We start from the raw sequence: 55,353 nt of genomic DNA on the forward strand, positions 1-55,353 counted from the left end.
CGGACACATTCCGAACCCGGAAGCTAAGACTCGCAGCGCCGATGGTACTGCAGGGGCGACCCTGTGGGAGAGTAGGACACCGCCGGACATTCATTCGAAGAGAGCCGCCCAAGGTTGGGCGGCTCTCTTTGGTTAAGCGGGGCCTAGGGTGGACGGATGGGGAACCGCCTCGCCGATGCGCTGAGTCCATATCTGCGCGCGCACGCGGGCAACCCCGTCGACTGGTTCCCATGGGGCGAGGAGGCGTTCGCCGTCGCGCGGGAACGTGACGTGCCCGTGCTCGTGTCCATCGGCTACGCGACGTGCCACTGGTGCCACGTCATGGCGCGCGAGAGCTTCAGCGATCCGGCGATCGCACGGATCCTGAACGACAGGTTCGTCGCGATCAAGGTGGACCGCGAAGAGCATCCCGACGTCGACGCGAGCTATCTCGCCGCGGCATCCGCCTTCACGCGCGAACTCGGCTGGCCGCTGACCGTGTTCGCCACTCCCGGGGGACGCACCTTCTACGCGGGGACGTACTTTCCCCCGCAGCCGGTCAGGGGCATGCCGGCGTTCGTCGAAGTGCTCGCCGCGGTCGACGAAGCATGGCGCGAACGGCGGAACGATCTCGACGAGACCGCGAGCGCCGTCGCCGGCGCACTGGACGCGGCATCCGCCACCGACACCGCCGGGCCGCTGCCCGACCGCGCCCGGCTCGCCACTGTCGTCGCCGCTCTCGCGGCCGACGAGGATCGCGTGCACGGCGGATTCGGGCGCGCCCCGAAGTTCCCGGTCGCACCGGTGCTCGGATTCCTCGCTGCATCCGGAGATCCGGGACGAGAGCTCGCCATGCGCGCGCTCCGACTCATGAGCGCCTCCCCGCTTCGCGACCCGGTCGAGGGCGGATTCTTCCGCTATGCGACCCGCGCCGACTGGAGCGATCCGCACTACGAGCGCATGCTCACCGACAACGCGCTCCTCCTCGGCGTCGCGGCCGAGCTCGCCCGCACCGGCGAACCGCCCGGGTTCCTGGCGCCGATCGCCGACGGCGTGATCGACTTCCTCATCGGGCGGATGCAGCTCGAGCGGGGCGGGTTCGCGAGCGCGCAGGACTCCGAGAGCGTCATCGCCGGTGAGCGGAGCGAGGGCGGGTACTACCGCCTCGACGCCGCCGGCCGCGCCGCGCTCGAGCCGCCCGCCCTGGACGAGAAGGTGCTCACGGGGTGGAACGGACTCGCGATCGGGGCCCTCGCCCGCGCGGGGTTCGTGCTCGGCGATCCGGTCGCGGTCGAAGCGGCCCGGCGAGCCGCCGACTTCCTGCTCGCCGTTCACCGCCTCGACGATGGCACACTCGTGCGCGCGTCGCTGGACGGCGAGGTGTCGAGCGCGGCGGCGACGCTCGAGGACTCGGGCATGCTGGCCGTCGGGTTGCTCGAACTGGCCGCGGCGAGCGGCGAGGTGTCGTACGCGGTCGCCGCGCGGTCGCTCATCGACGCGGCGTCGACGGCGGCCGCAGGTGATGCCGTCGTGCCGTTCGCGGCTCCGGCGGGCGCCGACCCGGTGCTGGCGGCGCGAGGCCTGGCGATGCGCCCCGACCCCGCGGAGGGCGCGACCCAGTCGGGAATGACGGCCTGCGCGGATGCCTCGTGGCGCCTCTTCGCGCTCGGCGCGGGGGCTCGGTACCGAGCGCTCGCCGAGCGCACGATGGAGTCCGTCGCGGGCATCGCCACCCTGCGCCCACTCGCCTTCGGCGGGGCGCTCGAGCTCATGGCGCGGCTCGACGCGCCGCTCGTTCAGCTCGTCACCGTGCTGCCCGATGGGCGCGAGGCCGACCCGGCGCACGACGACCTGCTCGCCGCGACGCGTCGGCATGCGGCATCCGTGGCGACCATCGTGACCGAGCGGCAGGCCCGCGACTTCGCGGCGGCGGGATTCGAGCTCTTCGAGGCCCGCGTCGCACAGTCGGACACCCCGACGGCATACCGGTGCCGATCCTTCGTGTGCGCGCTGCCTGTGCACGGCGCCCGCGAGCTCGAGGGGCTCGCCGAGGGGACGTGACACCGCCGGGTCGTCGCCGCGGGGACGGGGCGACCGCCGTGCCGTTCCGTACGATGGTCGCATGACCGATCGCGGGCGCAACTGGAAGACCGTCGTCGGCGCCCTCCTACTCGATGCGGTGCTCGTGGTCGCCTTCGCGGTCATCGGGCGCCGCAGTCACGCCGAGGGGCTCGACCCGGCCGGCGTGCTGGGAACGGCGTGGCCGTTCCTCGCCGGCCTCGGCGTCGGCTGGCTCGCGACGCGGGCCTGGCGGCATCCGCTCGCCGTGTGGCCGACCGGCGTGGTGATGTGGGCGAGCAGCGTGGTCGTGGGCATGCTGCTGCGCCTCGTGAGCGGGCAGGGCACCGCCGTGGCCTTCGTCATCGTCGCGGCAGTGACGCTCGCGATCCTCCTCATCGGGTGGCGCGGCGTCGCGTGGCTCATCATGCGGCGGAGCCGCGCGCGCGTCGAGGCGCGCGCCCCATGAACCCCGTCGAGTGGCTCTTCGATGCCGAGCTCGTGATCGGCGACCAGGTGATCCTCTGGCGCGAGATCGTCGGCAACGCCTTCGGCCTCGCGAGCGCGGTCGGCGGCATGCGCCGGAAGGTGTGGGCGTGGCCCGTCGGCATCGTGGGCAACGCGCTGCTGTTCACCGTGTTCCTCGGCGCGGTGTTCGGCACCCCGAACCCGGTCAACCTGCTCGGTCAGGCGGGCCGGCAGCTCATGTTCATCGCCGTCTCGATCTACGGCTGGGTGCGATGGTCGCAGCACCGGCACGTGAGCGAGACGGCCGTCGAGCCGCGGTGGGCGAGCGCCAGGGCGCGGATCCTCCTCGGCGTCGCCCTCGTCGGCGGCACCCTCGTGCTCACGCCGGTCTTCCGCTCGCTCGGCTCGTTCGAGCCGGTCTGGGCCGATGCGTGGATCTTCATGGGATCCCTGCTCGCGACGTGGGGCATGGCGAAGGGGTGGACCGAGTTCTGGCTCATCTGGGTCGCCGTCGACATCGTCGGCGTGCCGTTGCTCATCAGCGCGGGCTACTACGCGTCCGCGATGCTGTACGTCTTCTACGGGGCGTTCACGATCTTCGGGTTCATCACCTGGGTGCGCGTGCAGCGCCTCACCAGGGAGACGGAACCCGGTCGAGCACCGACCACACCGCGACACTGAGGTCGGGATGGTCGAGTGCGATCTCGCGCAACAGGTCGTACTCGAAGCGGGCGGCGTCGCCGTCGCGCGCCGTCGGATGATAGGCCCGCGCGCGAGCCGGGCTCCAGCGATCGGAGTGCAGACGTTCTTCACGCAGTGTGGCGACGACCTGCTCGTCGACCGAGGGCAGGTCGGGCAGGAACACCCATGGATCTTCGCCGAGACGGCAGCGCAACTCGATGAGCGCGGCGAGCTCGTCGCGTGCGTCTTGTCGCAGGCGCTCGAGCGCGGTTGCGTCAGTCAACTGCGACCTCCCCTCGCTTTCCTCGATCGTAGCCAACGCTACGCGCACCCTGCGACGCAAGGCTCGCATGCCGACATGTCGCCCGGATGACGGCGGGGTGACGTTCGTGTGCCGAGCCCTGAGTCGTGCAGTTGAATGGTGCGGTGAGCACCGAACCCGCACGATCGCCCGCCGGCCCCCGAGCCTCCGAACTGCTCGGGCTGCTCCGGGCCGATCTCGAGGCGGCCGGGTTCACGGTCGACGCGCTCGAGGCGCTCTGGGGGGCGGATGCCGCGTCCGCGCTGCATCGCGGCGAACGCGTGCCGGCGCGCCGCGTGCTCGACGCCCGCCGACGCGGGCACGTGGCATCCGCAGGTCTCGCGACGCTCGCGGAGCTCTTCGTGCTCGGCCTGCCCGTGCCCCGCGAGGAGGCCGCGCACGCGCTTCGGCGGCTGGGCGTCGACGGTGCAGCCGAGCTCGGGCTCCTGGGGCCCGCCGCCGCGGGCGAGCGCGCCGCCGCGGCATCCGTGCGCGCCCTGCTCGACCTGCGCCCGTACGGCTTCGCCGACGCGCGAGGCGAGGGTCATTGGTGGATCGTCTCCGATCTCGGCGAGCTCGCACTGGGTCATGCGCTCGGCGAGCAGCACGTGCTCGGGGTCGGCGGTGCGTCGATGACGCTGTCGGGGCTCATGCTGCCGACGCCGGCGGCGCGCGTGCTCGACCTCGGCACGGGTTGCGGCATCCAGGCGATGCACGCGTCGCGGTTCGCCCGAGAGGTGGTCGCAACCGACATCTCGGAGCGGGCGCTCGCGATCGCCCGGCTGAACGTCGGGCTCAACGACATCGAGGGCGTCGAGTTCCGCCTCGGGAGCCTCTTCGAGCCGGTCGCGGGCGAGCGCTTCGACCGCATCGTGTCGAATCCGCCGTTCGTGATCACCCCGCGCGCGTCGGATGTGCCCGAGTACGAGTACCGTGACGGCGGCCTCGTCGGCGACGCGGTCGTCGAGGCGGTGATGCGCGGCGCAGCGGCGCACCTCGAACCCGGCGGCGTCGCCCAGCTGCTCGGCAACTGGGAATACCGCGAGGGCGGCGACGGGCTCGACCGCGTGCGCGCGTGGGCCGGGCCGCTCGAGCACTGGATCATCGAGCGCGAGGTGCAGCGCGTCACCGAGTACGCCGAGACGTGGATCCGCGACGGCGGCACCCGCTCGGGCACCGCCGAGTTCGACCGTCTCTACGACGCATGGCTCGACGACTTCGAGCGTCGCGGTGTGCGCGAGATCGGGTTCGGCTACGTGCTGTTGCGCCGGACCGCGTCGGAGCTCGCGGCGGTTGCGCCGCGCCTCGCGCGCGTCGAGCGGCTGCACGGCCCGCTCGGCACCGACGCCGACGGACTCGGCGACCATCTGGCGGCGTGCCTCGCCGCGCACGACCGGCAGGCCGGATGGAGCGACGCCGAACTCGCGGCGGCACGACTCGCGGTCGCCGGCGACGTGACCGAGGAGCGGCACTACTGGCCCGGCGCCGAGCATCCCACCGAGATGCTGCTGCGCCAAGGCGGTGGATTCGGACGGGCGATCCGCCTCGACACTGGGCTCGCGGCGCTCGTCGGCGCCTGCGACGGCGAGCTCTTGATCGGCGCCATCGTCGCCGCGCTCGCTGAGCTCCTGGACGTCGACGAGGTCGCGCTCACAGCCGACCTCCTGCCCGCCGTGCGCACCCTCATCGACGACGGGATGCTGCGCCCCGTCGGGTGAACGGCGGCACGAGGCACCCGGAGCGCCACGACCCGGACTCGGCGGCCACCGAGGCGGCCGGGGTAGTCTCGTGGTCGCACATCGAAAGCGAGCCCATGCCCGACAGTCCGCTCTCCGACTCTCCGTACGAGGTGCTCGGCGTTTCCTCCGACGCGGACGCCGCAGCGCTGCGACTCGCGTACCGCCGAGCCCTCCGCACCGCCCACCCCGACACCGGCGGCGACCCCGCGCGCTTCCATGCGGTCCAGCGCGCGTGGCTGCTCGTCGGCACGCCCGAGGCGCGGGCGGCGTTCGACCGCGGCATCCGTGGCAGCGTGCCGGCCCCGACCCGAGAGGCGTGGGCCCCCGCCGCGCCACGGCCGCGCCGCGACTCGCGTCCGCTCGCCCGCTCGTACGGGCACCCGGGCGGGCTCTCCCGTGAGCGGTACCTCGACCGCATCCGCGAGTGGGCCGGTCGCGGCGTCACCTTGGCCGACCCGTACGACCCGGCGCTCGTGCGCCGCGCGCCGCGCGACATCCGCCACATCCTCGCCGACGCGCTCGCCGAGGAGGCGACCGCTCGCGCACTCGCCACCCTCGGCATCGCCTATACCGTGTGGCACGACCTGGCGACGGATGCCGCAGGCCCCGGCCTGCCGCCGAAGCTCGACCACCTCGTGCTCGGGCCGACGGGCCTGTTCGCGATCCAGTCGGAGGACTGGGGCGGCCCCGTGGCGTTGAAGCGCGGCGAGCTCGTGGGGGAGGCGCTCGGCGGCGAACGCCCGTTCCGCGCGCTCGCGGCCCGCGCGAAGGCCATCGGGCGGGCGGCCCGTGTGAAGCCGACCGCACTGGTGATCGTGGTGCCCGACGAGTACGCGGCGGAGCCGCTCGAGGTCGGGGGCAGCATCCGCGGCGCCGTGGTCGCCCTCGTGCGCAGCTCCCGGCTCGCCAGCGCGGTGCGCGAGGGGCTGCCCGGCTCGGCCCACCTCGGCGGCACCGAGGTGATGGAGGTGAGGTCGCGCCTGCAGGCGGTCGTGCGGTTCGCGTAGCCCGGCATCCGGGTGTTGGATGGGAGGATGCCTGCCCTCGACCGTGACGCCTACGTCGCCGACTTCGCCGACTTCATCCGCGCCTCGCCCTCCTCGTACCACGCGGCCGCCGCGGTCGCGGCGCGACTCGAGGAGGCCGGATTCGAGCGCCTCGACGAGCGCGACGAGTGGCCGACCGGTGCGGGCCGGCGCGTCGTCGTGCGGGACGGGGCGGTCATCGCCTGGGTGCAGCCCGATTCCGCGACGGCGGCCACCCCGTTCCGCATCCTCGGTGCGCACACCGACTCGCCGTCCTTCAAGCTGAAGCCCGGGCGGTCGACGAGCGCCGAGGGGCTGTTGCAGGCCGGAGTGGAGGTGTACGGCGGCCCGCTCCTGAACTCGTGGCTCGATCGCGAACTCGAGCTCGCCGGGCGCGTCGTGACCCGAGACGGCATCGAGCACCTCGTGCGCACAGGACCGATGCTCCGGATCCCGCAGCTCGCGATCCACCTCGACCGTGACGTGACCAAGAGCCTCACCCTCGACAAGCAGCGGCACCTGCAGCCCATCTGGGGCACGGCGGCGGATGCCCCGGCCGCCGACCTGCTCGCGCGTGTCGCCGAACTCGCGGGCCTCGCCGACCCCGCGGAGATCGACGGACACGACCTGCTGCTCGCCGACACCCAGCCGCCGGCGCGGTTCGGCGAGCGCGACGCGTTCTTCGCCGCGGGCCGCATGGACAACCTCACGTCGGTGTACGCGGGACTCGTCGCACTGCTCGCCGCACCCGACGACGCGCCGCACGTGAGCGCGCTCGCGGCCTTCGACCACGAGGAGATCGGCTCGGGGTCGCGCTCGGGAGCGAGCGGCCCGTTCCTCGAGGACGTCCTCGCGAGGGTCTCCGCCGGGCTCGACGCCGACGCCACCGCTCGTCGCCGCGCCGTCGCGGACTCCTGGCTGGTGTCGTCCGACACCGGTCACGCCGCGCACCCGAACTACCCCGAGCGCCACGACCCCGCGAACCGGCCGGTGCTCGGCGGCGGCCCGCTCCTGAAGCTGAACGCGAACCAGCGCTACGCGAGCGACGCGGTGGGGTCGGCACTGTGGGCGCGCAGCTGCGGGCAGGCAGGCGTCGCCGTGCAGCCGTTCGTGTCGAACAACGCCGTCCCGTGCGGAACGACCATCGGCCCGCTCTCGGCGACGCGCCTCGGCATCCGCACGGTCGACGTCGGCACGCCGCTGCTCTCGATGCACTCGGCGCGCGAGCTCGCCCATGTCGACGACCTCGTCGCGCTCGCCTCGGCGGTCACGGCGTTCTTCGCCCCGGAGTGACGTCTGGCCGGATGTCGCGGCACGACGGCGGGAAATCCCGGGCGCCCGCGATCGCAGCGGTGCGAGGGTGATGGCATGAACGAGACACCGACGCCTGCGGCATCCGCCCTCTTCGAGCACGTCGCAGCGCCGGCGGAGGCCGCCGCGCACTTCCGCGGTCGTCTCGCCGTCGAGTCTGACGTGTCGGATGTCGCCGCCGCCCTCGCCGGCCCCGAGCCCGGCTTCGTGCTCGTCGACACGCGCAGCGACGCGGCGTGGGCGCAGGGGCGCGTGCCGGGAGCGATCCACCTGCCCGGGCGGCGCATCGCGGCTGAGGCCGCGGAGCGGATCCCGGCGGGCACGCCGGTCGTCGTGTACTGCTGGGGTCCCGGATGCAACGGCGCCACGCGCGCGGCCCTCGAGTTCGCGCTCCTCGGCCACCCCGTGAAGGAGATGCTCGGCGGATTCGAGTACTGGGTACGCGAGGGCTTCGTCTACGAGACGGCCGAGGGGCTCGCGCAGTCGCCGGCCGACGCGCTCACGAACGTCGCGCCGGCCGGCCTCGCCGGCGGGCCGGTCGTGGACCCGGGCATCGCCTGCGCCTGCTGAAATCGGCTCCGGGGCCGGGCGGGCGGCTCGGGCGGCGCCGCGGCCCGGGTGCCGGTGCCGCTCAGCACTCGATGACGTTGACCGCGAGGCCGCCCTCGCTCGTCTCCTTGTACTTCGTCATCATGTCGATGCCGGTCTGGCGCATCGTCTCGATCACGGTGTCGAGCGAGACGAGGTGCGTGCCGTCGCCGTGCAGGGCGAGCCGTGCGGCCGAGACCGCGGTCGACGACGCGATCGCGTTGCGCTCGATGCACGGCACCTGCACGAGCCCGGCGACCGGGTCGCAGGTGAGGCCGAGATGGTGCTCCATCGCGATCTCGGCGGCGTTCTCGATCTGGCGCGGCGTGCCGCCGATCACCGCGCAGAGCGCTCCGGCGGCCATCGCGCACGCCGACCCGACCTCGGCCTGGCACCCGCCCTCGGCACCAGAGATCGACGCGTTCTTCTTCACGAGGCTCGCGATCGCCGCGGCGGTGAGCAGGTAACTGCGGATGCCCGCGGCATCCGCCCCCGGAACGAACCGCAGGTAGTAGTGGCCCACCGCCGGGATGATGCCCGCGGCTCCGTTGGTCGGCGCCGTGACGACGCGACCGCCCGAGGCGTTCTCCTCGTTGACGGCCAGCGCGAACGCGTGCAACCACTCGGTGGAGGTGTCGCGGCCGGACGCCCCCGTGTGCGCCGCCTCGTCGCGGTCGTGCTCCTCGAGGCGGCGGCGCACCTCGGGCGCGCGGCGCCTCACGCCGAGCCCGCCCGGGAGCGTTCCCTCGGTCGCGAGACCGTGCGCGACGCACTCCGCCATCGCCGCCCAGATGGCGTCGAGTCCGGCGTCGATGCCCGCCTCGCCGTGCACCGCGACCTCGTTCTGGCGCGAGACGTCGCAGAGCGAGACGCCGTGCTCGTCGCAGAGCGCGAGCAGTTCGTCGGCGGTGTCGTAGGGGAGCGGATGCCGCAGCGCCTCGGCCTCCTGCGGCGCGTCGCCGTCGCGGCGGACGAACCCGCCGCCCACGGAGTAGTAGGTCTCCTCGGCGATGGGAAGCGCGTCGCCCTCGCCCCATGCCTGGAGGGTGAGCGCGTTCGGGTGGCCGGGAAGCCGCGTGCGCGGCTCGAGGCTGAGGTCGGCCTGCGTCATCGTGATCGGATGCCGGCCGGCGACCCTCACCTCGTCGCCCTCGGCGCCGAGCCGGGTCCACGCCCCGCGCACCGCATCGGGGTCGCAGTCGTCGGGCTTCAGGCCGGCGAGCCCCGCGATGACCGCGTCGGGCGTGCCGTGCCCGAGCCCGGTCGCGCCGAGCGACCCGTACAGCGAGCACGTGATGCGGGTGACGCGTTCGAGCACGCCGTCGTCAACGAGTCGCTCCGCGAACGCACGAGCCGCCCGCATCGGGCCGACGGTGTGCGAACTCGACGGGCCGATCCCGATCGAGAAGAGATCGAGGGCTGAGACGAACGCTGTCACACCCCAAGGCTACGCGTCGGCTCGCGCACGCATCCGGCGTCACGTCGCAGGATCGTGCGCCGGACCGGGCTGAGACGCCCGGAAGCTCAGCGCACCGTCTTGCGCGCCGTGATCTGGCCCGTGTCGAAGCCGAGCAGGTGCAGTCCGCCGTGGAACCGGGCGTGTTCGACCTTGATGCACCGGTCCATGACGACGGTGAGGCCCTGCTCCTCGCCGTAGTACGCGGCATCCTGGTTCCAGATGCCGAGCTGCACCCAGATCGTGGTCGCGCCGGATGCGACGACCTCGTCGACGACCTGCGGGATGTCGCTCCCCTTGCGGAACACCACGACGATGTCTGGCACCTCGGGCAGGTCGGTGAGGCTCGCGTACGCGGGCTCGCCGAGGATCTCGGACGCGTTCGGGTTCACGAAGTAGAGGCGGTAGTCGCTCGACTGCTGCAGGTAGGTGCCCACGAAGTAGCTCGAGCGCGCCGTGTTCGGCGAGGCGCCGACGATCGCGACCGACTTCGCGGCGTTCAGGATGCGCAGGCGCTGCTTCGCATCGGGGCCCGTCCACGTGCGCTGCGACTTCAGCAGCTTCGCGAGCGGCGAGCTCGCCGGCAGCTCGCACGAGAGGCCGTTGACGAGGCGCACGGTCTCGAGGTCGACGGATGCCGCGGCATCCGTCGTGGCCGCGACATCCGTCGCGGCATCCGCCGTGGCATCCGTCACCGTGCTCATCGTGCTCCTCCAGTCGCGGCCGTCAAGGCCTGGTCGAGATCGTCGATGATGTCTTCAACGTCTTCGATGCCCACGCTGATCCGCACGACCCCCGGCAGCACGCCCGCGTCGACGAGCTGCTGCTCGGTGAGCTGCGCGTGCGTGGTCGACGCCGGGTGGATGATCAGGGTCTTCGCGTCGCCGATGTTGGCGAGGTGCGACGCGAGGTTCACGTTCTCGATGAGCGCCTGGCCGACCGCACGGCCGCCCTTCACCTCGAAGCTGAACACCGAGCCGGGCCCCTTCGGCAGGTACTTCAGGGCGCGGTCGTGATGCGGGTGGTTCGGCAGCCCGGCCCACCACACGTGCTCGACGCGGGGATCGGCCTCGAGCCACTCGGCGACCGCACGCGCGTTGTCGACGTGCGCCTGGATACGGTACGGCAGTGTCTCGACGCCCTGCGCGAGGAGGAACGCGGAGTGCGGCGCGAGCGCGGGGCCGATGTCGCGCAGCTGCTCGGCGCGCAGGCGCGTGAGGAACGCGTACTCGCCGAAGTTGCCCGACCACTGCAGGCCCCCGTAGCTCGGCACGGGCTGCCCGAAGAGCGGGAACGTGTCGGTGTGCCAGTCGAAGCGGCCCGACTCGACGACCACGCCGCCGAGGGTCGTGCCGTGTCCGCCCAGGAACTTCGTCGCCGAGTGCGTCACGATGTCGGCGCCCCACTCGATCGGGCGGTTGAGATAGGGCGTCGGGATCGTCGAGTCGACGATGAAGGGGATGCCGTGGGCGCGCGCGACGTCCGCGAGCCCCTCGAGGTCGGCGATCTCGCCCGAGGGGTTCGCGATCGTCTCCACGAAGACCGCCTTCGTCTTGTCGGTGATGGCGGCGGCGTAGTCGGCGGGGTCGGCCGAGCGCACGAACGTGGTCTCGATGCCGAAGCGGCGGAGCGTGACATCCAGCTGGGTGATCGAACCGCCGTAGAGGTTCGCCGACGCGACGATGTGGTCGCCCGATCCGGCGAGGCTCGCGAAGGTGATGTACTGGGCGCTCAGCCCGCTCGCCGTGGCGACCGCACCGAGTCCGCCCTCGAGGCTCGCGACGCGCTCCTCGAAGCTCGCGACCGTGGGGTTCGCCAGGCGCGAGTAGATGTTGCCGTACTTCTGCAGGGCGAATCGGGCCGCGGCATCCGCCGTGTCGTCGAAGACGAACGCGGTCGACTGGTAGATCGGGAGCGCACGGGCGCCCGTCACCGGGTCGGGGATGTTGCCCGCGTGGATGGCGCGGGTCTTGAAGCCGAATTCGCGGTCTGCCATGGGGATCACGCTATCGAGCGCCGAGCGGATGTCGCACCGCGGGCGTAACCCGAGGCAATCAGTCGCCGAGCACGTCGTCGGTCGTCGCGACCCGCGCGAAGCCGCCGCCGGCGAGGTTCACGGCGGTCGCCCGCGCGAGCTCCGCGGCGGTGAGGCGCAGGCCGCCCGGGCCCTCGAGGTCGAACGTGTGCGTCGCGTCGAGCGACACAGTGACGTCGTAGCCGAGGTTGCCACCCATGCGCGCCGTGGTCTCGACGCACATGTTCGTCTGGATGCCGCAGATCACGAGCTGACGGATGCCGCGGGCCGCGAGCCACGCGTGCAGGTCGGGCTCCCCGTAGAACGCCGAGTTCACCTGCTTGGTCACGAACAGGTCGTGCGGGGCATCCGCCGCCACGTCTTTCAGGGCGTTTCCCGGCGCGTCGGGTGCGAGCGACGACCCGGGGGAGCGGGAGTCGTGGCGCACGAGCACGATCGGCCGCGAGGCATCCGACCATGCGGTGATCAGGCGCCCGATGTTCGCCTCGGCGTCGGGGTTGTCGCGCTCACCCCATGCCGGGTCGTCGAAGCCCTGCTGCACGTCGATCACGATGAGGGCGGCGGTGTCGTCGAAGTCCATGTCCTCATGATGACTCGCCGTTCGGGCGGGCCCGGTCGCTTCAGCTGCCATTCCCCGGCGATCGCCTGCCACGCGGATGCCGCGACGGCGCGCCGGTACGGTGGGCGGATGATCCTCGAACACGCGATCCTCCCTGTCATGCCCGGCCTCGAGGCCGACTTCGAAGCCGCGTTCGCGGAGGCGAAGGCCATCATCGCCGGCATGCCCGGGTTCATCGACCTGCGGCTGTCGCGGTCGGTCGAGACTCCGAACGAGTATCTGCTGCTCGTGCACTGGGAGAGCGTCGAGGCGCACGCGGTCGGCTTCCGGGGCTCGCCCGAGTACGACCGCTGGCGCGCGCTGCTGCATGGCTTCTACCAGCCGTTCCCCGTCGTCGAGCACTTCGCCGAGGTGCACCGAGCCTGACCATGGCCTCGCGGCATCCGTGGGCCGTGGTGATCAACGTGTAAAGAATGCTTGACACATGGTCAAAGGTGTTTTACCTTGGGAATGTCAGGTTTTCTTTACACGGGAGTGGGCGCCGGCATGTCGTATGAAGAGAAGGGCACCTGGGTCTACCTCGTCGTCGCGGTCACCGGGTCCGCCGTGTACCTGTCCCTCGTCCTGCCCCAGTTGCTCGGCGGTGTGCCGGTCGACGAGATCGACTACGTGCCGGCGATGCTCTGGATCATCGGCGCGGCGATCGTCGCATCCATCGTGCTGCGCATCCTCGTCGAGATCGTGGTCCCCAGCGGGAACACCCGCGGCGACGTGCGCGACCGGGAGATCGACCGGCTCGGTGAGCGCGTCGGCGGCGCATTCGTCGTGATCGGCGCGCTCGTCGCGCTCGTGCTCGCGCTGTTCGAGGGCGGCTACTTCTGGATCGCCAACGTGATCTACCTCTGCTTCGTGCTCTCGGCGATACTGTCGAGCGTCACGAAGCTCATCGCCTACCGGCGTGGGGTTCCGTCGTGGTGAAACCGACCCGCGTCACGAACGACATCCGCTCGCTGCGCTTCCGCAACGGCGAGATGACCCAGGCCGACCTCGCCGAACGCATCGGCGTGACCCGTCAGACCGTCATCGCCATCGAGCAGGGGCGCTACTCGCCCTCGCTCGAGATGGCCTTCCAGATCGCGCGGATCTTCGGGGTCCCGCTCGACGACGTCTTCCAGTACCCCGACGCGCCGCCGGTCGAGGAGGGAGCAGCATCATGAGAGTCGCAGCCTACGAGCGGTACGGACCGCCTGAGGTGGTCGCCGTCTCCGAGCGGCCTGAGCCGGTGCCCGGCGAGGGACAGGTGCGCGTCCGCGTGCACGCCGCGGTGGTCGGCTCGTCCGACAGCGCCGCGCGATCGGGCACGCCCTGGTTCGCCCGCCTCGCCTTCGGGCTCCGAGCGCCGAAGCGCCACGTGCTCGGCTCCGAGTTCGCGGGTGTGGTCGACGCGGTCGGCCCGGGCGTCACCCGGTTCGCGGTGGGCGACCGGGCGTTCGGTGCCACGGGCATCGACCTCGGCGCCCACGCCGAGCACGTCCTCGTCGCCGAGTCGGGTGCCGTCGTGCGGCTTCCCGACGAGGTGGGAATGGCGGATGCCGCGGCGATCTGCGACGGCGCCCTTACCGCGTTGCCCTTCCTGCGCGACGCCGGGCACGTCCGACCGGGCGACCGGGTGCTCGTGAACGGCGCCTCCGGAAGCGTCGGCGCCGCCGCCGTGCAGCTTGCGAAGCACCTCGGAGCGGAGGTCACCGCGGTCTGCGGTCCCACGCACGTCGAGCTGATCGGGCGGCTCGGCGCCGACCGCGTGATCGACTACACGCGCGAGGACTTCACGCAGGCGCGCGGCGAGTACGACGTGATCTTCGACGCCGTCGGAAAGAGCACGTTCCGCCGATGCCGGCGTGCGCTCCTGGCCGGCGGCTCATTCCTCACGACGGTGCCCTCGTGGGCGATCATGTTCCAGCAGCTCACCTCGAAGCTCGGCAGCCGCCGCGCCGTCATCATGTTCACGGGCCTCCGGAAGGACGCCGAGAAGCTGCCCGACCTCGAGGAGCTCGGCACGCTCGCCGCCGCCGGTGGCCTCCGTCCGCCGATCGAGCGGGTGCTGCCGCTCGAGCAGATCGCGGCGGGCCATCGGATCGTCGACTGCGGGCACAAGGGCGGCAGCGTCGTCGTGACGATGGCGCCGGCCGAGCATCGTGCCGGGCCGTCGAGGCCCGCGGCATCCGGTCGCATGACGGAGCCGGCGTCGTGAGGGCGATCGTGGCGCACCGCTACGGCGGTCCCGAGGTGCTCTCGGTCGCCGAGGTCGGCGCGCCCGTGCCCGGTGACGACGAGGTGCTCGTCCGCGTGCGCGCCGTCGGCGTGAGCGCCGGCGACGCCCTGGTGATGCGCGGAGAGCCGCGGGCCGTGCGCCTCGCGTTCGGGCTGCGACATCCGAAGCAGCCGATCCTCGGTCGGGATGTCGCGGGCGAGGTCGAGGCCGTCGGTGCGGCCGTGACGCGGTTCCGCGTCGGCGATGCCGTCTACGCCGAGTCCGACCAAGGCGGTTATGCCGAGCTCGTCGCGGTGCAGGAGCGGTTCGTGGCGCTGCGGCCGGCCACCGTCGACGTGATCCACGCCGCGGCAGTCCCCGTGTCGGGCACCACCGCGCTGCAGGGGCTGAGGCTCGCCGGAGTGGTGCCGGGGCAGCACGTGCTCGTGAACGGCGCGTCGGGCGGCGTGGGCGGGTTCGCCGTGCAGCTCGCCAAGGCGATGGGCGCCGAGGTGACCGGCGTCTGCCGCGCCGCGAAGGCCGACCACGTGCGCGCGATCGGCGCCGACCAGGTCATCGACTACACGACCGAGGATTTCACGGCCGGCGGGCCCCGCTACGACGTGATCTTCGACCTGGTCGCCGATCACCCGCTCGATCGCGTCCGCCGCGCACTCGCTCCGCGAGGCACGCTCGTGCTCTCGTCGGGGAAGGGCGGCAAGGTCTTCGGGCCGATCGGCCGCATCGTCCGGGCTTCCGTTGCGTCGCCGTTCGTGTCGCAGCACCTCAGGTCGCTCGCCGCCAGGCGGAACGGCGACGATCTCGCCGAGCTCACCCGCCGCATCGAGGCGGGCGAGGTCGCACCGGTCGTCGACGAGGTGTTCCCGTTCGAGCGTGCCGCCGACGCCGTCGCGCGTCTCGAGTCGGGCGCGGTGCGCGGCAAGGTCGTCATCCTGGTGGGCTGAGTCGACCCAGCACTCATCCGAGCAGCACGGCGCCGTACGCGAGCGCCGCGACGAGCACCCATGACGTGAGGCCGACGACGAGCGCACGCCAGCCCGTGGTCGCGAGCTCCGCGAACCGGATCGACGCGCCGAGCGCGAACAGCGCCGTCGCGAGGAGCGCCGTCTGCACGACGTCGGCCCCGGTCAGCAGCCACTCGGGCAGCGGCACGAAGGTGTTCAGGAGCATCGCGGCCACGAACCCTGCGATGAACAGCGGCACGATCGCCGGCGGCGGCCCCGACGGCGGGGTCGCGCGCCGGCGCTCGACCGCGGCCGTGATCGCGACCATCGGCGCGAGCATGAGCACGCGGGTGAGCTTCACCACGACCGCGACCGCGAGCGCCGCCGACCCTGCGAGCTGGGCGGTGGCAACGACCTGGCCGACGTCGTGCACCCCGGCTCCGACCCAGTGCCCGAATCCAGTGGCCCCGAGGCCGAGCGGATGCCACAGCGCGGGCAGCACCGCGATCGCGAGCGTGCCGCACAGGGTGACGAGCGCGATCGGCACCGCCTGCTCCTCCTCCTCCGCGCGCACCGTCGACGCCATCGCCCCGATCGCGGATGCGCCGCAGATCGCGAACCCGCTCGCGACGAGCACCGGCTGGTGCCCGGGAAGGCCGAGGGCGCGGCCGAGCCCGATCGTGCCCGCGAACGTCAGCACCACGACCGCGACGGTGGTCGCGATCGAGATCCAGCCGAGCCCGGCGATGTCGACGAGGCTGAGCTTCAGGCCGAGGAGCACGATGCCGAGACGCAGGAGGCTCCGCGCCGAGAACCGCAGCCCCGGCGCGAGCGAGCCGGTGAGCGCGGGCCGCAGCGCCGGCACCTGCCCCACGACGATGCCGAGCGCGACCGCCGCGGTGAGGATCGGCACGGCCGGAACCGCGAGGTGCACGAGCCACGAGACGAGGGCCGCGGATGCCGCGACGACGAGTCCCGGCATCCGTTCACGCATCGTTCAACGCTAGCCGACGGCGCGCGTGCCTCCGGTGATGTGGCGATCGACGAAATCGAGCACCGCCTCGCCGGCGGGATCGATGAGATGGCCGCCCGGGACACGGGCGAACTCGGCCGACGGGATCAGCTCGGCGAGTCGCGCAGTGCCGCGGCGGAGCGGCTCGGGCGAGTCGGTCGCGGCGACGATGAGGGTGGGCGTGGCGAGTGCTGCGAGCTCCGCTGCGTCGAATGTCCGCGGCCGGGCACTGAGGTCCATGCCGGCACCGTGCAGCTCCGCGCGCGTGCCGTCGTTCGTTCCGGCGAACATCTCCCGCAGCGCCGCCGGCAACGCGTTCCAGGTCGCATCGCCGAGCGCATCGCGGATGACCGTCTCGGCGACGATGGACGGGTCGCGTGCTTCCGCGTCGAGCACGCGGTGGCGCAGGGCGTCGGCCCAGGCTCGGTCCGCGTCGTCGAGCGTGAACACGGCGGGTTCGAGCAGCACGAGGGCGCGCACGGCGCGCGGTTCACGGATGGCGAGCTCGAGCGCGATGAGGCCCCCGGTGCTGCGCCCGATCACGATCGCCGGGACGGCGTCGAGCGCATCGAGCAGGGCGAGGGCATCGTCGACGTGGTCGCGGAGGTCGACGGGCACGGCCGCCGGTTCGGTCGGGCTCCGGAGGAATCCGCGCCGGTCGTAGGTGATGCAGCGGCCGTGGCGGGCGAGTTCTGCCGCCGCGGGCTCCCACATGACGGCGGAACTGGGCGTGCCGTGGAGTCCGAGGATGGGAACGCCCTCGCCCCCGACCTCGACGTGCAGTTCGGCCGCGTTCACGGTGATGCGAGGCACGATGTCAGGCTACCCCGCGGTCGCTCAGGTGACCCAGCTCGGCGCCCAGAAATGCAGCTGCCGGAACTCGGGCGTGACCGGGATCCCCGTCCAGATCGGGTAGTAGAACACCGACACGAGCACCACGAAGCCCAGGAAGACCGCGACGGTCGCGATCCCGCGCTGGCGTCGCCACCTCACGTCGTCGCGACGCCCGAGGATGAGCGCGATCACGGCCGCCAGGGCGAGCATCGTGTAGGGCTGGAACGCGATCGAATAGAACTGGAAGATGGTGCGGTCGAGGTACATGAGCCACGGCAGGTAACCGGCCGCCAGGCCGAGCAGGATCGCGCCGGCCTGCCACTCCCGGTACCGCGCGAGCCGGTAGACGAGATAGACGGATGCCGCGGCCGCCGCCCACCAGATGAGCGGGTTGCCGATGCCGATGATCGATTCCCAGCACGTGTCGGCGCCGCATCCGCCCGATCCGTCTTCGACGGCGCGGAAGTAGATGTTCGTCGGCTTGAACATGATCAGCCAGGTCAGGGGGTTCGCCTGCGAGGGGTGCTCGCCGTGCACGCCGATGTGGTACGTGTACGCGGACTGGTGGTAGTGCCACAGGCTCTGCAGCGAGTGCGGCACCCATGCGAGCCACCCGCTCGCCTGGTTCGCGGCCTCGTCGGCCCAGTGCCGGTAGTACCCGCCGTCGGAGACGAGCCAGCCCGTCCACGAGGCCAGGTACACGGCCGCGGCCACCGGGACGAGGAGGAGGAAGGTCACGGGGCCCTGCTTCAGCACCGAACCGGTGAGCCAGAACGGTACGCCGGCCCGCCGACGCGCGAGGGCGTCGACCACGACGAGGTAGAGACCGAATGCCGCGAGGAACCATGCGCCCGACCACTTCACCGCGCAGGCGGCCCCGAGCGCGGCGCCCGCGGCGACGACCCACGGCCGTGTCCAGATCGCCGGCCCGTAGTGCGGATCCCGCCCGCCGGCCCGGGCCTCGTCGAGCCGCTCCTCGAGCACGCGCTTCGCGTGCGATCGGTCGAGCAGCATGAACCAGAACCCGAGCAGGGCGAAGAACATGACCCAGTTGTCGAGCAGCGCCACGCGCGACATCACGATCGCGTTGCCGTCGACGGCGAGGAGCAGTGCCGCGATGACCGCGACGATCGTCGAGGGCCAGAGCCGGCGTGCCACGAGGGCGAGGAGGAACACCGCGAGCGTGCCGGCGAGTGCCGTCGACGCGCGCCACCAGAATGCGTCGCCAGCGCCGAAGGCGGCCATGCCGAGCGCGATCATCCACTTGCCGAGCGGCGGATGCACCACGTAGGCGGGATCGTCGAGGAAGATGCCCGTGTCACCGCGCGCGAAGTCCTCATCCGCACCCTCGGGCCAGGCCGATTCGTAGCCGTTCTGGAGGAGTGTCCAGGCGTCCTTCACGTAGTACGTCTCGTCGAAGACGATCGTGTCGGGCTGCCCGAGATTCCAGAACCGCAGTACCCCGGCGAGGAGCGTCACGAGGATCGGGCCGCCCCAGTACCAGAGCGCGCGCCTGCGCGGAGTGGCGAGCATGCGCGCCCACCATGCGTCGAGGCGCGTGCCGCGGGGCTCGGGCGAGGGTTCGACGTGCTGGTCGTCGGATGCCGCGGGGTGCGCACCGGCCGCGTCGGTCACAACACCCATGTGCCCCAGAGTAATCGGCAGTCCGGCCAGTCGACCGGCGTTTCCGCGGATGCGACACACTGGAGCCATGATCATCCTCGCGGCGACGCCCATCGGCAACCTCGGCGACGCGTCGGCCCGACTCCGCGAGGCACTCGAGCAGGCCGCCGTCGTGGCATCCGAGGACACCCGGGTGACGCAGCGCCTGCTCGCGGGACTCGGCGTCGAGAACCGGCCGCGGCTCATCGCCCTGCACGAGCACAACGAGCGACAGAAGGCGGCCGAGCTCGTCGAGCTCGCCCGCGACGGCGACCTCCTCGTGCTGAGCGACGCGGGCATGCCGACCGTCTCCGACCCGGGATTCCCCCTCGTGCAGGCCGCGGCGGCGGCGGGCGTCGACGTGACCGCGATTCCCGGGCCGTCGGCGGTGATCACCGCGCTCGCCGTGTCGGGCCTGCCGACCGACCGGTTCGCGTTCGAGGGCTTCCTGCCGCGCAAGGCGGGCGAGCGCGCCCGCCGACTCGCCGAGCTCGCGGGCGATCGCCGCACGCTCGTGTTCTTCGAGGGCCCGTCGCGCCTCGCCGCGAGCCTCGAGGCGCTCGCCGAGGCGTTCGGCGCCGAGCGGCCCGCCGCGGTGTGCCGCGAGCTCACGAAGCTCCACGAGGAGGTGCGCCGTGGCGGGCTCGCCGAGCTCGCCGTGTGGGCGGCAGGGGGAGTGCGCGGCGAGATCTGCGTGGTCGTCGGCGGCGCCGAGGAGGAGCGGGCGGATGCCGCGACCGCCCTCGACCGCGTGCTCGGGCTCGCGGCATCCGGAACCCGGCTGAAGGACGCCGCGGCGATCGTGGCCGCCGAGACCGGCCTCGGCAAGCGCGACCTCTACGAATCGGCGCTGGCCTCCCGGAGCACCCGTTAGCTCAGCCTCGGCAAGCGCGACCTCTACGAATCCGCGCTGGCCTCCCGGAGCACCGGGTAGTCGCCGCCGCCCTGTCGGTTCGCTCCCGGGTGCGGGACAATGGCGGTATCGAACAACGGTGCAGTACCGCTCAACGGTGGAGGTGCCCCATGGCGCATGCGGTCCGGTACTCCGGTTTCGGCGGGCCCGAGGTGCTCGAAGTCGTCGAGGTGCCGACGCCCGAACCGGGTGAGGGCGAGGTGCTCGTCGAGGTGTTCGCCACAGGGCTCAACCCTGTCGAGAGCGCGATGCGGCGCGGCGAGCATCCCGAACGCTGGCCGGTCGAGTTCCCCGCCGCGCAAGGCCACGATCTCGCCGGTGTGGTCATCGCGACGGGTCCGGGCACGTCCCGCTTCTCGCGCGGCGACGAGGTCATGGGGTTCGTCGAGCGCGGCGCCCAGGCGACCCACGTCGCGGTCCCGGAGGCCAACCTGCTGTCCCGACCGCCGGCGCTCTCGTGGGAGGTCGCCGGATCGCTGCACACGGCCGGCACGATGGCGTGGACCGCGGTCGAGGGGCTCGGACTCGGCCCTGCCGACGTGGTGGTGATCACCGCGGCCGCGGGCGGCGTCGGATGCCTCGCCGCGCAGTTCGCACGCATGAGGGGTGCGACCGTCATCGGCACGAGCGCAGAGGCGCGCTTCGATTTCCTGCGCCAGTTCGGGGTGCTCCCGACCTCGTACGGCCCTGGGTTGGCCGACAGGGTGCGCGTTCTGTCGTCGCACCCGATCACCGCGTTCCTCGACTTCCTGGGCGGCGAGGTGCCGGAAGCCCTCGCCCTCGGAGTGCCGCAGTCGCGCATCCTCACGGTGCTCGACTGGGAGGCCGTCGACACGCACGGCGTCGCGAAGATCTACCCCGGCGACGTCGTCGCGCTCGGACGGGTCGCGGCCCTCGCGGCCGCCCGACGCATCCGCCTGCCGATCGCAGACGTGTTCTCACTCGAGTCGGTCGCCGACGCGTACCGCGCGCTCGACAAGCGCGAGGCGCCCGGCAAGATCGTGCTCGGGCTCCGCGTCGTCGACTACCCGGGCCAGCGGGTGAAGGAACCCGATATCAAGGAGCAGGACGTCACGCTCGGCGTGCCGACGCCGCACGCGCACGTGGACGTGGAGGAGGCGGTGCCGCCCGCGATCGGCGACGGCAGCGTGCGCCGCCGGCACCGGGAGGAGCACGAGCGGGAGGCATGACCGGGCGCGGCCGCAACACGGACGAAGCGGCATCCGCTCGCCCGTAGGATTGACCGCATGGCCGACGCCTCCTCGTTCTATATCACCACGCCCATTTTCTACGTCAACGACGTGCCCCACATCGGGCACGCCTACACCGAGGTGGCTGCCGATGTGCTCGCGCGCTGGCACCGTCAGGCGGGCAGGGACACGTGGATGCTCACGGGCACCGACGAGCACGGCCAGAAGATCCTCCGCACCGCGACGGCGAACGACGTGACCCCGAAGGAGTGGGCCGACAAGCTCGTCGCCGAGGCGTGGAAGCCGCTGCTCGCGACCATCGATGTCGTGAACGACGACTTCATCCGCACGACCGATGAGCGCCACGAGCTGAACGTCCAGAAGTTCCTGCAGAAGCTCTACGACGACGGCCACATCTACACGGGCGAGTACGAGGGCTACTACTGCGTCGGTTGCGAGGAGTACAAGCAGCAGGCCGAGCTCGTGCCGGGCAGCGGGGAATACGAGGGGCAGTTCGTCTGCGCGATCCACTCGAAGCCCGTCGAGTTGCTGCACGAGAAGAACTACTTCTTCCGCATGTCGGCGTTCGCCGACAAGCTGCTGGCGCTCTATGAGGAGCTGCCCGAGTTCGTGCAGCCCGAGTCGGCGCGAAATGAGGTCGTCTCCTTCGTGAAGCGAGGCCTCGCCGACCTCTCCATCTCGCGGTCGACGTTCGACTGGGGCGTCAAGGTGCCGTGGGACGAGTCGCACGTGGTCTACGTGTGGTTCGACGCACTGCTCAACTACATCACCGCCGTCGGCTACGGGCAGGACGACGCCGAGTTCGCCCGCCGCTGGCCTGCCCAGCACGTCGTCGGAAAGGACATCCTGCGCTTCCATGCCGTGATCTGGCCTGCCATGTTGATGGCCGCGGGCCTGGACGTGCCGAAGGGCGTGTTCGGCCACGGATGGCTCCTCGTCGGCGGCGAGAAGATGTCGAAGTCGAAGCTCACGGGCATCGCGCCCGAGCAGATCACCGAGACGTTCGGCTCCGACGCGTTCCGCTTCTACTTCATGTCGGCGATCCACTTCGGCCAGGACGGCTCGTTCTCATGGGAAGACCTGGCCGCCCGCTATCAGGCCGAGCTCGCGAACGGCTTCGGCAACCTCTCCTCGCGCGTCGTCGCCATGATCATGCGGTACTGCGGCGGCGAGGTGCCGACGGCCTCCGAGCGGTCGGCCGCCGACCACGAGATCGCGGCGATCGAGCAGCGTGCGACGGATGCCGCGTGGTCGGCCGTCGATCGTCTCGCGATCCACGAGTCGATCGCGGCCGCGTGGGAGCTGGTCGACGCCCTGAACGGGTATCTCACGGTGGAGGAGCCCTGGACGCTCGCGAAGGACCCGCACCAGCGCGCCCGCCTCGAGACGGTGCTCGCCACCGCGTACCACGGCCTCGGCACGCTCGCCGTGCTGCTCTCGCCGGTGCTGCCCAAGGCGACGGCGAAGCTGTGGACGGCGCTCGGCGCCCCCGGCACCGTGCAGGGGCAGCCCATCGACCGCGCGAACGAGTGGGCGGTCGGCACGCAGGTCGCGCCGCTCGAGGCGCTGTTCCCGCGCGTCGAGGTATCCGAGTGAGCGACGGGCGGTGAGCGAGCACCTGCGTTCCCGCACCGACCCTTCGACAGGCTCGGGGACCAGGCAGTACCCGCCGCCGCCCGAGCCGCTCGCCGTCGGCGTGTACGACAACCACACGCACCTCGAGATCGCCGATGGCCCCCCTTCGGCCGGCTCAGGGACTCCGTCGGGCTCGGGGACCGTCGGCATGTCCGTGCACGAGCACCTCGAGCGCGCGGCATCCGTCGGCGTCCTCGGCGCCGTGCAGGTGGGCACGGATGTCGCGACGTCGCGGTGGTCGGCCGAGGTCGCCGAGCGCGAACAGCGCCTGCTCGCCGCGGTCGCGCTGCACCCGAACGAGGCGCCCCTGCTCGAGGCCGCCGGCAGGCTCGACGATGCGCTCGCCGTGATCGACGAGCTCGCGGCGCGGCCGCGGGTGCGGGCCGTCGGCGAGACCGGCCTCGACTTCTACCGCACCGGCGAGGGAGGTCGAGGCGCGCAGTTCCGCTCGTTCGAGGCGCACATCGAGATCGCGAGCCGGCATGGGCTGGCGCTGCAGATCCACGATCGCGACGCGCACGACGACGTGCTCGCGACGCTGCGGCGCGTGGGCGCGCCCGAGCGCACGGTGTTCCACTGCTTCTCGGGCGGCGAGGAACTGGCGCGACTCGCGAGCGACGCGGGGTGGTACCTCTCGTTCGCGGGGAACGTCACGTTCAAGAACGCCGAGAACCTCCGTGAGGCGCTGCGAATCGCGCCGCACGATCGCATCCTGGTCGAGACGGATGCCCCGTACCTCACGCCGGCGCCCCTGCGCGGCCGGCCGAATGCGCCGTACCTCGTGCCGCACACGATGCGCTTCATGGCCGAGGTGCTGGGCGCCGACCTCGACGAACTCTGCGAACAGGTCGCGTCGAACACGCGGTCGGTGTACGGACCGTGGCATGATGAGCCCGTGTCGGGGGCACCGGAGTCTGCAGGGGGCCGGCGATGAACGCGCATCGCCATGCGGCCGAGGGCCCCGAGAGCGCACCGCGCCTCCTCGGGCCGGCCGAGATCCGCGACCTCGCCCAGCTCCTCGACGTCACGCCCACGAAGAAGCTCGGGCAGAACTTCGTGCACGACGCCAACACCGTGCGCCGCATCGTGCAGATCGCCGGCGTGCAGCGCGGCGAGACGGTGCTCGAGATCGGCCCCGGGCTCGGCTCGCTCACCCTCGGGCTGCTCGAGGCCGGGGCATCCGTCATCGCCGTCGAGATCGACGGGCGGCTCGCCGAGCAGCTGCCGCACACCGTGCGCGTCATGCAGCCCGGCACCTCGCTCACGGTCGTGCACGCCGACGCCCTGCGTGTGACCGAGCTGCCGGGCGAGCCGGTGCGACTGGTCGCGAACCTTCCGTACAACGTGTCGGTGCCGGTGCTTCTGCACCTGTTGGAGCACATGCCGTCCATCCGGTCGGGCATCGTCATGGTGCAGGCAGAGGTCGGTCATCGGCTCGCGGCGGAGCCCGGCTCGAAGGTGTACGGCGCACCGAGCGTGAAAGCGGCGTGGTACGGCACCTGGCGCACGGCGGGCCACGTCTCGCGCATGGTGTTCTGGCCGGTGCCGAACGTGGACTCCGTGCTCGTCGGGTTCGAGCGTGACGACGAACCCGGCACCGAGGCCGAACGACAGGCGACGTTCGCGCTCGTCGACGCCGCGTTCGGGCAGCGTCGCAAGATGCTGCGACAATCGCTCTCGGGCGTGCTCGGCGGCACGGCGGCGGCGGCGGCCGCGCTCGAGCGCGCGGGCGTCGACCCCCAGGCGCGCGGCGAGCAGTTGCAGGTCGATGACTTCCTCGCCATCGCGCGGGTGGCGGCCGCCCCGATCGAGGCGTGACGGCGCACGGATCGCCCTTCCGCGGCATCCGCGCCCGCACTACCGTGGTCACATGGACGTGCCGGTCGGGAGCAATGCCGAGGGTGTCGGCGACGAGGCGGTCCTCGCCGCGACGGGCAGGGGCCGTGACGAGTGGTTCGCCCTGCTCGACGAAGCGGGCGCCGGGGCGTGGAAGCACAGGCAGATCGCGTCCTGGCTCGTCGGCGAGCACGGCGTCGACGGCTGGTGGGCGCAGGGCATCACCGTCGGATTCGAGCAGGCCCGCGGCATCCGCCGGCCGGGTCAGCGGCAGGACGGCACGTTCGAGGCGAGCGTCAGTCGCACGGTCGACCTCGGCACTGCCGATGCGCTGCAGGCGCTGGCCGACGTCGTGGGGGCCGAGCTCGACGCCGAGCCGCTCGCCCTGAACCTCACCGCGAAGCATCCCACCGCGAGGTTCCCGCTCGACGGCGGCGAGTTCGTGCTCGCCTCGGTCAGCCCGCTCGCGAACGGCCGCTCGTCGATCGGACTCACCTGGGGGAGGATGCCCGACGGCTCGCGGCTCGCCGACGTCAAGGCCAGCATGCGCGGGTGGCTGCGGACGGTCGGTTGACGGGGTTCCGCCGTGCCCGTGGGATAGCGTGACAGCATGACGATCGCGGCGACGGACGAGGCAGTGCACGTTCGAGCGCCCGGCAAGATCAACCTCCTCATGCGCGTCGGCGAGGTGCAACCCGACGGGTACCACGACGTCGCCACCGCCTACCAGGCGGTGTCGCTGTACGAAGAGGTCAAGGCGTGGCCCGACGACGAGTTCAGCGTCACGTTCAGCGGAAGCGTCGACACGTCGGGCCTGCCGACGGATGCCTCGAACCTCGCGATCCGGGCGGCGAAGCTGCTCGCCCGCACCGCGGGGGTACCGGGCGGCGTGCACCTCGAGATCGAGAAGCACGTGCCGATCGCCGGAGGCATGGGCGGTGGTTCCGCGGATGCCGCGGCCACCCTCGTGGCCTGCGACGCGATGTGGGGCACCGTGCTCGCCAAGGAGCAGCTGCATGCCCTCGCGGCGAAGCTCGGCGCCGACGTGCCGTTCGCGCTGTCGGGCGGCACCGCGATCGGCACCGGTCGCGGCGACCGGCTGAGCCCCGCGCTCGCGACGGGGTCGTTCCACTGGGTGCTCGCGCTCGCCGAGTTCGGGCTCTCGACGCCCGGCGTGTACCGCGAGCTCGATCGCCGGCGCGGCGAGGTGCCACGGCTCGACGCCGTCGACTCGCCGCCCGTGGTCGACGCCGCGGTGCTCCAGGCGCTCCGCGCGGGCGACCCGCGGCGCCTCGCCGATGCCCTCCACAACGACCTCCAATCGGCCGCGCTCGGCCTCGCGCCCGGACTCGCCGGCATCCTCGAGCTCGGCGAGGCGCACGGTGCGATCGCCGGGATCGTCTCGGGTTCGGGGCCGACCGTCGCGTTCCTCGCCGACGACGCCGACTCGGCGCTCCAGCTGCAGATCGCGCTCTCCGCGGCACGCCTGAACGCCGTGCACGTGCACGGTCCCGTGCACGGCGCTCGGATCATGTACGCGTAGCATGGCTCGCTGAGATCGTCGAAGCGCGCCGGATCCCTTCGACGAACTCAGGGAACGCGGCCCTTCGACGGGCTCAGAGACCGGCGGGCTAGGCTCGAATCCGACATGGCACACCTCCTCGGCGCCGAGCGCCTGCACCTCGAGTTCCCGACGCGCACCGTCTTCGACGAGGTCACCCTCGGCATCGACGAGGGCGACCGCATCGGCGTCGTCGGACGCAACGGCGACGGCAAGTCCACCCTGCTGAAGCTCCTTGCGGGACGGCTCGAGGCCGACGCCGGGCGGGTCACGCGCCGCCGCGGCATCCGGATCGGCATGCTCGACCAGGCCGACGTGGTCGACCCGGGCCGCACCGTGGCGGAGGCCGTGGTCGGCGGAATCGAGGAGCACGTGTGGGCCGGTGACGCGAAGGTGCGCGACGTCATCGCGGGCCTGCTCGCGGATGTCCCGTGGCAGGCGCAGGTCGCGAGCCTCTCGGGCGGGCAGCGTCGCCGCGTCGGCCTCGCGGCCCTGCTCGTCGGCGACTGGGACGTCGTGTTCCTCGACGAGCCCACCAACCACCTCGACGTCGAGGGCATCGCCTGGCTCGCGCGGCACCTGAAGCGCCGGTGGGCGACGGATGCCGGTGCCCTCGTCGTCGTGACGCACGACCGCTGGTTCCTCGACGAGGTGTGCACCGGCACCTGGGAGGTGCACGACGGCATCGTCGAGCCGTTCGAGGGCGGGTACGCGGCGTACGTGCTGCAGCGGGTCGAGCGGGATCGGATTGCCGCGGCATCCGAGGCCAAGCGGCAGAACCTCATGCGCAAGGAGCTCGCGTGGCTGCGCCGCGGCGCCCCCGCACGCACCTCGAAGCCGAAGTTCCGCATCGAGGCGGCGAACCAGCTCATCGAGAACGAGCCGCCCGTGCGGAATCCGGTCGAACTCAGCCGGCTCGCGGTGTCACGGCTCGGCAAGGACGTCGTCGACCTGCTCGGCGTGTCGGTCGTCTACCCTTCGACGGGCTCAGGGCACGGCCCTGTGACGGATGCCGCGCCGGGCGCGCCTGCGACGCGCACCGTGCTGCACGACCTCGAGTGGCGCATCGCGCCGGGGGAACGCACCGGCATCCTGGGGGTGAACGGCGCGGGCAAGTCGACGCTCCTCGGGCTCGTGACCGGAGCGGTGCAGCCGACGACCGGACGCGTGAAGCACGGCAAGACGGTGAAGATCGCAACCCTCAGCCAGGAGCTCGCCGAGCTCGCCGAGTGGGCCGACGAGCGCGTCAGCGCGGTGATCGCCGAGCAGCGCACCGCGTACACGATCGGCTCGGGCTCGAAGGCGGTCGAGCTCACGCCCGGGCAGCTGCTCGAGCGGCTCGGGTTCACGAGCGCGCAGCTCTCGACGCCGGTCAAGAACCTCTCGGGCGGTCAGAAGCGTCGCCTGCAGCTGCTGCTCATCCTGCTCTCGGAGCCGAACGTGCTCATCCTCGACGAGCCCACGAACGACCTCGACACCGACATGCTCGCCGCGATCGAAGACCTCCTCGACTCGTGGCCGGGCACCCTCATCGTCGTGAGCCACGACCGATACCTCATCGAGCGCGTCACCGACCGGCAGTTCGCGATCCTCGACGGGCACCTGCGCGACCTTCCGCGGGGGGTCGAGCAGTACCTCGAGCTGCGCCGGCAGGGCAAGCTCGCAGAGCCTGTCGAAGCGAGCCGGGTGCCTTCGCCGCTGCTCCCTTCGACGAGCTCAGGGAGCGGGGGGTCCGCTGCGCTCGCCGGGGCGGAGCGCCGCGCCGCCGAGAAGGAGCTCTCGTCGATCGACCGGCGCCTGGAGAAACTGCAGGCGCAGATCGCCGAGCAGCACGAGCGGCTCGCGCGCCACGACCAGAGCGACTACGTGGGACTCGGGGAGCTAGGCGACGAACTCGGGCGACTCGAGGCATCCGTCGCGGAGCTCGAAACCCGGTGGCTCGAGGTGTCGGAGGCCCTCGAAGGCTGATCGCCTCGCAGCATCCGCCGATTCGCAGCAATCTGCTCGAAGGAACTGTGACGTGGCGTGACTCCTGCGTCATGAGGCCGAAGATCGTTCGCATATCGTGGAGATGCGCCCGCGCTCGCGGCATCGAAGCCCCCACCGTTCACCGACCGTGGCGGAGCCATGCCTGCTCCACGCTCACCAGCACCCCGATCGCGGCGCGCTCACGCGAAAGGGAACCCCGAATGTCACGCACCACCACCAGGCTCTTCGCCGCTTTGGCGACCGTCCCGCTCATCGCCGGCCTCGCCGCGTGCGCTGCGCCCGCCGCGGGCGAGGGCGTGTCCGACGACGTCGTGAAGATCGGGGTCGTCGGCAAGAGCGACCCGCAGTGGCCCGCGTTCGAAGAGGCTGCGGCCGAGGCAGGCATCACCATCGAGATCATCGACTTCGCCGACTACGCGCAGCCCAACCCTGCCACGACCGAGGGCGAGCTCGACCTCAACCAGTTCCAGCACATCGTCTACCTCGCCGACTACAACGTGTCGGCCGGCGAGGACCTCGTGCCGATCGGCTCGACGGCGATCTACCCGCTCGGTCTCTACTCGACGAAGTACGACTCGGTGAAGGACATCCCGGCGGGCGAGACCGTCGCGGTGCCGAACGACGCGTCGAACCAGGCGCGTGCGCTCCTCGTGCTGCAGTCGGCCGGCCTCATCGAGTTGAAGAGCGGCGGCAGCATCTTCTCCGACCTCGCCGACATCGACGAGTCGACGTCGAAGGTGAAGGTCACCGCGCTCGAGGCGTCGCTCACTCCGACGTCGCTGCCCGACCTCGCCGCGGCCATCATCAACAACGACTTCGTCGAGGATGCCGGCCTCGCATTCGAGGATGCCATCGCGCAAGACGACCCGAGCGACCCGAACGCCCTGCCCTACGTGAACATCTTCGCCACCCGTTCAGGCGACGCCGAGAACGAGACGTACCTGAAGCTCGTCGAGATCTTCCAGACCGATCCCGAGGTGCAGGCGGGCCTCATCGAGTCGTCCGGCGGCACCGCCGTCTCCGTGAAGACGCCCGTGGGCGACCTCGTCGACTCGCTCACCGAGGTCGAGGCCGATACGAAGGCTGCCAAGGGCTAGGAGCACCCATGGCGCTCGTCGCCCTGCGGAACGTCACGAAGACGTATCCCACGCCCGAGAAGACTGGCTCACCCGTCGTCGCGATCGACGACGTCACCCTCGAGGTCGAACCCGGTGACGTGTACGGGATCATCGGCTATTCCGGCGCCGGCAAGTCCACGCTCGTTCGCCTGGTGAACGCGCTCGAACCGGCGACATCCGGAAGCATCGAGATCGACGGCCTCGATATCACGGCCCTGCCCGAGCGGGAGCTGCGTCGCATCCGGCTGGGCATCGGCATGATCTTCCAGCAGTTCAACCTCTTCGATTCGAAGACGGTGTGGGCGAACATCGCCTATCCCCTCAGCGTCGCAGGCCGGCCGAAGGCGGAGATCGCAGCTCGAGTCGGCGAGCTCCTCGATTTCGTGGGGCTCGACGACAAGGCGCGGAGCTACCCCGACCAGCTCTCGGGCGGTCAGAAGCAGCGCGTCGGCATCGCCCGCGCGCTGGCCACGTCGCCCCGGCTGCTCCTCGCCGACGAGGCGACGAGCGCGCTCGACCCCGAGACGACGCAGGAGGTGCTCGCGCTCCTGAAGCGCGTGAACCGCGAGTTCGGGGTCACGATCATCGTCATCACCCACGAGATGGACGTCATCCAGTCGATCGCGACGAAGGTCGCGGTCATGGACGGGGGTCGTGTCATCGAGCACGGCGACGTGTTCGACGTGTTCTCGAACCCGCAGAACGCGTCATCCGAGCGCTTCGTCGCGACCGTCGTGAAGGGCGTCCCGTCGCCCGCGGAGCTCGCCGTGCTGCGGGAGCGGCACGAGGGCCGCATCGTCACGATCTCGTTCCGCGACGGCGACGCCTCTCAGGCATCCGTCTTCCTCGAACTCGCGAACGCGGGGCTCGAGTTCGAGCTCGTCTACGGCGGGATCAACGACATCCGCGGTCGCGCGTTCGGCCACCTGACCCTCGCGATCAGGGGTGCGGATGTCGCGACGGATGCCGCGCTCGCGCGGATCGCCGAACGGGTCGACGTGACGGAGGCGGCCTGATGGATCGTCTGCTCGAGCTTCAGGGCGAGTTCTGGGTCGCCGCCGTCGAGACGCTCTACATGGTGACGCTCACGCTGCTCTTCGGCGGCCTCGCGGGGCTCCTGCTCGGCATCGCGCTCTACACGACGCGACCCGGCAGCCTGCTCTCGAATCGCACCGTGTTCACCGTCGTGAACGTGGTCATCAACTTCTTCCGGCCGATTCCGTTCATCATCTTCATCGCCGCAGTGCAGCCCCTCTCGCGCCTCGTGATCGGCACGGGCATCGGCAACAATGCACTCATCTTCGCCCTCTCCCTTGCCGCATCGTTCGCGATCGGCCGCATCGTGGAACAGAACCTGCTCACCGTGTCGCCCGGCGTGATCGAGGCGGCGCGAGCGATGGGTGCGGGGCCGTTCCGCATCCTGCGCACAGTGGTGATCCCCGAGGCACTGGGACCGCTCATCCTCGGCTACACCTTCGTGCTCGTCGCGATCATCGACATGACGGCGGTGGCCGGATACATCGGCGGTGGCGGCCTCGGAACATTCGCTCTCGTCTACGGCTACCGTCAGTTCGAGCCGATGATCACGTGGGCGGCGGTCTTGCTCATCGTCGTGTTCGTGCAGGCTGCGCAGTTCCTCGGCAACCGGCTGGCGCGGAAGGTGCTCCGCCGGTAGCTCATGCGTGATCGTCGGGGGCGAACCAACGTGCGCCGTCGTCGTGCAGGATGAACTGCGCTCGAACGGCCACACCCGCGTCGCGACATGCTTCGCCAAGCCCTCTCGCCCAGGCTCGATCGGCCGCGGTGGACTCGGCGGTGCCGAGTCGCTCCCACACGAACACGACCTTCCGGGCGCCGGCGTGGTCCGCGATCTCGGCCAGGCGTTGCGCCAGTACGTGGGCGGCTGTCGCATCAGGGCCGCAAGGCTCGTCGGGATGCTCCGGGTAGTCGGCCATCGGCATGATGAGTGGCAACTGCCTGTCGTGCTCATCGAGGTACAGGGTCCACCATTGGCGGCGGATTGCGCCGTCGAGCAGGTCGGAGACGCGCTCGTGCAGCGCCCGGTCGGAGGTGAGTGGGAGTTGGGAGGCGTCATCGGCCTCGAGTCGTGTCATGACGCCATCGTGGGGCGCCGGGCGCGAGACGGAGGTCGAGTGACGGTCTCGGGTGATCAGCCGGGGCGGCATTCGTCCTGTGGAGGAGAAGTGGATCATGCTCAGAAAGGTGGGAGCGTCGGCCATGGGGGTGGCTGGCCTCCGACATGGTCAACTGATTCAGTGTCGTGACCTCGGTCGTCGTTCGCCGCCGCGCGGGGTGACCAGGATCGGCCCGGCGGTGCGATGGTGTCGTTGCCCGTTGGCACCCGACGAGCCGGATGCGTGACGTGCGTGCGGCCCGCCAGTGACCGCCACTCGAACACGCCGTCTGCCAGATGCCGTACCGACCAGGACGTCTCATGTTTGAGGTGATGGTGCAGCGAGCAGACGTGGCCGAGATTGTCGTGTGAGGTGCCGCCCAGGTACTGCCAATCGAAGGTGTGATCGGCCTCGCAACCGACGGCTGGGCGGTTGCAGTCCGGGAACCGGCACGTGCCGTCGCGCACCTCGAGCCAGCGCTTCAGGTCGGCCGGCGGTCGGTAGCTCGTTCGGTCGACATCGAGCACCGTACCCGAGACGGGGTGCGTGAGCAGGCGCGTGAAGGATGGCGCTCGCGCTGCCAGGCGTCGAGCGGTCTCCGCATCGATCGGACCGTGCCCGTCGAGGTGGCCCGGCTCGTCTGAGGCCTCGATGAGTGTCAGCACCGGCACGGTCACATGCACAGTCGGACGAACCGCCGCCGCTGCCGCGGCGAACTCGGATGACGAGGGTAGCGCGCCGTACAGGAGGAGGTCGCGCAGGGCATCGGCCCGGATTCGATCGCGGCTGCGTCGCGCGCCATCTGTTTCATCGATGCCGACTGTTGCGTCGATGCCGGCTGTTGCGTCGATGCCGGCTGTTGCGTCGATGCCGGCTGTTGCGTCGATGCCGGCCGTTCCGTCGATGCCGGTTGTTCCGTCGACGCCGGTTCCGTTGACGCCGGCTGCGCGCGTATCGGATGCCGCAGCGGCGCGCGCGACGTGATCGAGCCGGTTCTTGATGAGCGTCGCGTCGGCGGCAGGGAGGAACGCGTGGAGCCACGCCATCCCGTCGTGCGCGTGTTCGAGTTCGACACGGCGCTTCGCGCGGGCGGAACGGTGGCGCTCGGTGATCGTCTCGATCTGCAGCGATTCTCGAAGCGCGCGAGCCTCGCGACGAAGGGAGGCCGCGGTCTTCGTGGCGGCGACGGCGGCGAGCTGCTCGTCGAGCCGGCCGCGTAGGCCGGGGTCGTCGCCGAGCCCGCCGGTCTCCTCCACGACGACCCGCGCATGCTGCAGGCTGATCGAGCCCGAGCGGAGTGCGGCCAGCGTGGCGGGCAACGTGGTCGACAGCGCCCACGCCTCGTCGATCTGCCGCTCCATTGTGCGCTCGGGCACGTGAAGGGCAGTCGCGAGTTCGGCCGTGACGGCGCGCCGGGCCATCTCGCGCCGTCGGTGCGGAGAGAGGGACGGCGCGACGAACGCCTGCTCGCTGCGGAGGGCATAGTCGACGGTGAGCGAGATCAGATCGACGCGCATCGCCGCGTGCATCGCCTCGATGCGCTGCGCCTGCACCGCGGCATCGACCAGCTCGGCGAGGCCGTCTTGCGCGATCGCGTACGGCGAGCGACCTTCGAGGTCGATCGACTGTTCGGGGCGCTCGCAATACCGTTCTGACCTGCGATTCAAGTCGCCTCCGAGCATGGTTCGAGTCTATCAGAATTCGAACATGAATACGAAGAATACATCCAGCACCATGTGGGTAGAATCGAAGCTGGGTTCTGGGTATCTACTTAGAGGTTGCGCGGATAGGTCATGGTTGTCGTGCCGGTCGGCCGTCCCAGCGGTAGCGTGGCCAGGCTTCAGCGATGAGTCTTCGGACGATGATGATCGCGTTCGCGAGGGCGATGAACGCGTCGATGACGCGGACGCGTCGTTCGGTGCAGATGTGCAGTTTGCGGAAGCCGCGGTTGTGCCATGAGTTCGTGCGCTCGACGACCCAGCGGGCGCCGGTCTGCAGCGGGGTACCCTTCGTGCTGATCACGTAGTCCAAGCCCAGACCATCCAGCAGGTCACGGGTCTTGCCGGAGTCATAGCCGGCGTCCAGGTGCACGGTGATCCGCTCTGGCAGGTCGAACCCGAACCGGGCGAGCTTGTCCAAGGTCGGGCCGAGCAGGGGCGAGTCGTTCTGGTTTGCACCCGCCACGACCACGCCCAGCGGGATGCCGCGCCCATCGACGAGCACGGAGCGTTTCGTGCCCCGTTTGCCGCGATCCACCGGTGAACGGCCAGCAGCCTCACCGCCGCAGGGTGCTTTCACGATGCACCCGTCCACCGACAGGTTCTCGAGTTCGAGGCCGATCATCTGGTCGTACGCGTTCAGGCAGAGCTGTTCCAGTTCGGTGAAGATGTCGGCGGCGATCCACTCGTCCCGCCGATGCCGCAGCGTCGTCGCCGAGCAGCCGCTGTCGGCGATCTTCGCGTACGCGGCGCCGAGCACGAGGACCTGCACGAGCTTGTCGAAGATCACCCGATCCGGGATCCGTGGTCGGTGACAGCCCAGCGGATGCGCGTCGATCACCGGCGGGATCAACGCCTGGAACTGTGCCCAGATGGGCTCGATGATGGAAGATGGAACAGCAGGCACGAGGCTCCTGGGACAACGACGATTTCTTGGTCGAAACCGTGTTTAACAGGCCTCGTGCCTGCCCTGTCAGAACGCCACACCCCTACCTATCCGCGCAACCTCTTAGGTGAAGTGGGGGTTGGGAGAAGCGGCGCGCGCGCCCGGCCTCGGATCAGTTTCTGGGTATCTGCGTTCTCCTCGTGGCAGACTGCACGCATGGACGCTGAGGTAGCAGCCCGGACCTTGTACCAGCGCCTTCTTGATGGCTGGAACGCACGCGACGCCGAGGCGATGACCTCAGTGTTGGCCGCCGATGCGCTGGTCGTCGGCTTCGACGGTAGCCAGATGGACGGCCGGGAGGCGGCGACCTCCGAACTGGATCGCATCTTCGCCGACCACGAGCCGGCAAGGTATGTGGCGAGGATCCGCTGGGTAAGGTCGCAGGGTGACGACAGCGCGCTCCTGTACGCCGTCGCTGGCATGGTGGCTCCCGGCAGCAGCGAGATCATGCCGGACCGCAATGCCGTGCAGACAGTCATCGCCCGTGCGGGCGATAGCTGGACCGTCGCACTCTTCCAGACGACACCCGCGGTGTTCGACGGTCGTCCCGAGCTCAGCGAGGCGCTGACGGCGGAGTTGAACGAACTCGTCCCTCTCCAACCCTGGCCGGCCCACTGACCGGCAGGTGGCCCGCCGCTGCTCCTGCCCGCCTGGACTGGTCCAACGTGCTTACCGGCGGTGTTGCCGAGGGTCGATTCGGCTGACGGCGAACGTTCGCTGCAGGTGCGTGCGGATGCACTGACCGTCCTCAGTCGGTGGCTGCATGCTCAGCGAGCCCGCGCGCCTCCATCACCAGACCGCGCCAGATCGGAAGGTGGCTGTGGTCGACGGATACCCATTCTCTGAACACCTTGCCGACCGGAGCGAACGGCTGGCCGATGCCCTCATCGACGAGTTCGCGAACACGTGGTGCCGACAGCTTGACGATGAGTTCGTCGCCGGAGTGACCTGCGGCGGCGATGAACGCGCCGTTCACCCGCAGGCACGGATGACCCATCATCGTGCCGTGCTCAGCGAGGCCGCGCCCGACCAGGTCGTCAGCGATCGCTTCGAAATCGGGAACTCGCTGTGCCATCATCGCGCGGTCTCCTTCCACTCGATCGCCAGACTGCGGAGGTGACGGAGCGCTTCGGACACGGCGTCGTGGAACGCCTGTCCGTCGCGTGACACCAGGCTCAACAGCAGGCCTCCCTGCGTGACGGCGATGGCGAAGTCGGCGAGCCTTCGCGGGCTCGCGTCCGGATGCAATCGACCGGAGTCCTGCTCGGCTTCCAGGAACTCGGCGATCTTCCTTCGCTGCACGTCGAGAGCCGCTTCCAGGATGAGGCGGTACTCCTGTTGCTCCGCTTGCAGGGCGTACGCGGCGGTGCCGATGGGGCAACCCCGGGTGAAGGCGAATGATTCCTGGGCCCGGACGTGTTCGAACAGGAAGGCCTCGAGTTCAGGCCACGAAGTGATCGGGGCGTGCGCGGCGACGAAGTCGCGATGGTTCGACAGCACCGCCATGGTGAGTTCGTCGAGACTCCGGAAGTGCTGATAGAACTGCCCCTTCCCGGTCCCGGATGCGGCGAGGATCTCGTTCACGCTGGTGGCATTCATGCCCTGGCGGTGGAACAGGTCGGCTGCGGCGGAAACGATGCGCGCGCGCGTTCTCATCCCCTTCGACGTGTGGGCCGTCACGATCAGCTGAATGGGCGAGGGTACTGGAACGCGGCCACGGTCCCGGCGGCGGCATGGTGGAACACCGTGACCCGCCCTTCGTCGCCGAGGTCGACCGGTGGAACCACCGGAACGGCGCCGGCTCGGTTGGCCACGGATGCCACCGTGTCGACGTCTTCGACGGTGATGTAGGTGTCCCAGCGCGGCACCGCGGTGTCGCCGGGCTGTGGTGCTCGGATGCCGCCGACCTGATGGCCGGACACGAGGATCAGCCAGTACGGGCTGCCTGCGATCTCCGCGGCTACCACGTCCCAGCCGAACGTGCTCCGGAGGAACTCGGCGGCCGCCTCGGGGTCGTCGGTGGTGAGCTCATGCCATCCCGGAGCGCCATGCTGGTTGCGGATGTCATGCTCGGGCAGGAGTACGAATGCGTCGCTCACGGGATCCTCCTCGATATGCCGTTCCCTTAAATGTACCATTCGGTACAAAAATAGGGCAACGCTGCGAGGCTCAACGGGCGGCTTGCTCAGTCGAATCCGAGACTCAGCTTCCTCAGCAGCCCCGCGAGCCGCTTCTGCTCCGCCGCAGGGAGGCTCGCGAGCAGCTCCGCCTCTGCGTCGACGAGGCGCGTGATCGCGGCATCCACGCGCGTGAGGCCGGCAGGGCTCATCTCGACGAGGATGCCGCGACCGTCGTTCGGGTCGGTCTGGCGCGTCACGAGGCCGCGCTCGACGAGCCGGTCGATGCGGTTGGTCATCGTGCCGCTCGAGACGAGCGTCTGCTGCAGCAGCTGCTTGGGGGAGAGTCGATACGGCGTGCCGGCGCGGCGGAGCGCCGACAGCACGTCGAACTCGGATGCCTCGAGCTCCGAACGCGCGAACGCCTGGCGCCTCGCGCGGTCGAGGTGCTTCGCGAGGCGCGCGACCCGCGAGAGCACCTGCAGCGGCGCGAAGTCGAGGTCGGGTCGTTCGCGCTCCCAGTCGTCGACGATCCGGTCGACCTCGTCAGCACCCGTCATCCCGCCATTATCGCGCGGCAGGGGCCAGGGACCCGCCCCTCAGCTCGCCGCCGGAAGCCCGCTCCCGGTCTCGAGGAGCGACTTCATCGAGCTGAGCACGTACATCCAGCCCTCGCCGGCGACATCGGCCGCGGTGGCGGGCGACTCCTCCAGCCGGTCGTGCACCAGCGTCACGAGGCACAACCCGTCGCCTCGCTGCTCGATCTCCCAGGTCACGCGGCTCACCGGCTCGCCCGCGAGTGCCTCGTCGTAGGCCGAGCGCCACTCGTGCACGAGCCGTCTGGGCGGATCGAACTCGAGCACGGCGTCGGTGCCCCAGTCGTCGCCGTCGGGTCCGCGGGTCGTTCGTGCCTCGGGCGTGATGGCGATGGCCGTCCGGTAGAAGTACCGGGCGGTCCGGTCGGGATTCGTGATGGCCTCCCAGATCTCCTCCGCCGTCGCGCGGATGAACACGTGGTAGACCTGTGTCGCGTCGGTCATGACAGATTCTCCAGCTCTCTCTTGAGGTCGGCGAGCAGCGATGCCGGCCCGACCCGGTACTTGTCGATCCAGCGGTCGTGGATGAGGCGGATCGGCACGGCGTTCAGGTAGTGCAGCTTTTCGCGACCCGACCGCCGTGTGGTCACGAGCCCGGCACCCTCGAGTACGCGGAGGTGCTTCATGACCCCGAACCGCGTCATCTCGGCGAGCCCCTCGAGGTCGGCGAGGCGTGCCCCGTCGTGCTCGAACAGGTGGTCGAGAAGCCGGCGCCTCGTCGGGTCGGAGAGTGCCTTGAACACCGCGTCGTCGTCATCCATCTCGATCCATAATACGTGACTAAATAGTCACATAACAAGAGTTTGGATGCCGCAGCCCACCCTCCGCGCCATGGCAGACTTGTCTGCGCGGAGGGCCGAGCCCTGCGCGGTCCGCCATGGTGTAACGGCAGCACGACAGCCTTTGGAGCTGTGAGGACCAGGTTCGAATCCTGGTGGCGGAGCATGGACCAGCAACTCGCCATCATCGTCCTCGCCGCCGGGCAGGGCACCCGCATGAAATCGGCCACGCCGAAGCTGCTGCACCCGCTCGCGGGCTCGCCGATCGTCGCGCACGTGCTCCGCACCGCGGAGGCCCTCGCCGCAGCGCACGTCGTGGCAGTGGTGCGCCACGAACGCGACCAGGTCACCGCTGCCGTCCACTCGGTCTTCCCCGCCTGCGTCGTCGTCGACCAAGACGAGATCCCCGGCACCGGGCGGGCGGTCGAGCAGGCGATCGCCGCGCTCCCAGACGACTTCGACGGCGAGGTGCTCGTGCTCAACGGCGACGTTCCGCTGCTCGACGCCGACACGCTCGCCGCGTTCCTCGAAGGGCACCGCGGCCATGCCGCGGAGGCATCCGTGCTCTCGGCCTTCTACGACGACCCGAGCGGCTACGGACGCATCGTGCGGAACGAGACCGGTGCCTTCGACCGCATCGTCGAGCAGAAGGATGCCACGACCGACGAGCGCGCGATCTCCGAGATCAACGCGGGCATCTACGCGTTCGGCGCAGGCGCACTGCGCGACCAGCTCGCGAACCTCACGACCGACAACGCGCAGGGCGAGAAGTACCTCACCGACGTGATCCAGCACCTCCGCGAGGCGGGCTCCGAGGTCGAGGCCGTGCCGGTCGCCGAGCCGTGGCTCGTCGCCGGCATCAACGACCGTGCGCAGCTGTCCGAGACGGCGGCCCGGCTCAACGCCCTCATCGTGCGCGGCTGGCAGCTGAACGGCGTCACGATCGAAGACCCGGCGACCACCTGGATCGACCTCGACGTGAAGATCGATCCCGACGTCACGATCCGGCCGGGCACGCAGCTGAAGGGCGCGACCGTCATCGCGACCGGCGCGGTCGTCGGGCCCGACACGACGCTCGTGGACTGCGAGATCGGTGAGAACGCCGAGGTGAGGCGATCGGATGCCACACTCGCGGTCGTCGGCCCCGGGGCATCCGTCGGCCCCTTCTCCTACCTCCGGCCGGGCACGGTGCTGGGCGCCGACGGCAAGATCGGCGCCTACGTCGAGACGAAGAACGCGACGATCGGCGAGGGCAGCAAGGTGCCGCACCTCTCGTACGTCGGCGACGCCACGATCGGCGAGCACTCCAACATCGGTGCCGGGTCGATCTTCGCCAACTACGACGGGGTGCGCAAGCACCACTCCGAGGTGGGTTCGCACGTGCGAACGGGCTCGCACGGCGTGTTCGTCGCGCCCGTTAGGATTGGCGACGGAGTCTACAGCGGTGCCGGCACCGTCATCCGAAAGGATGTCCCCGCCGGGGCGCTCGCCGTGAATGCGGCACCCCAACGCAACATCGAGGGATGGGTCCAGAAGCACCGGCCCGGTACCGCGGCCGCACGCGCGGCCGAGGCTGCCGACGCGGCATCCGGCCCGGCATCGATCGACGCAGCCGAAGACTGACGCACCGGCGGATCGCGGGTGGAGAGGACAGACCACATGTCGGGAATCGAGACCACCGGATCGAAGCGCCTCGTGCTCGTCTCCGGGCGGGCGCACCCCGCCCTCGCCGAGCAGATCGCCGAGGAACTCGGCACCGAGCTCATGCCCACCGATGCGCGCACATTCGCGAACGGCGAGCTGTACGCCCGCTACGACGAGAGCGTTCGCGGCACCGACGCGTTCGTCATCCAGTCGCATGCGGCACCGATCAACGAGTGGCTCATGGAGCAGCTCATCATGATCGACGCGCTGAAGCGCGCCTCGGCGAAGCGCATCACGGTGGTCGCGCCGTTCTACCCCTACGCCCGGCAGGACAAGAAGGGCCGCGGCCGCGAGCCGATCTCGGCGCGCCTGGTCGCCGACCTCTTCAAGGCTGCCGGCGCCGACCGCATCATGTCGATCGACCTGCACGCCGCGCAGATCCAGGGCTTCTTCGACGGCCCGGTCGACCACCTCTTCGCCATGCCGGTGCTGCTCGAGTATTTCAAGGAGAAACTCGATCCCGCGACGCTCACGGTCGTCTCGCCCGACATGGGCCGCGTGCGCGTCGCCGACATCTGGAGCGACAAGCTCGGCGTGCCGCTCGCGATCATCCACAAGCGCCGAGACCCGCTCGTGCCGAACCAGGTCTCGGTGCACGAGATCGTCGGCGACGTCGAAGGCCGCGTCTGCCTGCTCGTCGACGACCTCATCGACACCGGACGCACGATCGTGAAGGCCGCAGAGGCGCTGAAGGCCAACGGCGCCACGGGCGTCGTCGTCGCGGCCACGCATGCCGTGTTCTCGAACCCGGCGACCGAGATCCTCCAGTCCGACTTCATCGACCGCGTCGTCGTGACCGACACCCTCCCGATCCCCGAGGAGAAGCGGTGGGACCGCCTCACCGTGCTTCCCATCGCGCCGCTGCTCGCCCGCGCGATCCACGAGGTCTTCGAAGACGGTTCAGTCACGAGCATGTTCGACGGCGCGGCGTAGCCCGACCCCATCCGCGCCGTGCCGTTCCTCACCGCCGACGCCGCCCGCGCGCTCGCGCGTCTCGTCGCGCTCGACGCGGAGCAGCCGGATGCCCCGCCGCTCGAGCGGCTCCGCGGCATCCGCTCGCTCGTGGTCGCCCTCGACGTCGACCCCGCTGCGCTCGCCGCCGTGCGCGAGGCCCTCGATGCCGGCGCGACCTGGGACGAGGTGGCGGATGCCGCGGGCCTCAGCCCCTCGGCCGCGAAGTACCGCTGGGCGGGCGACGACGACACGATCGCGGCGCGGCAGGAGACGAGCCGTCGCCGCAAGCGCGACCGGCCGTCGAGCGTGCCGACCGACCTGCCCGGCGAGAGCGTCTCCGAGGCGGCGAAGCGGCTCGGCGTCACGCCGCAGGCGATCTACCAGCGCGTGAGCCGTGGCCTCCTCGAGGCGCGCACGGTCGAGCTGCCCGACGGCCGGAGGTACAAGCGCGTGTTCGTGCCAGACGGCGAGGTGGACGACGGCGCCGCCGGCGCCGGGCGCTAGTCGCGCCGCACGGTCAGGCCTCGCGCTCCGGCGCAGGATCGGGCTGGGCGGGAAGGCGGGGCATCGCCGGAAGCAGGCCGAGCCGCGCGACCAGGGTCTCGGCGCCGCCCGACGAGACGGCGACGCACTCCCAGCTCGGTCCGCCCGGCGCGAAGACCTCGAACGAGGTGCGGAACCCCGTGGCATCCGTGTCGTAGGCATCGACGTAGAGGACGCACACCCGGTCGGCCGCCGACTTCGCGACCCCGTACGCGGAGAGCACGAGCGGGAGCACGAGGGCGCCGAGCGCCACCAGCACGGCGATGCGCAGCACGCGACGGCGACGCTCGCCGGGCATCGGCCCGTCGTCGTGCGGGTCGGGCTCGAGCTCGGGGTGCGACTCGCTCATGACCTCATCGTCCTCGCCTCGCCCTCGCGCTTCGCCCTCGCGCTTCGCCCTCGGTCGGCCGCGCCCGCCGCCTAGTGCGAGGAGGGCGTCGTCTCGATCTCGGAGTGGTCACCCGACCAGAGCGTGTGGAACACGCCCTGCTTGTCGACCCGCCGGTAGGTGTGCGCGCCGAAGAAGTCGCGCTGGCCCTGCACGAGCGCCGCCGGGAGCCGCTTCGCACGCAGGCCGTCGTAGTAGGCGAGCGACGACGAGAACGCGGGCGTCGGGACGCCGGCCTGTGCGGCCGTCGCGACGACACGGCGCCAGCTGTCCTGCGTGCCCGCGACCGCGTCGCGGAAGTACGGGGCGACGACGAGCGCGACGAGCGCCGGGTCGTCGGCGTACGCCTCGGCGATGCGGTTCAGGAAGCGGGCGCGGATGATGCATCCGGCTCGCCAGATCTTCGCGATGTCGCCCTTGTGGATGTTCCAGCCGTACTGCTCGGCACCCGCGACGATCTCGTCGAAGCCCTGCGAGTACGCGATGATCTTCGACGCGTAGAGTGCGCGACGCACGTCTTCGACGAACGCGTCGACGTCGGCGTCGGCCACCTTCCACTCGCCCGAGGGGCCCGGCAGATCGGATGCCGCGTCGCGCTGCGCGCGCTCGGAGGAGAGGCTGCGGGCGAACACGGCCTCGGCGATGCCCGAGGTCGGTACGCCGAGATCGAGCGCGTTCTGCACGGTCCACGCGCCGGTGCCCTTGGCGCCTGCCTCGTCGAGGATGACGTCGACGAGGGGGAGGCCGGTCGCGGCATCCGTCTGGCGGAGCACCTCGGCGGTGATCTCGATGAGGTAGCTCTCGAGCTCGCCGGTGTTCCACTCGGCGAAGATGTCGGCGATCTCGGCGGGGCTCTTGCCGGTGCCCTGACGAATCAGATCGTACGCCTCGGCGATGAGCTGCATGTCGGCGTACTCGATGCCGTTGTGCACCATCTTCACGAAGTGGCCGGCGCCGTCGGTGCCGACGTGGGTCACGCACGGCTCGCCCTCGGCGACGGCCGCGATCGAGGCGAGGATCGGGCCGAGCGTCTCGTACGACTGCTTCGATCCGCCGGGCATGATCGAGGGGCCGTTGAGTGCCCCCTCCTCGCCGCCCGAGATGCCGGCGCCGACGAAGTGGATGCCGGTGGCGCTGATCTCCTTCTCGCGGCGGATCGTGTCGTGGAAGTTCGCATTGCCGCCGTCGACGATGATGTCTCCCGGCTCGAATCGCGCCACGAGCTCGGAGATCACCGCGTCGGTGCCCGTGCCGGCCTGCACCATGATGATCGCCGTGCGGGGCTTCGCCAGCGAGGCGACGAAGGCGTCGTAGCTCTCGGACGCGACGAACCCTGCCTCGGGGTGCTCGGACGTGAGCGTGTGCGTGCGCCCGGGAGTGCGATTGAACACCGCCACCGTGTTGCCCCCGCGGCTCGCGAGGTTGCGGGCGAGGTTCGATCCCATCACCGCGAGTCCGACGACGCCGATGTTTGCTGATCCGGTTTCTGGCACGAATGCTCTCCTCGAGGTGTGTGGGGGTCGACTCCAGCGTACTGTGGGCGCGGCTCACGGTTGCGCGGTGTTGCGGTGAGGTCTCGGCTACCCTGCAACGCATGACCTTGATCGATGCTCCGCCTCGCATCGTGGTGATGGGGCCGAGCGGCGCCGGCAAGTCGGTCGTCGGCGCAGCCCTGGCGGAGCGGCTCGCCGGACGATTCCCGGGTCTCGACTTCATCGACTCCGATGACCTGCACCCAGCGGCGAACGTCGAGAAGATGCGCATGGGCATCGCCCTCGGCGACGCCGACCGATGGCCGTGGCTCACACGGGTGGGCGAAGCGCTCAGCTCGGCCGTTGACGCCGGACGCGTGATCGCGTGCTCCGCACTCAGGCGCGCGTATCGCGATGCGATCCGTGAGGCGTGCCCCGATGCGGTGTTCGTCGAGCTCGTGGTGCCGGCCGGCGAACTCGGCGACCGGGTCGGCGACCGGCCGGGGCACTTCATGCCGGCCGTGCTGCTCACGTCGCAGCTCGATGCGCTCGAGCCGCTCCAATCCGACGAGCGCGGCATCCGCGTGGAGAACATCGGGCCCGTCGACGAGGTCGTCACGGCCGCGGTCACGGCGCTCCGCGGCATCCGCTAGACTGGGCGACTGTACTTCGGCGAGGGATGCCTCGCAGCAGGCCTCCGGGCCGGCCGCGACATCCGTGATCGACGCGGTGGAAACCAGGCTTCACGGCTGTTCCTCACGCATTGCGCACGAGACGTGCGCGCGTTCGAGTCGAAACAACAGACAGACGATCTGGGCCGCGAGCCCGCAAGGAGAACCACCATGGACGAAGACAACAAGGTCGAAGCCAACGCCCGCGAGACGTTCGGCAAGGGCGCGGCCCGCAAGATCCGCGCTGCCGGCAAGATCCCCGCGGTGCTCTACGGTCACGGCACCGACCCCCAGCACCTGACCCTGCCGGGTCACCAGGTCGGCCTCCTCATCCGCAAGGCCAACGCGGTGCTCGACCTGCAGATTTCCGGCAAGAGCCAGCTCGCCCTCGTGAAGGACGTGCAGAAGGACCCGGTGCACCAGATCATCGAGCACCTCGACCTCATCGTCATCAAGCGCGGCGAGAAGGTCCAGGTCGAGGTGCCCGTGCACCTCGAGGGCGAGTCGTTCGCCGGCACCATCGCCGACCTCGACGCCAAGACCCTCTCCCTCGAGGTCGAGGCCACGCACATCCCCGAGAACATCGTCGTGTCGATCGAGGGCCTCGAAGACGGCGCGCAGATCCATGCGAAGGACGTCGAGCTGCCCAAGGGCGCGACGCTCATGAGCGACCCCGAGACGCTGGTCGTGCTCGTGCACGTCCCCCAGAAGGTCGACCTGGGCGAGGAGGCCGCCGAGGCCGAGGGCGAGGAGGCCGTCGAGGCCGAGGCGCCCGCCGAGGAGGCCACGGCCGAGTCGGCCGAGTAGCCACTCCGCGCCGTCTCGCGCACGGGGCCTGCGGCGCCGCATCCGGGTACGCTCGGATTGCGGGCCGCAGGCCCGTCCTGTCTCCCCTGAGCCCGCTCATCGCCGCCTCGTCGAAAGGAGTCGCCCATGGGCCTCCTCGACCGGCTGCGTCCCCGCCGGAAGGACGACCTCGTGTCCGACAACACCTGGCTCGTGGTCGGGCTCGGCAACCCCGGCGCTCAGTACGCCGGCAACCGCCACAACGTCGGCCAGATGGTCGCCGACGAACTCGCTGCGCGCCTCGGCGCGTCCTTCAGGACGCACAAGACGCCCTCGCGCGTCGCCGAGGGGTTCCTCGCCCCCGGCGGTCCGAAGCTCGTGATCGCGAAGCCCAACGGCTACATGAACACGTCGGGCGGCCCGGTGTCGGCGCTGCTCAAGTACTACGCGCTGCCCGTCGACCGGCTGGTCGTCGTGCACGACGAACTCGACATCCCCTTCGACACCGTGCGCCTGAAGCAGGGCGGCGGACACGGCGGCCACAACGGCCTCCGCGACGTCTCGAAGGCGACGGATGCCGGTGCGTTCACCCGCGTGCGAGTCGGCATCGGCCGCCCGCCCGGTCGCCAGGACGCGGCCGACTTCGTGCTTAAGGACTTCTCGGGCTCCGAGCGGCAGGCGCTTCCGAACCTGGTGTCGGATGCCGCGGACGCCGTCGAGGCGATCGTCTCCGTCGGAATCGTGGCCGCGCAGCAGCGGTTCCACTCACCGGCGTAGGGAGGCGGCCGCTCGCCTGAGCTGGGGTCTCTTCGAGCCGCTCGATGGGCCCGATCGAGGATCGTCAGTCGCGACGCCTCCACCACCGAGCTCGTGGCGTCCTCTGCTCGTGCTCGAGCTGTTCGCGCGCCTCGGTCACTTGGCGCTGTCGGGCTTCGCGACGCTCGCGCCATGCACGGACCTCACCGCCGGCATCCCGAGTCGGGGTCACGACGGGCGGCCCGCCGAGCAACTGGCGGCGCGCTTCGATCACGCGCCGGTTGAAGTCCTCGACTGCCTCGCGCACCTCGGACTCGCGGTGCATTCGATCCAGGCGGTCCTCGAGTTCGGCGTTCTCGACCCGCAGTGTGAGCGCGGGCGGACCCAACCCGCTCAGTTGCTCGCGCTCGATCTTGCGACGAATCCACCAGTCGGGGTCGTGCTGCCCGGTCAATCCCTCAAGAGGCTTTCCCGCGCCGGGGAGATTGTCGAACTCGCCGCGACGGATGGCCTGCTGGATCGCGTTCTCCACGTACGCCGACCGCTCAGCCTGCGTGGACGGTCGAGCCGGTTCGGGCGCCATGTCGGCGACATCGGGCTCTTCGCCGCGGGCGATCGCCTCTTCACGAGCGAGACGATCAAGCCGGTACTGCCACGCGGCGCGCTGGGGATCCTCGCTCATCCTCGACCTCCCTCGCAGCGTCTGATATCCGTCTTCCACGATACGATGCCGCGCATCGGTATACTCAAAGTATGACTACGACGATCAAGGTCAGCGACGAGCTTCGCGATCGCCTCAAAGAGCAGGCGTCACGCGATGGCCTCACTCTCGGTGCGCACCTCGCCCATCTCGCCGACGCTGAGGATCGCAGGTGGCGGCTGAATCGGCTGAAGGCAGCGATCGCCCGATCCGCGCCCGCGGATGCCGAATCGCATGCGGCCGAGTCCGCCGCTTGGGAGCGAACCGAACTGACTGACGCTGACTCATGACGGAGCCCGAACTCGCTCCTGGCGTCATCGCCTGGGCTGCACTCGAGCCGGTGCGCGGTCGGGAGCAGGGCGGGCATCGCCCGGTTCTGGTCATCGCCTCCGCCGGATATCTGGACGCCGTCACAACCCTCGTCATCGTCCTGCCGGTCACGACGACTGACCGCGGATGGCCCAACCACATTCGCGTCGACGGGCCCAGCGGTCTCGACCGGCCGTCCTGGATCATGACTGAGCAGCCGCGCACCCTTTCACGCGACCGACTCACGCGGATTGCCGGCCAGATCTCAACGGACTGTCTCTCATCGGTCCGTTCCTGGCTCGGTGACTTTCTCGACCTCTGACACGCGGCTCGGGCATCGAGTACTCGGCATCGAGTTTCCACCGGCTGGGTCGATGACGCGGGCTGAACGCTGCAGACGCATCCTTGGCCGACGCTTCGACCTCCCACGTCCCCTGCCGCACAGGCTCGTCGACGCCGGGTCGACCTCGAAGACGAGGAAGACCCGATCGGTCAGATGAGCCCCCGGAGGAATTCCTCGGGCGTCACGCCAGCCGCCCGGGCGCGCTCGACGAGCCTGGTGTGCTCCTCGGTCGTGAGCTCGAGGGATAGCGTCAGCCAATCGGCGGCCGGGTCGTCGAAGTCGAACAGGGTCGCCTCCTCGGACGCGCGGTCGGCGGCGGCCGCCTCGACGGCCGAGACGGCGGATGCCCCGGGCGCGACGTCGGCGGCGATGACGGGCTCGCCCGCGGCATCCGCCGACTCGCACGCGCCGGTCCACCCCGGTCCGCTCGGCACCTCGTTGCGCTGCTGGAAAGCAAGCGCGGCCGCACGAGCCCGCTCGTCGGCCGCCTCGTTCGCCGGATGCCCCGCGTGCCCACGCACCCATTCGAAGCGGTAGCGACGGCCCTGGACCGCCGCATCGAGCGCCTGCAGCAGCTCGAGGTTGAGCACGGGCTTGCCGTCGGACTTGCGCCAGCCCTTGCGCTTCCAGTTCGGCATCCACTTCGTGACGGCGTTGATCACGTACTGGCTGTCGCACTGCACGAGCAACTCGTCGTCGAGGTGGGCTGTGGCCCGGAACAACTCGAGCACCGCGGTGAGTTCGCCCTGGTTGTTCGTCGCGCGCGGCCAGCCGCCCGCGGCCCAGCAGCCTTCGTCGACGTACCAGGCCCACCCGGCGGGGCCGGGATTGCCGAGGGCGGAGCCGTCGGCTGCGGCGATGATCATGCGGGTGTCCTTCCGTCCGGCGATCATGCTAGCGGGCTCGAGCCCGCCGTGTCGGAGCCCGCGCGTAGACTCGACGGGTGAACCTGCAGGGCTTGAACACGGCGCTTTCGCGCGCCTCCACGATCGACGGCGCGCTCGCCGAGGCCCTGCGGAACGCCGACTTCTCGGCTCCCGCCGGCATCGACGCGCCCCTGCTCGCAGGCCTCCTGCAGCGCCGGGCCGAGGTGGGGCTTCCGCCCGCCCTGCTCGTGATCACCGCCACCAGTCGTGAGGGCGAGTCGGTGCGGTCGTCGATCGCGCCCTACCTCGAGGGCGCCGAGATCCTCGAGTTCCCCGCGTGGGAGACCCTGCCGCACGAACGGCTGAGCCCGTCGGCCGAGACGGTGGGGCGCCGTCTCTATGCCCTGCGGCGCATGCAGGATTGGGCGGCGGCCGGCGAGCGGCATCCGCTCGTCGTGGTCGCGTCGGTGCGAGCGGCGCTGCAGCCGCTCGCCGACAACCTCGCCGACCTCGAACCGATCGAACTCGTCGCCGGGGGCCGCGGATACGACCTCGCCCGCATCGCTGCGACCCTCGTCGACCTGGCCTATGCACGTGTCGACATGGTCGGCCGTCGTGGCGAGTTCGCGGTTCGCGGCGGCATCCTCGACGTGTTCCCGCCCACCGCCGACCACCCCGTGCGCGTCGAGTTCTTCGGCGATGAGGTCGAGGAGCTCCGTGCGTTCTCGGTCGCCGACCAGCGATCGCTTCCCGAGGTCGTCGAGAAGGTGTCGCTCGCGCCGAGCCGCGAGCTGCTGTTGACTCCCGCCGTGCGGCAGCGCGCCCGCGAGATGGTGCACGAGTTCCCGAGCCTCTCGGGCCTGCTCGAGAAGGTCGCCGAGGGCATCCCCGTCGAGGGCATGGAGTCGCTGGCGCCCGCGCTCCTCGAGCGGCTCGTGCCGCTCGGCCACTACCTCCCCGAGGGCATGGCGATCGCGGTGCTGCAGCCCGAGCGGGTCACCGGCCGAGCCGTGAGCCTCGCCGAGACGAACCGGGAGTTCCTCGGGGCGGCATGGACGGCCGCGACGGCGGGCGCCGAGGCGCCCATCGACCTGGCGGCGGGCGACTTCCTCACCGTGCGCGAGTTCCGCGAGTCGGTGCTGCGGCCCCTGAGCCCGTCGAAGGGCACTCCCGGCGCGCCCGACCCGCGTCGCGTGTGGTGGACCTTCTCGAGCTTCGACATCGGGGATGCCGCGGAGGTCGTCGCGGCATCGTCCCCCGCGGCAGCCGCCGAGGCCGCGGCCGGCATGGCTTCCGAGTACGTGCGCGTCGCCGCGAACGCGATGCCGAGCTTCGCGGGCAACGTGTCCGGCGCCGTCGATCACGTCGCCGAGCGACTGCGCGACGGGTGGGCGCTCGTCGTGGCATCCGCGGGTCACGGACTGGTGGAGCGCGCCCGCGACGTGCTCGCGGAGGCCGGGCTCGCGGCCAGGCTCGTCGACGCGGTGCCGGCCGACCTCGAAGCGGGCGTCGCCTACCTGGTGCAGGCCGATGCCGCCCGGGGCTTCGAGGTGCCCGAGGCGAAGCTCGGGCTCATCGCCGAGGCGGAGTTCTACGGACGCGCGGCCGGCTACGATGCGCGCCAGAACAAGAAGCTCGCCACGCGCCGGCGCAACGTCGTCGACCCGTTGCAGCTGAAGGCCGGCGACCACGTCGTGCATCAGACGCACGGCATCGGCCGCTTCGTCGAGATGGTGCAACGCGAGGTCGCCACGGGTTCGCGCCCGACCGGGCCGAGCCGCACCGCGGGCATCCAGCAGCAGCCCACCGCCGTGCGAGAGTATCTCGTGCTCGAGTACGCACCCTCGAAGCGGGGCCAGGCCGGCGACCGGCTCTTCGTGCCCACCGACCAGCTCGACCTGCTCAGCCGCTACGTCGGCGGCGAGGCGCCGTCGCTCTCGAAGATGGGCGGCAGCGACTGGGCGCAGGCGAAGGGTCGCGCGCGCAAGGCCGTGCGCGAGATCGCGGTCGAGCTCGTCAAGCTCTACTCGGCGCGGATGGCGGCGAAGGGGCATTCGTTCGGCCCCGACACCCCGTGGCAGCACGAGCTGGAGGAGGCGTTCCCGTTCGCCGAGACGCCCGACCAGCTGCAGACGATCGACGAGGTCAAGGCCGACATGCAGCGGCCGATCCCCATGGACCGGTTGCTCGCCGGCGACGTCGGCTTCGGCAAGACCGAGGTCGCCGTGCGCGCCGCGTTCAAGGCCATCCAAGACGGCAAGCAGGTCGCCATGCTGGTGCCGACGACGCTGCTCGTGAAGCAGCACCTCGAGACGTTCAACGAGCGATTCGCGGGGTTCCCCGTGCATGTGCGTGCGCTCTCCCGGTTCCAGTCCGACAAGGAGGTGCGCGAGACCGTCGCGGGCCTCGCCGACGGCACCGTCGACCTGGTCATCGGCACGCATCGCATCCTGACCGAGCAGGTGAGGTTCAAGGATGTCGGGCTCCTCATCATCGACGAGGAGCAGCGGTTCGGCGTCGAGCACAAGGACTCGCTGAAGAAGCTCAAGACCAACGTCGACATCCTCGCGATGAGCGCCACGCCGATCCCGCGCACGCTCGAGATGGCGGTGACCGGCATCCGTGAGATGTCGACGCTGGCGACGCCGCCCGAGGACCGGCACCCGATCCTCACGTTCGTGGGGCCGTACTCAGAGCAGCAGGTGGCCGCCGCCATCCGCCGTGAGATGCTCCGCGAGGGGCAGGTGTTCTTCGTGCACAACCGGGTCTCGTCGATCAACCGGGTCGCCGCGCAGCTCGCCGAGCTCGTGCCCGAGGCGCGCATCGCCGTCGCGCACGGGCAGCTCAACGAGCACCTGCTCGAGCAGATCGTCGTCGACTTCTGGGAGCGCAAGTTCGACGTGCTCGTCTCGACGACGATCATCGAGACCGGCCTCGACATCTCGAACGCGAACACGATCATCATCGACCGCGCCGACAAGTACGGGCTCTCGCAACTGCACCAGTTGCGCGGCCGTGTCGGCCGCGGCCGCGAGCGCGCGTACGCGTACTTCCTCTGGGACCCGCAGAAGCCGCTCTCCGAGACGGCGCACGACCGGCTCTCGACGATCGCGGCGAACAACGAGCTCGGCGGCGGCATGCAGATCGCCTTGAAGGACCTCGAGATCCGTGGCGCGGGCAACCTGCTGGGCGCCGAGCAGGCCGGTCACATCGCGGGCGTCGGCTTCGACCTCTACCTGCGCATGATCGGCGAGGCCGTCTCGGCCTTCCGCGGCGACACCGCCTCGGGGCAGACCGAGCTCCGGCTCGAGCTCCCCGTCGATGCGCACATTCCCGAGGACTACGTCGACAGCGAGCGGCTGCGGCTCGAGGCCTACCAGAAACTGTCCGCCGCGAGCGGCCCGGCCGCGAAAGCGGATCAGATCGACCAGGTGCTCGACGAGCTCGTCGACCGGTACGGCACGCCGCCCGACGCGGTGAAGCACCTCGTCGCGATCTCCAGGATCCGCCGCCAGGCCCAGCTCGCCGGGCTCAGCGACGTCATCGCGACAGGGTCGAAGCTCCGCATCGCGCCCGCGAACATCCCCGATTCGCGTCGGGTGCGCCTCGAGCGGCTCTACCCCGGCGCGAAGACCTTCGCGCAGAACGACGTGATCCTCGTGCCGTTCCCGATGCCGGGCGGCGAGCTGCCGGATGACGCCGACCTCATCGACTGGGTGTCGAAGCTGGTCACCGCGATCTTCCCGGTACCCGAGCCGGCAACATCGACGGATGCCGCGGGGGAGCCGGCGATGTCGAGCTGACGCGTCTGCAGGGCCCGGCGGAACGCGTGATGCGCTTCAGGGTGCCTCACGCACCCCGAAGCGCATCACGCGCGATATCGGCCGAACGTCAGCCGCAGGTCAGCGCCGCGTACTCGGCCTCGACGGCACCGGCGTCGGTCACGGTCGCGCTGGCCGTGCCCGCCTCGACCGCGGTCGAACGAGTGGCGAACGAATGGAACGCGGACGCACCGGGTGCCACCGCCGCGAAGCTGCGCTCGCCGAACGGCGTCCGCAGCGTGATGTCGATCGCCTCGTCACCGACGTTCTTCGCTCGCACCGCCACGTACACCTTGCCGGCCAGGCAGCGGCTGGTCGCCGTCACATCCAGGGTCGCGGGCTCCTGGGTGAGCTCGACGGTCTCGCCGGTGTGCTCCACGACGGTCACGTACGAACCCGACGTCGAGGTCCAGGTCGTGACGGGCGTGAACGATCCCGCGTCGAGGTCGGCCTGCGTGACCACGTGGTGGGCGGTCGTGCAGGTGTACGACCCGCCGGCGGCGAGGTTGATCCAGCGGCAGTTCGGCGAGCCCTGAGCCGGGTCGAGACTGGCGAGGTTGCCGGTCGGCACCACGGTGGTCACCGCGTTCGAGCGGTTGCGAACCGTGTAGTTGAAGCGCAGCACGTCACCGACCGCGTAGAACTCCTGCGGGTCGGCCAGCTCGCCTCCGGTGACCTCGATCTTCCCCGGCACTCCGAAGAACACGGTCTGTCCCGAGTGCTCCACGGTCGTGACGTTCGTACCCGAGGTCGAGGTCCAGGTCGTGACGGGCGTGAACGATCCGGCGTCGAGGTCGGCCTGCGTAACGGTGTGCTGCGCCGACGTGCAGGTGTACGAACCGTTCGCCGGCAGGTTGCGGTAGCGGCAGTTCGGTGATCCGCCGGCCGGGTCGAAGCGCTCGACGTTGCCGGTCGGGGAGACCGTCGTGATCGCGGAGGACAGGTTGGCGACCCGGTAGGTGTAGTTGATGACGTCGCCGACCACGTAGGCGCCGGTCTTCGGGTTCGTCACGGTGCCGCCCGTGACCTCGATGGCTCCCGGCGTGGTCACGGGCGCGGCGAGGAGCCAGTCGAGGTCGAACTTGGCGAAGCGGATGCCGCCGTTGCCGCCGTCGGGCTCGTAGAGCAGACCGATCTTGCCGTCGGGAAGGGTGGCGAGCGTCGAGTAGGCCATGCCGGCCGACTGGAAGACACGTGCCTTCGGCCAGGTGGCGCCGTCGTCGTAGCTGATGCGGACCGTGCCGTTGGTGCGCGACGACGTGGATGCGGCGTTCGAGAACAGCAGCACCTTGGCCTCGTCGGAGCCCTGTGCCGCGTTGGGGTAGGCGCGGACGATCGACGCGTTGTTGGTCGGGTCCGGCAACTCGTTGTCGATGGTCACGGCTCCATAGGTGACGCCGCCGTCGGTCGAGTACGCGACCTTGCGGTAGCCGGAGCGGGCCGAATCGCGCGAGTTGAGCAGGATGCGGCCGTCGGAGAGCTCGACGGTCTTGTTCTCGTCCATGCCGGTGCCCACGGGCGTGCCGACCTGCCAGGTGACGCCGTGGTCGTCGGAATAGACGGACACGGCCTGGAACTGGCCCGACCCGTTGATGATCGTGTACTGCTGCAGCAGGCGGCCGGCGTGCTCGCCGTAATTCAGCTGGATGCCCTGGCCCGACGCGGCGAACCGCGAGCGCCAGCCGAGGTCTGCCGTGATGTCGGCGGTGATGGTGCGGTGCGACCACGTGTGCCCGTCGTCGGTGGACGACGCGACATCCGCCTGGATGACGTTGCGTGCCGCCGGGTCGACGCCCGGCTGGGAGCCGCCGAAGCCGGCGTCGAACGACTTCACGTGGAAGTTGAAGATGGTGCCGGTCTCACGGTCGACGATGTAGCTCGGATCGGAGTAGCCCTCGATCGGCGCGGTCGTCTTCCCGGCCGAGACCACTTCCTGCGCTCCCCAGGTGGCGCCGTCGTCGGTGGATCGCCGCTGGAGGATCGAGTTGGGCCCGGGGGAGTCCGCGGCGGTCGGCCGTCCGTCGTACGACGCGAGGACGTCGCCGCTGTTCGTGACGGTGAGCGCCGGGATGCGGTAGTTGGGGAACCCGCCCTGCCCGTTCGTCGCGAGCTGCTGTTCGGCGTAGGCGCCGGCTCCGCCGGTCACGGGGGCGACGTCGTAGTCGGGTGCGGCGGGCGTCCCGTGCGCGGACGCGGCGGTTGCGGGCACGAGGGCGCCGCCCACCACGATCGCGATGGTGGCAGCCACGGTGAGCATGGGCCGCGTCGCTCTGCTCAGATATCCGGTCATTCCGTTCCTTCTGGTCGGTGTGAAACTCGAGGACGTGTGATGTCACACGTCAGATCCAGACCATAGAGGGGCTGAGACGCCACGGTCAAGGGAGATCGTCCGACGGCGCGGACGGATGCGCCCGGCGACGCGCCCGCGGTGGTGCTCGTGCGTAGACTCGCCGGTGTGACCGGCATCCCGTTCCTCGACCTCGCGGATCCGCAGTTCGACGTCACCTCCGATGTCGTGCATCGCGCGCAGGAGGCGAGCTGGTATGCCAGGACGCCCTACGGACTGGCGGTCCTCCGCTATGACGAGGGAACCGCCCTCCTGAAGGACCGCCGCTTCCGGCAGGGCAACGGCAAGTGGCCCGACCAGAACGGCATCCACGACGGGCCGTGGCGCCAGTGGTGGCAGGAGACGCTCCTGAGCCTCGAGGGCGACGATCACACGAGATTGCGGCGGCTGCTCGGGCCGGCGTTCCGCAGCAAGACGATCGAGGCGATGCGGCCGCAGTTCCAGGCCCTCGCGAACGACCTCATCGACTCGTTCGCAGCACGCCGCCGAGTCGAGTTCGTGAGCGAGTTCGCCGAGCCCTACGCATCCCGGATCCTCTGCCTGCTGCTCGGCCTTCCCGACGACGAATGGCCGCAGGTCGCGCATTGGGCGGACGACCTCGGCAAGTCGTTCGGCATCAACGTGCGTCACGACCTCCCACGCATCGAGGCGGCGCTGGACGGGCTCACGGGCTACATCGAAGACGTCATCGCCGACCGGCAGGCTCACCCGCGTGACGACCTCGTGACCACGCTCATCGCCGCGCACGAGGAGGGGGATGCCCTGAACCGCCGCGAGCTGAGCGTCGCCCTCGTGTTCCTCGCGTTCGCGGGCATGGAGACGACGCGCAACCAGCTCGGGCTCGCCATGCAGACCTTCCTCGCGCATCCCGAGCAGTGGGCACTGCTGGCCGAGCGGCCCGACCTCGGCGCACGCGCCGTCGAGGAGGTGATGCGCGTGAATCCCACGGTGACCTGGGTCACGCGGGAGGCGATCGACGACGTCGACCTGGGCGGGCTGCACATCCCTGCGGGCGGCATCGTGCAGGTGCTCTCGCACGCGATCGGCACCGACCCGCGGGCGATGGGCGATCGCGTGCCGTTCGACATCACCTACGACGAACGGCCGCTGCACAGCGGCTTCGGCGGCGGCATCCACCACTGCCTCGGCCACTTCGTGGCACGCACCGACATGAGCGTGGCGCTCCCGCTGCTCGCACGACGGATGCCGGATGTCGCGGCCGACGGACCAGGGGAGTGGCTCCCGGTCTCGGGCAACACCGGTCCCGTGCGCCTCCCGCTCCGTTTCGCACCGGAGCGGTGACGTGCTGCACCGGCAACGGTGACGCTCCGGTGCTGTGACGCGCCCGGCGCCGTAACGCGCCCGGTGCCGTAACGCGCCCGGTTTCGGTGACGCCCCGCCTCAGTGCGTGAACGCGCCGCCCATCCCCGCATGCTCGCCGCGCCGGCGGTAATGCCGCGACCGCAGCGTCACGACGACACCCGACAGCGCGATCGCGATGCCCGAGCCGAGGAGCACCGCCAGTGTGCCCTCGTCCGCGACGTCGGGCAGGCGCGCGAACGCCAGCTCGTTCATGAGCAGCGACACGGTGAACCCGATGCCGCCGAGCGCGCCGACCACGGCGAGGTCCGCCGATGTGAGCGGGGTGCCGGAGCGACGTCTCGCCACCAGCGCGCCGACGCCGCCCGCCGCGACGATCCCGATCAGCTTTCCGGCCGGAAGGCCGACGAGGATGCCCCAGAACGCCGGGTCCAGCTCGCCCGGACTGACCTGCGGCACCACCACCATCGCCGCCGAGAAGGCGAACAGCGGCAGGATCACGCCGTTCGACCACGGTTCGAGCGTGTGGGCGGCGCGGCCGCCCGGGCGCCGCGACATCACGAGTCCGAGTGCGACGCCGGCGATCGTCGCGTGCACGCCCGAGCGGTAGGTGAAGTACCAGGCGAGCACGCCGAGCACGACGAGCACGAGCACGATCGGCCACTGCGGGCGCCGCGACAGGATCCACGCCGAGCGCGGCTTCATGATGCGGCTCACTGCGCCGAAGAGCGCGATCGCCAGGATCGCGAGCCCGAGCGAGGCGAGGTCGGCGTCGGCGGTGAAGAAGAACGCGATGATGAGGATCGCGATGAGGTCGTCGAGCACGGCGAGCGCGAGGAGGAACACCCGCACGCGGGTCGGGATCCACGTGCCGAAGACGGCGAGCACGCCGAGC

Annotated in this window: 56 protein-coding genes, 1 tRNA gene and 1 rRNA gene (1 of these 58 only partly in view); 35 read left to right on the plus strand and 23 right to left on the minus strand. The window is 70.7% G+C overall.

The window, feature by feature from the left end; translation table 11 throughout:
• The 4 genes from rrf to pnuC form a co-directional block, all read left to right on the plus strand.
• Positions 1-88, plus strand: a 5S ribosomal RNA gene (gene rrf / locus ACFWN7_RS14165); the annotation flags it as partial.
• 68 nt (positions 89-156) lie between these two features.
• Positions 157-2,040 (plus strand): thioredoxin domain-containing protein, encoded by a 1,884-nt coding sequence (locus ACFWN7_RS14170; protein WP_376939469.1) that lies wholly within the window; start codon positions 157-159, stop codon positions 2,038-2,040.
• Between the two features lie 61 nt (positions 2,041-2,101).
• Complete coding sequence (locus ACFWN7_RS14175; protein WP_376939470.1) at positions 2,102-2,506, plus strand: DUF3054 domain-containing protein; 405 nt, start codon at positions 2,102-2,104, stop codon at positions 2,504-2,506.
• Positions 2,503-3,186 carry a nicotinamide riboside transporter PnuC gene (pnuC, locus tag ACFWN7_RS14180; RefSeq protein ID WP_376939471.1) on the plus strand — a complete coding sequence of 228 codons (684 nt, stop codon included), beginning with the start codon at positions 2,503-2,505 and terminating at the stop codon, positions 3,184-3,186. Before ACFWN7_RS14175 ends, pnuC begins: the two co-directional genes overlap by 4 nt.
• Here the strand turns inward: pnuC and ACFWN7_RS14185 are convergent.
• Positions 3,137-3,469 (minus strand): hypothetical protein, encoded by a 333-nt coding sequence (locus ACFWN7_RS14185; protein ID WP_376939472.1) that lies wholly within the window; start codon positions 3,467-3,469, stop codon positions 3,137-3,139. The genes pnuC and ACFWN7_RS14185 overlap by 50 nt on opposite strands.
• Before the next feature lie 143 nt (positions 3,470-3,612).
• On the opposite strand from ACFWN7_RS14185, the gene ACFWN7_RS14190 reads away from it, so the two are divergent.
• From ACFWN7_RS14190 to ACFWN7_RS14205, 4 genes are all read left to right on the plus strand, one after another.
• A complete protein-coding gene (locus ACFWN7_RS14190) occupies positions 3,613-5,205 on the plus strand; it encodes a methyltransferase (RefSeq protein WP_376939473.1) in 1,593 nt (530 codons plus the stop codon).
• Positions 5,206-5,300: 95 nt separating this feature from the next.
• Positions 5,301-6,233 carry a DnaJ domain-containing protein gene (locus ACFWN7_RS14195; protein ID WP_376939474.1) on the plus strand — a complete coding sequence of 311 codons (933 nt, stop codon included), beginning with the start codon at positions 5,301-5,303 and terminating at the stop codon, positions 6,231-6,233.
• 27 nt (positions 6,234-6,260) lie between these two features.
• On the plus strand, positions 6,261-7,544 hold the full coding sequence (locus ACFWN7_RS14200) for a M18 family aminopeptidase (protein WP_376939475.1): 1,284 nt from the start codon (positions 6,261-6,263) through the stop codon (positions 7,542-7,544).
• Between the two features lie 75 nt (positions 7,545-7,619).
• Positions 7,620-8,132 carry a rhodanese-like domain-containing protein gene (locus ACFWN7_RS14205; RefSeq protein ID WP_376939476.1) on the plus strand — a complete coding sequence of 171 codons (513 nt, stop codon included), beginning with the start codon at positions 7,620-7,622 and terminating at the stop codon, positions 8,130-8,132.
• Positions 8,133-8,193: 61 nt separating this feature from the next.
• Here ACFWN7_RS14205 and ACFWN7_RS14210 read toward each other — a convergent pair whose 3' ends face one another.
• The 4 genes from ACFWN7_RS14210 to ACFWN7_RS14225 all read right to left on the minus strand — a co-directional run bounded on the left by ACFWN7_RS14210 (position 8,194) and on the right by ACFWN7_RS14225 (position 12,221).
• On the minus strand, positions 8,194-9,588 hold the full coding sequence (locus ACFWN7_RS14210; RefSeq protein ID WP_376939477.1) for an L-serine ammonia-lyase: 1,395 nt from the start codon (positions 9,586-9,588) through the stop codon (positions 8,194-8,196).
• Between the two features lie 86 nt (positions 9,589-9,674).
• A complete protein-coding gene (locus tag ACFWN7_RS14215; protein WP_376939562.1) occupies positions 9,675-10,166 on the minus strand; it encodes a CoA-binding protein in 492 nt (163 codons plus the stop codon).
• Positions 10,167-10,306: 140 nt separating this feature from the next.
• Positions 10,307-11,602, minus strand: a complete 1,296-nt coding sequence (locus tag ACFWN7_RS14220; protein ID WP_376939478.1) for an O-acetylhomoserine aminocarboxypropyltransferase/cysteine synthase family protein — start codon at positions 11,600-11,602, stop codon at positions 10,307-10,309.
• Positions 11,603-11,660: 58 nt separating this feature from the next.
• Entirely contained in the window at positions 11,661-12,221 is a 561-nt protein-coding gene (locus ACFWN7_RS14225) for a cysteine hydrolase family protein (protein WP_376939479.1), read from the minus strand.
• Positions 12,222-12,329: 108 nt separating this feature from the next.
• Between ACFWN7_RS14225 and ACFWN7_RS14230 the strand changes: the two genes are divergently transcribed.
• From ACFWN7_RS14230 to ACFWN7_RS14250, 5 genes are all read left to right on the plus strand, one after another.
• A complete protein-coding gene (locus ACFWN7_RS14230; protein WP_376939480.1) occupies positions 12,330-12,626 on the plus strand; it encodes an antibiotic biosynthesis monooxygenase family protein in 297 nt (98 codons plus the stop codon).
• A gap of 84 nt (positions 12,627-12,710) precedes the next feature.
• Entirely contained in the window at positions 12,711-13,178 is a 468-nt protein-coding gene (locus tag ACFWN7_RS14235; RefSeq protein WP_376939481.1) for a hypothetical protein, read from the plus strand.
• Positions 13,172-13,417: a helix-turn-helix transcriptional regulator gene (locus ACFWN7_RS14240; protein ID WP_376939482.1), complete on the plus strand. Its 246-nt coding sequence runs from the start codon at positions 13,172-13,174 to the stop codon at positions 13,415-13,417. Before ACFWN7_RS14235 ends, ACFWN7_RS14240 begins: the two co-directional genes overlap by 7 nt.
• Positions 13,414-14,451 (plus strand): NAD(P)-dependent alcohol dehydrogenase, encoded by a 1,038-nt coding sequence (locus ACFWN7_RS14245; protein WP_376939483.1) that lies wholly within the window; start codon positions 13,414-13,416, stop codon positions 14,449-14,451. Before ACFWN7_RS14240 ends, ACFWN7_RS14245 begins: the two co-directional genes overlap by 4 nt.
• Positions 14,448-15,416 carry an NAD(P)-dependent alcohol dehydrogenase gene (locus ACFWN7_RS14250; RefSeq protein ID WP_376939484.1) on the plus strand — a complete coding sequence of 323 codons (969 nt, stop codon included), beginning with the start codon at positions 14,448-14,450 and terminating at the stop codon, positions 15,414-15,416. Before ACFWN7_RS14245 ends, ACFWN7_RS14250 begins: the two co-directional genes overlap by 4 nt.
• Before the next feature lie 13 nt (positions 15,417-15,429).
• Here the strand turns inward: ACFWN7_RS14250 and ACFWN7_RS14255 are convergent, their stop codons facing one another.
• From ACFWN7_RS14255 to ACFWN7_RS14265, 3 genes are read right to left on the minus strand one after another with little or no spacing between them, the layout of a single operon-like run.
• The gene (locus tag ACFWN7_RS14255; protein WP_376939485.1) at positions 15,430-16,410 is read right to left on the minus strand and encodes a YeiH family protein; all 981 of its coding nucleotides are present in this window, start codon (positions 16,408-16,410) and stop codon (positions 15,430-15,432) included.
• A 9-nt stretch (positions 16,411-16,419) separates the two neighbouring features.
• Positions 16,420-17,241: an alpha/beta fold hydrolase gene (locus ACFWN7_RS14260; RefSeq protein WP_376939486.1), complete on the minus strand. Its 822-nt coding sequence runs from the start codon at positions 17,239-17,241 to the stop codon at positions 16,420-16,422.
• A 24-nt stretch (positions 17,242-17,265) separates the two neighbouring features.
• Entirely contained in the window at positions 17,266-18,906 is a 1,641-nt protein-coding gene (locus ACFWN7_RS14265) for a dolichyl-phosphate-mannose--protein mannosyltransferase (protein ID WP_376939487.1), read from the minus strand.
• A gap of 67 nt (positions 18,907-18,973) precedes the next feature.
• On the opposite strand from ACFWN7_RS14265, the gene rsmI reads away from it, so the two are divergent.
• From rsmI to ACFWN7_RS14320, 11 genes are all read left to right on the plus strand, one after another.
• Entirely contained in the window at positions 18,974-19,798 is an 825-nt protein-coding gene (gene rsmI / locus ACFWN7_RS14270) for a 16S rRNA (cytidine(1402)-2'-O)-methyltransferase (RefSeq protein WP_376939488.1), read from the plus strand.
• A 149-nt stretch (positions 19,799-19,947) separates the two neighbouring features.
• Positions 19,948-21,027, plus strand: coding sequence for an NADP-dependent oxidoreductase (locus tag ACFWN7_RS14275; protein WP_376939489.1), 1,080 nt, complete (start codon positions 19,948-19,950; stop codon positions 21,025-21,027).
• Between the two features lie 57 nt (positions 21,028-21,084).
• On the plus strand, positions 21,085-22,644 hold the full coding sequence (gene metG / locus ACFWN7_RS14280) for a methionine--tRNA ligase (RefSeq protein ID WP_376939490.1): 1,560 nt from the start codon (positions 21,085-21,087) through the stop codon (positions 22,642-22,644).
• 10 nt (positions 22,645-22,654) lie between these two features.
• Positions 22,655-23,617 carry a TatD family hydrolase gene (locus ACFWN7_RS14285; protein WP_376939491.1) on the plus strand — a complete coding sequence of 321 codons (963 nt, stop codon included), beginning with the start codon at positions 22,655-22,657 and terminating at the stop codon, positions 23,615-23,617.
• A complete protein-coding gene (gene rsmA / locus ACFWN7_RS14290) occupies positions 23,614-24,501 on the plus strand; it encodes a 16S rRNA (adenine(1518)-N(6)/adenine(1519)-N(6))-dimethyltransferase RsmA (protein WP_376939492.1) in 888 nt (295 codons plus the stop codon). Before ACFWN7_RS14285 ends, rsmA begins: the two co-directional genes overlap by 4 nt.
• Positions 24,502-24,553: 52 nt before the next feature.
• Complete coding sequence (locus ACFWN7_RS14295) at positions 24,554-25,093, plus strand: DUF4287 domain-containing protein (RefSeq protein ID WP_376939493.1); 540 nt, start codon at positions 24,554-24,556, stop codon at positions 25,091-25,093.
• 36 nt (positions 25,094-25,129) lie between these two features.
• Positions 25,130-26,062 (plus strand): 4-(cytidine 5'-diphospho)-2-C-methyl-D-erythritol kinase, encoded by a 933-nt coding sequence (locus ACFWN7_RS14300; protein WP_376939494.1) that lies wholly within the window; start codon positions 25,130-25,132, stop codon positions 26,060-26,062.
• A 105-nt stretch (positions 26,063-26,167) separates the two neighbouring features.
• On the plus strand, positions 26,168-28,048 hold the full coding sequence (locus tag ACFWN7_RS14305) for an ABC-F family ATP-binding cassette domain-containing protein (RefSeq protein WP_376939495.1): 1,881 nt from the start codon (positions 26,168-26,170) through the stop codon (positions 28,046-28,048).
• Between the two features lie 221 nt (positions 28,049-28,269).
• Entirely contained in the window at positions 28,270-29,166 is an 897-nt protein-coding gene (locus ACFWN7_RS14310) for a MetQ/NlpA family ABC transporter substrate-binding protein (RefSeq protein ID WP_376939496.1), read from the plus strand.
• An 8-nt stretch (positions 29,167-29,174) separates the two neighbouring features.
• Complete coding sequence (locus ACFWN7_RS14315) at positions 29,175-30,203, plus strand: methionine ABC transporter ATP-binding protein (protein ID WP_376939497.1); 1,029 nt, start codon at positions 29,175-29,177, stop codon at positions 30,201-30,203.
• The gene (locus ACFWN7_RS14320; RefSeq protein WP_376939498.1) at positions 30,203-30,862 is read left to right on the plus strand and encodes a methionine ABC transporter permease; all 660 of its coding nucleotides are present in this window, start codon (positions 30,203-30,205) and stop codon (positions 30,860-30,862) included. Before ACFWN7_RS14315 ends, ACFWN7_RS14320 begins: the two co-directional genes overlap by 1 nt.
• A 1-nt stretch (position 30,863) precedes the next feature.
• Here the strand turns inward: ACFWN7_RS14320 and ACFWN7_RS14325 are convergent, their stop codons facing one another.
• The 3 genes from ACFWN7_RS14325 to ACFWN7_RS14335 all read right to left on the minus strand — a co-directional run bounded on the left by ACFWN7_RS14325 (position 30,864) and on the right by ACFWN7_RS14335 (position 33,947).
• The gene (locus ACFWN7_RS14325) at positions 30,864-31,301 is read right to left on the minus strand and encodes a hypothetical protein (RefSeq protein ID WP_376939499.1); all 438 of its coding nucleotides are present in this window, start codon (positions 31,299-31,301) and stop codon (positions 30,864-30,866) included.
• 101 nt (positions 31,302-31,402) lie between these two features.
• Positions 31,403-33,004, minus strand: coding sequence for a DUF222 domain-containing protein (locus ACFWN7_RS14330; RefSeq protein ID WP_376939500.1), 1,602 nt, complete (start codon positions 33,002-33,004; stop codon positions 31,403-31,405).
• Between the two features lie 109 nt (positions 33,005-33,113).
• Positions 33,114-33,947 carry an IS5 family transposase gene (locus ACFWN7_RS14335; RefSeq protein WP_376939501.1) on the minus strand — a complete coding sequence of 278 codons (834 nt, stop codon included), beginning with the start codon at positions 33,945-33,947 and terminating at the stop codon, positions 33,114-33,116.
• 195 nt (positions 33,948-34,142) lie between these two features.
• On the opposite strand from ACFWN7_RS14335, the gene ACFWN7_RS14340 reads away from it, so the two are divergent.
• Positions 34,143-34,604, plus strand: a complete 462-nt coding sequence (locus ACFWN7_RS14340; protein WP_376939502.1) for an SgcJ/EcaC family oxidoreductase — start codon at positions 34,143-34,145, stop codon at positions 34,602-34,604.
• A gap of 130 nt (positions 34,605-34,734) precedes the next feature.
• Here ACFWN7_RS14340 and ACFWN7_RS14345 read toward each other — a convergent pair whose 3' ends face one another.
• The 6 genes from ACFWN7_RS14345 to ACFWN7_RS14370 form a co-directional block, all read right to left on the minus strand.
• Positions 34,735-35,064, minus strand: a complete 330-nt coding sequence (locus tag ACFWN7_RS14345) for a hypothetical protein (protein WP_376939503.1) — start codon at positions 35,062-35,064, stop codon at positions 34,735-34,737.
• Entirely contained in the window at positions 35,061-35,642 is a 582-nt protein-coding gene (locus ACFWN7_RS14350) for a TetR family transcriptional regulator C-terminal domain-containing protein (protein ID WP_376939504.1), read from the minus strand. The genes ACFWN7_RS14345 and ACFWN7_RS14350 overlap by 4 nt, the downstream gene beginning before the upstream one ends.
• Before the next feature lie 26 nt (positions 35,643-35,668).
• Positions 35,669-36,085, minus strand: a complete 417-nt coding sequence (locus ACFWN7_RS14355; protein WP_376939505.1) for a VOC family protein — start codon at positions 36,083-36,085, stop codon at positions 35,669-35,671.
• Positions 36,086-36,171: 86 nt separating this feature from the next.
• Positions 36,172-36,663 (minus strand): MarR family winged helix-turn-helix transcriptional regulator, encoded by a 492-nt coding sequence (locus ACFWN7_RS14360; RefSeq protein ID WP_376939506.1) that lies wholly within the window; start codon positions 36,661-36,663, stop codon positions 36,172-36,174.
• 39 nt (positions 36,664-36,702) lie between these two features.
• Positions 36,703-37,143, minus strand: coding sequence for an SRPBCC domain-containing protein (locus ACFWN7_RS14365; protein WP_376939507.1), 441 nt, complete (start codon positions 37,141-37,143; stop codon positions 36,703-36,705).
• A complete protein-coding gene (locus tag ACFWN7_RS14370) occupies positions 37,140-37,460 on the minus strand; it encodes an ArsR/SmtB family transcription factor (RefSeq protein WP_376939508.1) in 321 nt (106 codons plus the stop codon). Before ACFWN7_RS14370 ends, ACFWN7_RS14365 begins: the two co-directional genes overlap by 4 nt.
• Positions 37,461-37,570: 110 nt before the next feature.
• Here ACFWN7_RS14370 and ACFWN7_RS14375 point away from each other — a divergent pair.
• The 4 genes from ACFWN7_RS14375 to ACFWN7_RS14390 all read left to right on the plus strand — a co-directional run bounded on the left by ACFWN7_RS14375 (position 37,571) and on the right by ACFWN7_RS14390 (position 40,640).
• Positions 37,571-37,642, plus strand: a tRNA-Gln gene (locus ACFWN7_RS14375).
• Between the two features lies 1 nt (position 37,643).
• Positions 37,644-39,101: a bifunctional UDP-N-acetylglucosamine diphosphorylase/glucosamine-1-phosphate N-acetyltransferase GlmU gene (gene glmU / locus ACFWN7_RS14380; protein ID WP_376939509.1), complete on the plus strand. Its 1,458-nt coding sequence runs from the start codon at positions 37,644-37,646 to the stop codon at positions 39,099-39,101.
• Between the two features lie 36 nt (positions 39,102-39,137).
• Positions 39,138-40,115 carry a ribose-phosphate diphosphokinase gene (locus tag ACFWN7_RS14385; protein ID WP_376939510.1) on the plus strand — a complete coding sequence of 326 codons (978 nt, stop codon included), beginning with the start codon at positions 39,138-39,140 and terminating at the stop codon, positions 40,113-40,115.
• A gap of 18 nt (positions 40,116-40,133) precedes the next feature.
• A complete protein-coding gene (locus ACFWN7_RS14390; protein WP_376939511.1) occupies positions 40,134-40,640 on the plus strand; it encodes a hypothetical protein in 507 nt (168 codons plus the stop codon).
• A 13-nt stretch (positions 40,641-40,653) separates the two neighbouring features.
• On the opposite strand, the gene ACFWN7_RS14395 is transcribed toward ACFWN7_RS14390, so the two are convergent.
• The gene (locus ACFWN7_RS14395) at positions 40,654-41,028 is read right to left on the minus strand and encodes a hypothetical protein (protein WP_376939512.1); all 375 of its coding nucleotides are present in this window, start codon (positions 41,026-41,028) and stop codon (positions 40,654-40,656) included.
• A gap of 71 nt (positions 41,029-41,099) precedes the next feature.
• Positions 41,100-42,560 carry an NADP-dependent phosphogluconate dehydrogenase gene (gene gndA / locus ACFWN7_RS14400; protein WP_376939513.1) on the minus strand — a complete coding sequence of 487 codons (1,461 nt, stop codon included), beginning with the start codon at positions 42,558-42,560 and terminating at the stop codon, positions 41,100-41,102.
• A 101-nt stretch (positions 42,561-42,661) separates the two neighbouring features.
• Between gndA and ACFWN7_RS14405 the strand changes: the two genes are divergently transcribed.
• From ACFWN7_RS14405 to pth, 3 genes are all read left to right on the plus strand, one after another.
• The gene (locus ACFWN7_RS14405; RefSeq protein ID WP_376939514.1) at positions 42,662-43,192 is read left to right on the plus strand and encodes a gluconokinase; all 531 of its coding nucleotides are present in this window, start codon (positions 42,662-42,664) and stop codon (positions 43,190-43,192) included.
• Between the two features lie 189 nt (positions 43,193-43,381).
• Complete coding sequence (locus ACFWN7_RS14410) at positions 43,382-44,017, plus strand: 50S ribosomal protein L25/general stress protein Ctc (protein ID WP_376939515.1); 636 nt, start codon at positions 43,382-43,384, stop codon at positions 44,015-44,017.
• A gap of 126 nt (positions 44,018-44,143) precedes the next feature.
• Entirely contained in the window at positions 44,144-44,773 is a 630-nt protein-coding gene (gene pth, locus ACFWN7_RS14415; protein ID WP_376939516.1) for an aminoacyl-tRNA hydrolase, read from the plus strand.
• Positions 44,774-44,837: 64 nt separating this feature from the next.
• Here the strand turns inward: pth and ACFWN7_RS14420 are convergent, their stop codons facing one another.
• Complete coding sequence (locus tag ACFWN7_RS14420; RefSeq protein ID WP_376939517.1) at positions 44,838-45,434, minus strand: DUF1992 domain-containing protein; 597 nt, start codon at positions 45,432-45,434, stop codon at positions 44,838-44,840.
• 304 nt (positions 45,435-45,738) lie between these two features.
• On the opposite strand from ACFWN7_RS14420, the gene ACFWN7_RS14425 reads away from it, so the two are divergent.
• The gene (locus ACFWN7_RS14425; RefSeq protein WP_376939518.1) at positions 45,739-46,083 is read left to right on the plus strand and encodes a type II toxin-antitoxin system PemK/MazF family toxin; all 345 of its coding nucleotides are present in this window, start codon (positions 45,739-45,741) and stop codon (positions 46,081-46,083) included.
• 170 nt (positions 46,084-46,253) lie between these two features.
• Here the strand turns inward: ACFWN7_RS14425 and ACFWN7_RS14430 are convergent, their stop codons facing one another.
• The gene (locus tag ACFWN7_RS14430; protein WP_376939519.1) at positions 46,254-46,970 is read right to left on the minus strand and encodes an RNase H family protein; all 717 of its coding nucleotides are present in this window, start codon (positions 46,968-46,970) and stop codon (positions 46,254-46,256) included.
• Between the two features lie 77 nt (positions 46,971-47,047).
• Between ACFWN7_RS14430 and mfd the strand changes: the two genes are divergently transcribed.
• Positions 47,048-50,773, plus strand: coding sequence for a transcription-repair coupling factor (gene mfd / locus ACFWN7_RS14435; RefSeq protein WP_376939520.1), 3,726 nt, complete (start codon positions 47,048-47,050; stop codon positions 50,771-50,773).
• Positions 50,774-50,861: 88 nt separating this feature from the next.
• Here the strand turns inward: mfd and ACFWN7_RS14440 are convergent, their stop codons facing one another.
• Entirely contained in the window at positions 50,862-53,039 is a 2,178-nt protein-coding gene (locus ACFWN7_RS14440; RefSeq protein WP_376939521.1) for an exo-alpha-sialidase, read from the minus strand.
• A 207-nt stretch (positions 53,040-53,246) separates the two neighbouring features.
• Here ACFWN7_RS14440 and ACFWN7_RS14445 point away from each other — a divergent pair, with 207 nt between their 5' ends.
• Positions 53,247-54,440 (plus strand): cytochrome P450, encoded by a 1,194-nt coding sequence (locus ACFWN7_RS14445; protein ID WP_376939522.1) that lies wholly within the window; start codon positions 53,247-53,249, stop codon positions 54,438-54,440.
• A 99-nt stretch (positions 54,441-54,539) separates the two neighbouring features.
• On the opposite strand, the gene ACFWN7_RS14450 is transcribed toward ACFWN7_RS14445, so the two are convergent.
• On the minus strand, positions 54,540-55,353 hold the 3' portion of the coding sequence (locus ACFWN7_RS14450) for a Na+/H+ antiporter NhaA (RefSeq protein ID WP_376939523.1). 386 nt of this gene lie beyond the right edge of the window; 814 of the gene's 1,200 nt are visible here — the last part of the coding sequence; its start codon lies beyond the right edge, outside the window; the stop codon is at positions 54,540-54,542.

The sequence above is a fragment of the Agromyces sp. NPDC058484 genome (genome assembly GCF_042720415.1).
Classification (GTDB): Bacteria; Actinomycetota; Actinomycetes; order Actinomycetales; family Microbacteriaceae; genus Agromyces.

Excerpts from the sequence above, each read along its gene's own strand:
- ACFWN7_RS14365 (WP_376939507.1), bottom strand. The coding sequence starts at position 37,143 with ATGACCGACGCGACACAGGTCTACCACGTGTTCATCCGCGCGACGGCG.
- ACFWN7_RS14300 (WP_376939494.1), top strand. The coding sequence starts at position 25,130 with ATGACGATCGCGGCGACGGACGAGGCAGTGCACGTTCGAGCGCCCGGC.
- ACFWN7_RS14315 (WP_376939497.1), top strand. The coding sequence starts at position 29,175 with ATGGCGCTCGTCGCCCTGCGGAACGTCACGAAGACGTATCCCACGCCC.
- glmU (WP_376939509.1), top strand. The coding sequence starts at position 37,644 with ATGGACCAGCAACTCGCCATCATCGTCCTCGCCGCCGGGCAGGGCACC.
- ACFWN7_RS14200 (WP_376939475.1), top strand. The coding sequence starts at position 6,261 with ATGCCTGCCCTCGACCGTGACGCCTACGTCGCCGACTTCGCCGACTTC.
- ACFWN7_RS14235 (WP_376939481.1), top strand. The coding sequence starts at position 12,711 with ATGTCAGGTTTTCTTTACACGGGAGTGGGCGCCGGCATGTCGTATGAA.
- ACFWN7_RS14395 (WP_376939512.1), bottom strand. The coding sequence starts at position 41,028 with ATGAGCGAGTCGCACCCCGAGCTCGAGCCCGACCCGCACGACGACGGG.
- ACFWN7_RS14340 (WP_376939502.1), top strand. The coding sequence starts at position 34,143 with ATGGACGCTGAGGTAGCAGCCCGGACCTTGTACCAGCGCCTTCTTGAT.
- ACFWN7_RS14265 (WP_376939487.1), bottom strand. The coding sequence starts at position 18,906 with ATGGGTGTTGTGACCGACGCGGCCGGTGCGCACCCCGCGGCATCCGAC.
- ACFWN7_RS14325 (WP_376939499.1), bottom strand. The coding sequence starts at position 31,301 with ATGACACGACTCGAGGCCGATGACGCCTCCCAACTCCCACTCACCTCC.
- ACFWN7_RS14370 (WP_376939508.1), bottom strand. The coding sequence starts at position 37,460 with ATGGATGACGACGACGCGGTGTTCAAGGCACTCTCCGACCCGACGAGG.
- ACFWN7_RS14170 (WP_376939469.1), top strand. The coding sequence starts at position 157 with ATGGGGAACCGCCTCGCCGATGCGCTGAGTCCATATCTGCGCGCGCAC.
- rsmI (WP_376939488.1), top strand. The coding sequence starts at position 18,974 with ATGATCATCCTCGCGGCGACGCCCATCGGCAACCTCGGCGACGCGTCG.
- ACFWN7_RS14385 (WP_376939510.1), top strand. The coding sequence starts at position 39,138 with ATGTCGGGAATCGAGACCACCGGATCGAAGCGCCTCGTGCTCGTCTCC.
- ACFWN7_RS14345 (WP_376939503.1), bottom strand. The coding sequence starts at position 35,064 with ATGATGGCACAGCGAGTTCCCGATTTCGAAGCGATCGCTGACGACCTG.
- ACFWN7_RS14245 (WP_376939483.1), top strand. The coding sequence starts at position 13,414 with ATGAGAGTCGCAGCCTACGAGCGGTACGGACCGCCTGAGGTGGTCGCC.
- ACFWN7_RS14255 (WP_376939485.1), bottom strand. The coding sequence starts at position 16,410 with ATGCGTGAACGGATGCCGGGACTCGTCGTCGCGGCATCCGCGGCCCTC.
- ACFWN7_RS14295 (WP_376939493.1), top strand. The coding sequence starts at position 24,554 with ATGGACGTGCCGGTCGGGAGCAATGCCGAGGGTGTCGGCGACGAGGCG.
- pnuC (WP_376939471.1), top strand. The coding sequence starts at position 2,503 with ATGAACCCCGTCGAGTGGCTCTTCGATGCCGAGCTCGTGATCGGCGAC.
- ACFWN7_RS14220 (WP_376939478.1), bottom strand. The coding sequence starts at position 11,602 with ATGGCAGACCGCGAATTCGGCTTCAAGACCCGCGCCATCCACGCGGGC.
- ACFWN7_RS14195 (WP_376939474.1), top strand. The coding sequence starts at position 5,301 with ATGCCCGACAGTCCGCTCTCCGACTCTCCGTACGAGGTGCTCGGCGTT.
- ACFWN7_RS14230 (WP_376939480.1), top strand. The coding sequence starts at position 12,330 with ATGATCCTCGAACACGCGATCCTCCCTGTCATGCCCGGCCTCGAGGCC.
- ACFWN7_RS14320 (WP_376939498.1), top strand. The coding sequence starts at position 30,203 with ATGGATCGTCTGCTCGAGCTTCAGGGCGAGTTCTGGGTCGCCGCCGTC.
- ACFWN7_RS14350 (WP_376939504.1), bottom strand. The coding sequence starts at position 35,642 with ATGAGAACGCGCGCGCGCATCGTTTCCGCCGCAGCCGACCTGTTCCAC.
- ACFWN7_RS14310 (WP_376939496.1), top strand. The coding sequence starts at position 28,270 with ATGTCACGCACCACCACCAGGCTCTTCGCCGCTTTGGCGACCGTCCCG.
- pth (WP_376939516.1), top strand. The coding sequence starts at position 44,144 with ATGGGCCTCCTCGACCGGCTGCGTCCCCGCCGGAAGGACGACCTCGTG.
- ACFWN7_RS14420 (WP_376939517.1), bottom strand. The coding sequence starts at position 45,434 with ATGAGCGAGGATCCCCAGCGCGCCGCGTGGCAGTACCGGCTTGATCGT.
- ACFWN7_RS14205 (WP_376939476.1), top strand. The coding sequence starts at position 7,620 with ATGAACGAGACACCGACGCCTGCGGCATCCGCCCTCTTCGAGCACGTC.
- ACFWN7_RS14360 (WP_376939506.1), bottom strand. The coding sequence starts at position 36,663 with ATGACGGGTGCTGACGAGGTCGACCGGATCGTCGACGACTGGGAGCGC.
- ACFWN7_RS14430 (WP_376939519.1), bottom strand. The coding sequence starts at position 46,970 with ATGATCATCGCCGCAGCCGACGGCTCCGCCCTCGGCAATCCCGGCCCC.
- ACFWN7_RS14405 (WP_376939514.1), top strand. The coding sequence starts at position 42,662 with ATGACCTTGATCGATGCTCCGCCTCGCATCGTGGTGATGGGGCCGAGC.
- ACFWN7_RS14330 (WP_376939500.1), bottom strand. The coding sequence starts at position 33,004 with ATGCTCGGAGGCGACTTGAATCGCAGGTCAGAACGGTATTGCGAGCGC.
- ACFWN7_RS14305 (WP_376939495.1), top strand. The coding sequence starts at position 26,168 with ATGGCACACCTCCTCGGCGCCGAGCGCCTGCACCTCGAGTTCCCGACG.
- ACFWN7_RS14175 (WP_376939470.1), top strand. The coding sequence starts at position 2,102 with ATGACCGATCGCGGGCGCAACTGGAAGACCGTCGTCGGCGCCCTCCTA.
- metG (WP_376939490.1), top strand. The coding sequence starts at position 21,085 with ATGGCCGACGCCTCCTCGTTCTATATCACCACGCCCATTTTCTACGTC.
- ACFWN7_RS14410 (WP_376939515.1), top strand. The coding sequence starts at position 43,382 with ATGGACGAAGACAACAAGGTCGAAGCCAACGCCCGCGAGACGTTCGGC.
- ACFWN7_RS14425 (WP_376939518.1), top strand. The coding sequence starts at position 45,739 with ATGACGGAGCCCGAACTCGCTCCTGGCGTCATCGCCTGGGCTGCACTC.
- rsmA (WP_376939492.1), top strand. The coding sequence starts at position 23,614 with ATGAACGCGCATCGCCATGCGGCCGAGGGCCCCGAGAGCGCACCGCGC.
- ACFWN7_RS14225 (WP_376939479.1), bottom strand. The coding sequence starts at position 12,221 with ATGGACTTCGACGACACCGCCGCCCTCATCGTGATCGACGTGCAGCAG.
- ACFWN7_RS14275 (WP_376939489.1), top strand. The coding sequence starts at position 19,948 with ATGGCGCATGCGGTCCGGTACTCCGGTTTCGGCGGGCCCGAGGTGCTC.